We start from the raw sequence: 56,050 nt of genomic DNA on the forward strand, positions 1-56,050 counted from the left end.
GGTGTATAGCTCCCATCTCCTTTGGAGAGGGGCTGGGGGTGAGGTCAAAAAACACAATATTGCAAAAATAATCAAATTTCTTAATAAATTGTATTTCAAATACTTAACCTTACAACTCACGTTAAACCATTATTTTTTAGAACGTGCTACAATTAGTTATCATCTATCAAAAAAACGTGCAGTTCACGCGGACCGTGAGCCCCTAGAACAAGTGTTTTTTCTATATCAGCAGTACGACTGGGACCCGTAATGAAGGAAAGCATTGAAGGAAAAACTTTATATTTTTCTCGCATTTTGGCAAGAGCCGTTTCTACATCATACACTATTTGCGAAGCAAAAGCCACAACAATATGAATAGGAGGATAAATACTCAAACTTCTGCCCAAGTTTTGTCTGCTACTCACCAAAATACTCCCTGTACGAGCTACAAGATATTCACAAGAAGTTATGCCAATTTCTGCATTTTTTAGATTTTGAGTATTTTTTTGAAAAGGAACATCTGTAAATTCTAAAAAATTTTGCAGTTCCTTCTCCCAAACAAAGATTTCATTGGCTTTTTTTTGCTTAATAAGTCCGAGCAAGTTAGCAACAAAGTCCTTTTCATCAGTACAATAGCAAAACTCTCCCTGTACCTTTTTTAGGTTTTGGGCAAAAAGAATTGCCCAGTCCTCATTTTTTTCATCAGGGTTGTAAATAGAAGCACTGAAATCAGGTCGGGCAGGTTTGGCAGAAGGCTGTTGCAAAGCCTTGTGAATAGCTTCTAAAATTTTTTCTCGGTCTTTATTCATCACAGAAACCTCTATTTCAATGTCTTGAAAGTTTAAGGTGCAAAATCAAAATGCACCTTGAACTTCAATTTATTTTTTCAAAATTGTATGAAAAAATGCCCCTTGTATTCAAAATTAACTTTTAGCTTTTTCGGGTTTGGGTAAAAGTGCTTTACGAGATAGTTTGTACTTGCCTGTTTTTTTGTCAATTTCAATCAGTTTGACAAGTATTTCCTCTCCAATTTCCAGCACCCCGTCAATGGTTTCCAAGCGTTCCCATTTGATTTCAGAAATATGCAAAAAGCCATCTTTACCGGGCAAAAATTCCACAAAAGCCCCATAAGGCTGAATAGCTTTCACTTTTCCTGTATAAACTTCACCTACTTCGGGAATAGCTACAATCATTTTTACACGATGCGAGGCTTTGTGCAAAGACTCTTCGTTGCTGGCATAGATATTCACAATGCCAATGCCATCTTTTTCTTCCAATACTACCGTAGCACCAGATTCTTTTTGAATTTCTTGTACCACTTTGCCGCCAGGACCAATCACAGCACCAATTTGGTCTCTTTCAATTTTGATAACCTCAATGCGTGGGGCGTGAGGTTTGAGGCTGGGACGTGGTTCGGCGATGCACTGCTTCATTAGCTCCAAAATATGCAAGCGACCTTTACGAGCCTGCTCTAAGGCTTCTGCAAGCACATCATACGAAAGTCCATCTACTTTAATATCCATTTGGCAAGCAGTGATGCCCTTTTCAGTGCCTACCACTTTGAAATCCATATCGCCCAAGTGGTCTTCATCTCCCAAAATATCGGAAAGCACAATATATTTGCCTGTTTTGCTATCGGAAATCATACCCATTGCAATACCTGCAACAGGAGCTTTGATTTGAATACCTGCATCCATCAAAGCAAGCGTTCCTGCACACACAGTTGCCATTGAAGACGAGCCATTGGATTCTAAAATATCCGAAACAATACGAATCACATAAGGATTTTCATCTTCGGGTGGTAAAACTGCTTTCAAACCTCTTTGGGCAAGGTTTCCGTGTCCTATTTCCCTTCTGCCCGGTCCGCGATTGGGTTTAATTTCTCCTGTGGAAAACGCAGGGAAATTGTAGTGCAAAATAAAACGCTCAAAACCTTGCTGAGTAGTAAGGTCAATCTGTTTTTCATCAAGTTTTGTACCCAAAGTAACGGTGGTAAGCGATTGCGTTTCGCCACGTGTAAAAATAGATGAGCCGTGAGCCATTGGCAGATAATCTACTTCACACCAAATAGGGCGAATTTCGTCAGCTTTTCTGCCGTCAAGGCGTAGTTTTTCATCAAGAGCCAAATTACGAGCCGCCGCTTTTTGAATTTCGTGGAAATATTTATCAGCAAGAAATAAATCTATTGTATGGTCTTCGGGAAGGCTATTGTAAAACTCTTCTTCTACGGCTTTGAAGGCTTTTTTACGAAGATCTTTATTGGCTTGAAGCAAACGAGCCGCCGCATACATTTTAGGATAATATTCTGCGAAGAGTTTTTCACGAAGTTCAAGGTCTTGTTTTACTTCAATAGGTCTTTTTTGAGTTTTGCCTACTTTGGCTTCTAATTCTTTTTGGGCTTTGCAAAGCAATTTGATAGCCTCGTGGGCAAATTTAAGGGCTTCCAGCATTTCCGCTTCCGAAATCTCCTTCATTTCTCCTTCTACCATTACAATATCTTTTTCGGAAGCTCCTACCATTATATCCAAAGTGCTTTGCTCCAGCTCTTCGGGAGTAGGGTTGATGACCAATTTACCATTGATTTTACCCACACGTACTTCAGCCATTGGTCCATTGAAAGGAATATCAGAAACCATAATCGCCGCCGAAGCCGCTAGCCCTGCCAAAGCATCAGGGATAACTTGGGGGTCGTGGGAAATAAGAAAGATATTTACTTGGGTTTCATTGTAGTAATCATCAGGGAAAAGGGGGCGTAAGGCTCTATCTACCAAACGGCTAATCAGGATTTCTTGGTCTGAAAGTTTGCCTTCTCTTTTGGTAAAACCACCGGGTATTCTACCTGCGGCGGCAAATTTCTCCTGATAATCTACGGAAAGGGGGAAAAAAGAGGGGTTTTCATCAGCTTTTTCGGCAGAAACTACTGTGGCAAGCAACATTGTACCACCCATTCGCACTACTACCGAGCCACAGGCTTGTTTGGCTAACTTCCCTGTTTCAATGCTAATTTCTCTGCCATCGGAAAGGGTAATTTTCTGAATAATTGGTTCGGGAATCATTGTCTTAGGTTTTCAATCATTTTTTGAACATCTGAAATTTTTGCAAATATAACAAAATTACAAGCAAAAGGAGAAATTTAGGAAACAATTTTAAGGATAGCACAAAAAAATATTCAGCAAAATTTTTGAGAAAAAACTTTTTTTTGTACCTTTGTGCCTCATTTGCAAAGGAGTTAAATTTTTACAGCAATGGCAGTTACCAGATTACAAAGAAAAAATCGCAAGAATATAGCTCGTGCCAAAGCACGCAACAAAGCTATCAGCCGTTTGATTGCTCTGCCTCCTATGAAAAAAGTAGATGTAGAAGCTATCAAGAAAGAATTTGCCGAAAAGAAAGGACAAAAAAGCTAAATCAAAACATTTTGCCTTGTGGCTCAATTTTGGGTTTGCCAAAAAAACATTTACCTTCATTCTTTGAAGGTATTTTTTTTAGTTTTTTGGCAAACACTTTTTTTGTTTCATTTTTTTTCGTAACTTGCCAAACCTTCGTACTATTGCAGGCAAGTAATCAATTAAATCAAACAAGTATGGAAAATTTTAACGATACTTCCGCTTCATCAAGCAGTAAATTAGAGGAAATCAAGCGAATTATTTTTGGTGAGGAAATTCGCACCTACAACGGCGAAATAGAAAATTTACGCAAAACCGTTGAGAATTACCGCACCCAAATTTCCGTAAAAGTTGATGAAGTAAAAATAGAACTGCTCAAATCTATTGAAGCCGTTGAAACTCGCCTCATTGAAAAAATTATCGCTACGCAAAACGCCTTACGTGCCGAATTAGAACAACACCGCCGCAATGCTATCTACAAAAGCACTTTGGGTAATATCTTTGAGGACATCTCTAAAACTTTAGCTCAATAAAACTATGGAGGATATCAACAAAAGCGATAGCTTCAAAAAACCTGATGTTTTTCCTACCGAAGAGGTAAATAGCTTCAAAGAAGCCGTTATCAATCCCGATAGGCAAGAATTGGAAGTAAAATTCCAAGGAATGAAAGACCTTTTTACGTCTATCATTTCCGAAAACCGAAAAGACTACGAAAAGCAACTCGCAGAAGTAAAGTCGCTCTTTTCTACCGTCATTGAAGAAAACCGCCGACAAATGCAGTTGCAAATGCAAGATATTTACAAAGCCTTGCCTCGTTTGCTCGCCGAAGCCGAAAAATTCCGCAGGCAAGAAGAATACATCACTATCAATGATGAGGATAGTATTTCAGGGGCTACCAAGGCGAAAATGACTAAACTCGGAGCTATCAAAGAATTTATTATTGGTAAAGATGCCAAAGATTTGCGAAACAAAGTAGAAAAACTCTACGAAGAAATTGATGAGGCTATTTCCAACGACCAAAACCACCTCAACGCCGTAGTAGAAGAAGTATATGCTCGGCTCAATAAAATGGAAAAACGCATCAGCGATGAATTGGAAAAAGCCCAAAATGAGTTCAAGGCGGAAATGAATGAAGTTGCTTTCTTACAAGCTAATAAAGCCGAAACGTATCGCATTTTACGTCAGACTTCCGAACAATTGCGTTTAGGAAAGTTGGAAAATAAATGAAAACACTTTGTACCGATTTTCTCAATCTTTTTTTCCCTGATTGCTGTGCCAGTTGTCAGGGAATTTTACTTTCAGGCGAAAAGAAAATTTGTACTGCCTGCCGAGCTAATTTGCCTTTCACACATTTTCATCAACTCAATCCGCAAGAAAATCCTATTTGCCAAAAATTTTACGGAAAAATGCCTATTCGTTTCGGTCTTGCTTTTCTGAAATTTACCAAATCGGGAAAAGTTCAAAAAATGCTTCATCAAATCAAATATCAAAACAACCCCGAACTGGCTCAAATGTTGGGCGAATGGTATAGCTCAGAACTTGCGAACTCCAATCTAAATACTGCCTTTGATGTTATTGTACCTGTACCACTTCACCCCAAAAAACTTAAAATCAGAGGCTACAACCAAAGCGAATATTTCGGTAAAGGACTTGCTACGGGTTTGCAAAGCTATTTTGAGCCTTCCGCTCTTATTCGCAACACCGCCACCCAAACCCAAACGAAAAAAAGTCGCTGGGAACGTTGGGAAAATGTAGCTCGTGTTTTTGAAGTACAAAAACCCGAAACTATCCGAAACAAACATATACTTTTGGTAGATGATGTAATCACCACAGGCTCAACATTAGAAGCCTGCGGTAAAGCTCTTTTAGAAGCCGAAGCTCTTTCGGTGAGTGTGGCGGCAATTGCAATGGCTTAATTATCTAACTTTTAGAAAAACAGAAATAATCCAAAATTTCCTAAAAATTTTGCAAACAAGGCATTTTTGCTTACCTTTGAAACCAAACCAACTATTTGTGGTATATGACTTCCATACTCGGAATTATTCCTGCTCGCTATGCTTCCACACGTTTCCCTGCCAAAGCTCTACACGAAATCAAGGGCAAATCTATGATTCAACGTGTGTATGAGCAAGCGGCACAATCTAATTCGCTTTCTAAACTTGTTGTAGCTACCGACCATAAAAAAATTTACGACCACGTCCTTGATTTTGGTGGTCAGGCAATAATGACCTCCACCAAGCACCCCAGCGGTACAGACCGCTGTTTTGAAGCTCTCCAAAAAATTGAAGGTAGCTTTGATTACGTGATGAATATTCAGGGCGATGAGCCTTTTATTCAGCCCGAGCAAATTGATACCCTCGCCAAAGTGCTTCTGGATAGGAAAGGCGTAGAACTTGCTACCCTCATCAAAAAAATTGATGATGAAGAGACCCTTTTTGACCCCAACGAAGTAAAAGTTGTTTTTGATGCCGAAATGGAAGCGGTTTATTTCAGCAGACACCCTATTCCTTACCTGCATCAAGTACCACAAGAAGAATGGCTACAAAAATTTGATTACTACAAGCATATCGGAATGTATGCCTATCGGAGCGATGTTTTAGAAAAAATTACGCAATTAGAGCCTTCCAATTTGGAACAAGCCGAAGGGTTGGAGCAATTGCGTTGGCTGGAAAATGGCTTTAATATTCGTATTGCCATTACAGATATTGAAAGCTACTGCATTGATGTTCCCGAAGATTTAGAACACCCCGCTATCAAAGAGTTTGTCAAAGGCTTAAAATAGCTTCTATATTTTTAGGCTTGGATTTCGGTTAAGAAAACCGTAGCCGTTTAGGTCTAATTTGTAGATAGAAACAGGAAACAGGATTTATAGAACATTGGATATTTAGACAGAATAAAACTTTTATTTCAAACTCTTGAACAATTAAACTTTTTGAACGTAAATAATTGCAGAAAACCTTGCTAACCTCTTCAATCTGAATGTATAAGGGGGTAAATAATCGGTTTGCTGGGCGAAGCATCGGTTTCTAAACTAATGATTTGCAAATTTAGCAGATAAGTGCCGTCAGGGATATAGTTTTCTACAAAAATCAGCTCTGTAATAGTGGCATTTTGGCGAACCGAATGAGGGTATTGCCAAAATGCTTTGTGCATAGCAAGCCTTCCGCCGTCTATCTCCCTATCTACCGAAGGCAAATCTACCAGCAAATGCTGAATATTTCTTTCTGCAAGTTTTTCGCCTACAAGGCTATGCAAGTAAGGCGGATTGCTTTGGTTGTAATTACGAGTTTTCTTGGTTTCATCATTGGGCAAAGTGCGAATAATAAGAGCCTCAATGGGAATATTTGGGGGTAAAAGAGCCTCAATTTGCTCCCAAAAAATGATTTTATCCTCATTGTGGCTTTGAGGCAAAACGCTTATCAGTTGGGCTAATGAAAAAAAGTTTTTGTGTAAAGCATTGATAGTGGCTTTATCCGCAGAGATATGCCCATAACATTCTGTATGCGTGCCGTTTCCGTGAGGGGTAAGCGAAATTTTTTGATAATTGCAAGAGCCTCCCAGAGCCACACTGCCCACAAAATCACCTGCTCGGATAGTTTCAAAGTAAGGCGGTTCTGCCCAATAGCAATTTGGGTTTTGCTTACCTTCTTGAATCGGAATAGATAAATCGTAAGGTTGAGAAAGGTCAAATGTAAAGAGTTGATTTGCCAGTTGAATGGTAGCTTGCTTTATCATTACAACACTCTTTACAAGAAAAAAAAACCCACCGCCGCTCAACCACCTACCCTTGCTGTGTATTTCAACCCTGGGGGAGTTCAGCAGGAGCTGGTCGTGGGCAGTGCAAAGGTACAAAAAAATGAATATCTGTCAAATTTTTTGGGTACTTTTTTGCAAATTACCCCTCAAAACGAAATTCAAGATTTTCGGGTTTGATTTTTTCATCATCAAGGCTTAAAAATTCTTGCCAAAAAGGCTCATTCGGCAAGAGAGCTACACAAACCATTTTTTCCTTTTTGATAGGGTGTTCGAAATACAAACGGCGAGAATGTAGGTTGATGCTTTGGTCTTTGTTGGGGCTGGGATAGCCATATTTGACATCACCTCGTATCGGTGAGCCAATCTTGGCAAGTTGAGTGCGAATTTGGTGCGGCCTGCCTGTTAGCAGTTCTATTTCCAGCAAAGTATAACCATTCAGATAGCCCAAAGTTCGGTAGCGTAACTCAGCTTTTTGGGCTTTGGGGTGAGGATAGTCGTAAGCCGTTACAAGATTTTTTTGCTCATCTTTCAAAAGCCAATGCGTGAGTTTATCACGTTTTTTAGGAGGTTTTTGGCGTGTAACTGCCCAATAAATCTTCTGTACTTTTCGCTCTCGGAATAGTTCATTCATTCGCTCCAAGCCCTTGGAAGTACGAGCCAGCACCACCAAGCCACTTACGGGGCGGTCTATTCTATGAACTGCCTCTAAAAAAACCGCTCCCGGCTTTTCGTATTTATTTTTGATGTACTCTTTGGCATAATCTAAAAGAGCCTTATCGCCCGTTTCATCGGGTTGTACGAGCATACCTGCGGGCTTATTGACAATAAGCAAATGATTGTCTTCGTAAATTACATCAAAAGGAAGTTTGGGAGTATGTTCTGTTTTCATTTTACAGCCTTGTAAGAATAGGTTTCTTTATCATCTTTTTCACCAAGGCTCAAAATTAACTCTTTTTTAGAGATTTTTTCAATTTTGAATTTTTGTTTGATTTTCCCTCCAAACTCATTTTCGGCTTCAATAAGCAAAAACCAAACATTTTCGTCCTGTACTACGCTCCATTTATTTTCTTTGGGAGGGGCTTGTGCGGGTTGGGAAGTGATTACACATTTTCCATTTTCAAAAAACTCTATATGCACCACCCCACGCCGATGGGGTACAGCCTGCATAATCATTTTATTTTTACCCATAACCACCTCTTGTAGCTCCCACTTACGTACAAGCAACTTTTGGGGTTCTGTTTGTAATAGTATTGTCAGTAAAATTTGAAGTAAAGTCATAACGAAACTATCTATTGCTCAAAATGAGCATACGTGTATATCTGCGTTGTATTTGCGAAGGGTTATTATTGAGATAAAAATCTACAAAAGCCCAAGCAAAATAACTTCCCTGTAAAGGCTGAGGCAAAGTAATGGTCGGAGCAGGTACGTTAACTTTGGGATACTTATGTAAAAACTGATTGATGCCCCCAGGAACGAAGTTAGTTTCTACGATACTTATACCTTTGGTAGAATCTGGTTCGGAAGCAAGCAAAGTTCCATATTGCGTAACCGTAACAGGAAATAAGAATTCCATTCTTTCTTTATTAACAATTCCTTTCAGGTAAATTGTATCTTTGGCATTGATAGAATTGGTGATAGAAATGATTACATCTTCGGGACGAATATCGCGAGTGCGAACCTTTTGAGGTAAGCTATATTTGATATTTCCATCTACTATCAAGAAAGCCCGAAAATAATAATCGGTGCTTGGTAGTAGCCTTTCAATAACCGCACTAAAAAGTTGGTCTTCATTGGCTTTTTCACCAAGCAGAAGGGTATCTACGCCTAACATACCGAGTTCAGGTACAGCACCAATAGCCCAACAAAATCCGTGTTGCGAAGCAGTTTTTTTCTTATCGGTATCAATTACCTCGCTTGAAATGCTCAGCGAAAGCCCATCACCAATAAAATTGATTTCTGTAATACGCAAAGCATTGACTCGCTCAATGGGCGAGCAGGCATTCAGGGCAAATAAGCCCAAAACAAGCAAAAAAGTAAAAAAGTAAAGTTTTTTCATAGTTTTAGAATTTTAGTTGAAAATGCAACTGCGGATAAAAAGTCTGATTAACGCCAATTCCTATTTCAGCATCTTTTTCTTGGTTCTTTTTCAGGATACGCTTTTTTTCAATAGCATTTTTCGTACCCCTCGTGCCAACCAAAACAATATCGGTAGCCCATACTACAGCAGAAGCAAAAGCCATACCATACGAGAGCAATTCTTGTCTTTTTGCTTCGGAAAATAAATTTTGGGCTTCGCTACGCGTCTGAGCCGCCAGATATTTATCATAGGTTTCGTGAGCCTTGATGTTCATCCATATACTTCCGCCAATTAAACCATAAACAGCTACGGAAGTAAGTGTCCAACGATTTTTCCAAGTGCCAGGATACTTCACTTTATTCTGACCCAGTCCGGGCAAAAAAGCCGAATATTTCATTGCTTGGGCGTTCATCAGATTGAATACACTGGGTTTGTAATCGGCTTTTACCTTTACTTTGAGGTTCAAGCCATCAAAATCAGGGTTTTCTTCTTCATAAAACCACCATATTTGCTTTTCTCCTGCTAAAATATCTTTACCATAATGCCCCTTGATTTTTTCCAATTCTTTGTAAGTTTTTCCACTATCTTGTGAAACAAAAACTTTCACATCATACTCGTACTTAAAATCGCTATTATCGCTAATACGATAGGGAATAACAATTTTTTTCTGTTCTCGGAGTAGCTTGATAGGCTCTTGCTTCAAAGAAGGGGCTACTTGGGCAAAAGCCCCCACCTGCCATATACTCCAAAAAATGAATAATAAAAACTTGTAACGCATAATGTGTCCTCCATTTTAGATTTTGACGATTTTCCGCCTGATTACTCCTTTATTCGTATGGATATGCAAGTAATAAATTCCTTTGCTCAAATCATTGATAGGATACCGGGTATCGTGTAATAAAGAAGTAACTTTTTTGCCAAAAGTATCAAAAATTTCAATGCTTTGCACAACAATAGCAGAATTTTTATTGTCTAAAACAAAATAATCCGTAGCAGGATTGGGCGAAATACTAATTTGCTTTTCCCAATCTTCTGGTAAATGATTGATAATGGCGTGGCTACTTACTTTCATTACTACCACAGTATCAGTGGGCAAATACAAATGATTTCCCAAATGAAAAGCCCGAATCAGTGCTTCGTCTTCTTCAAAAGTTGGAATAATGGTAAGAATGTTGGCATTATCTATTTGAGCTACTCGGGTATTTGAGGAAACAAATATCACTTCGGGCAAAGAAACATCAGTTTGAGCAGAAAGTTGTATTCTACCATCAGGAAGAGTATTTGTTACCAAAGTAGGCAAATCAACTGCTTGCGGCAACTTGAAACGATACAAGGCATAAAAATTTGCTCCTGTATTTCCGTTCAAAGTATTAGCGTTATTAGGTTCAAAATCAAAATCTACTACATTTTGAAAGTTTCCTGCCGTCCAAAGAAACCAATCTTCATTATCATTAAAAACAGCTACAGACCTTAACCTATCCTCTCCACTTCCTGAAAGAGTATGATACCAAAGCAAATCGCCTCTTTCCCCTGATAGTTTGAGCAAAGTGCCGTCAAAGTTATTCCCTGTAATATTAGATATTCCGCTTACACTTCCACCAAACTTACGATTGAACGTAGCATTGCCCAAATGCGATACCGAAAGCATTACATCTCCATTATGTAATGCCAAACTACCCAATTCGTCCCAAGTAGAGGTAGAGGTGCTTGCTCCACCCACACGAGCTACCCACAAAAGATTTGCAATAGACGAAGCCCTGTATTTAGCCACAAACACATCACGCCCCCCTGCCGAAGCCAAATCGGTAGTGGTAGGAGAAGGATTAAAATCTGACGCTCCTCCAAAAGTACCCGCAACAACAACCACGTCATTATCGGCTTTTACAGCCAGAGCATCAGAGCCTTCTGAACCCTCTGCAATATTTACAAAGTCCAAAACGCTTCCATTAGAGGCATTTAGTTTGGTTAAAAAAGCATTTCCCGAAGAACTTGCCGTAAGTATAGTCATAAAACCACTAATGGTTGCACCATTCGTGGCATAACCTACTACATAGCAAAAACCTGCATCAACAGAAATATCATAGACATTGTCGTTGGCATTCATTGCTCCAACACGAGCTGACCATTGATGCTCAAAAAGGCTTGCAATAGGATTTAATACATAGCAAGCCAGCCACCCTTCATAACCTGTACCCGAAGAGGGTAAAGTAATAGGGCTCGGTAAGGTTTCTACTACACAAGTTCCCTCATAATACCCTCCTACATATACTCTCCCGCCATTATCTACCTCCAAAGCGTAGAGCGTCTGAAAATTTGCCCCACCAATTACTTTGGCGGCAATAGCAAATGCAGTATCGTTGAAACCTTTGCTCAAATCGTAGGCTACAAAAAATGCATCTGTATCTGTTGGTAAATAAGAACCTATTGTCAAAGAACCTCCTACTGATACCGCTACTCCGTTCCCCGCAAAATGCCCTGCTACGATGAGACGGTTATTCATTTTATCTACTTTGATAGCATTGACTCTATCATCAGAGCCAGCACCAATCCTAAAAGCCCACTCAATATTTCCCGAAGGGTTTATTTTCATTACAAAAATATCTGTTCCGCCAGCAGAAACTAAATCGGTAGTAGTTGGTGAGGTAGGAATAGATACCGTACCACTAAAAAAACCCGTAACATACAAGTTTCCACTGCCATCAGTATCAGTATCTCTGATAATAAGATTAGGTGCTTGTCTGACCGCTTCTAACTTCAATCGGGCAAAGTTGCCTTGGGCATTTACTTGAAAAAACACAAGTAAAAAAATTATGATAGTAGATAGTAGTTTTCTTTGCATTGTTTTCAAAATTTTGGTGAAATAACTACAAAAAAACAAAAAAGCAAAAATTATACCTTTTTTGCATTTATACTTTTTTGCAAGATTTGGTAACCGAAACTATGATTTTTTCTTGATTTGAACAAATTTTTTCTTGAAAATTGAATTTTTTGCAACCCTTTCGCCCTCAAATACGTTTTTTCAAAAAATTGTAAAGTATGAAATCTGCAAGCAGTTTAGATATTCAGGCGATACGTGAGCAATTCCCTATTTTGGGGCAAAGTGTTCACGGCAAAAAATTAGTATATCTGGATAATGCCGCTACCTCTCAGAAACCCATTTCGGTTATCAATGCTCTGAGCGAGTATTACACTTCTTACAATGCCAATATTCATCGGGGGGCTCATTATCTTGCGGCAAAGGCTACCGAAATATACGAACAAGCCCGAGAAAAAGTAGCCAAGTTTCTGAATGCCCGAAGCAGTGAGGAAATTATTTTTACGCGTGGCACTACCGAAGGAATAAACCTTGTAGCCAGCACTTTTGGCAGAAAATTCATAGGCGAAGGAGATGAAATCATCATTTCTACTATGGAGCATCACTCCAACATTGTGCCTTGGCAAATGCTTTGCGAAGAGAAAAAGGCAGTCTTGAAGGTGATTCCTATTAACGAAAATGGTGAAATTCTGCTCAATGAATACGAAAAATTACTTTCGCCACGCACCAAACTTGTTTCGGTAGTGCATATTTCCAACGCTTTGGGTACTATCAATCCTATCCGGGAAATGATTCAGAAGGCTCATAGCGTAGGAGCAAAGTTTTTGGTAGATGGGGCACAAGGGGCTGTCCATTTGTCTATTGATGTGCAGGACTTGGACTGCGATTTTTACGCTTTTTCAGGGCATAAAGTATATGCCCCTACGGGCACAGGAGCTTTGTATGGCAAAAAGGAAATTTTAGAGCAAATTCCTCCTTACCACGGCGGCGGCGAAATGATAAAAGAAGTAACTTTTGAAAAAACCACCTACAACGAGCTACCTTTCAAGTTTGAAGCAGGTACGCCCAATATTGCTGATGTAATCGCTTTGGGCAAAGCTCTTGATTTTGTAAATGAATTGGGCAAAGAAAACATTGCCACACACGAGCAAGAGCTACTCACCTACGCTACCGAAAAAATACAAAAAATAGAAGGCATCAAAATTATTGGTACAGCTTTGCACAAAGCCAGTGTGCTTTCTTTTGTAGTAGCAGGCGTACATCATTCCGATATAGGCACAATTCTGGATACGCAAGGCGTAGCTGTAAGAACAGGACACCACTGCACCCAACCACTGATGAAACGTTTGGGGCTGGAAGGTACTACACGAGCTTCTTTTGCCGTCTATAATACTTTTGACGAAGTAGATACGTTTATTTCTGCTCTTGAAAGGGCTGTCAAGATGTTGAAATAAAGAGGGCTTTTGCCCTTTTTCATTTAGTAAGTTTCTTCTTTCTTGAAACTTTTCAGACGGGTTTCAAGAGCATCTTTGATTTCGCTTGCCTTTTTGGCGATTTTTTGGCGAGTTTCTTTGCCGCTTTTGGGGGCAAGCAACAAACCAGCCACTACCCCTGCGGCGGCTCCTACTATAAACGACACGAACATTTTTTGACCGTTACTCATAAATTATTGGATTTTTCAAAGAAGTACTGATAACTTTAATGCAAAAATCTTGCAAAAGTAACCCAAGCAAAGAAATTTTTTTTCTAAAATTTCAAATGGAATGTTACAAATAGCTCTTTTAGACGGAAAACCTGAAATTTTTTACAGCTTGCAAGGTGAAGGCAAAAGTATAGGCAAGCCGAGTATTTTTATTCGCCTTTCTTTGTGTAATTTGTACTGCTTTTGGTGCGATACCGACTACACCTGGAACTGGGAAAATACCAACTATACTCATCAAAACGATAAAAAACCGAACTATCAAAAGTTCAAAAAAGCAGAAAATATTATCAAACTCTCCGACAAACAGATTATCTCAGAAGTCCAAAAGTATAATTGCAATCGTCTTATTTTTACAGGGGGCGAGCCGCTGGTTCAGCAAAAAAAACTCCTGCCTCTGCTGGCTCGGCTCAAAGAACAAAATCCTCAATATCACATAGAATTTGAAACCAACGGCACTATTATTCCCCTGCCCGAATTAGAAGCCCTTACCGACCAATTCAATGTTTCTTTGAAATTAGCCAATTCAAAAGTTTTACTTCAAGAAAGACTAAAACCCCAAGCCATTGATTTTTTCGCCCAAAATCCTAAAAGTAACTTCAAATTTGTGGTAGATAGCCCCAAAGACCTTGATGAAATTTTGGAAATTATCCAAAAATATGCTATCTTTCACGATAAAGTGTATTTGATGCCCCAAGGAACAAAGCCCGCTACTTTACAAAAAAAACAGCAGTGGCTTGTGGAAATTTGCAAACAATATCAGTTTAATTATACCGATAGACTGCATATCCTAATTTATGGCGATAAAAGGGGAATATAAAAAATTGCTGGTTCTCGCATTGCTATTGCTATGTAATGCAAAAACATTTTCCCAAGACATAGGTATAGGTAGCGAATACATACACCTTGCCCGCAAACGTATAGATAGCTTACAAAAACTTTTAGAAAGCACGCGTTTAGATACCGAAAAAGTAAATTTGCTAAATCTTATCAGCAAGCAATACCGAGTTGTTGATGAGTTTCAGTCTTATATTATAGCTACTGAAGCTTTGGAAAAAGCCGAAAAACTCCGATTCTGGAAAGGAATAGCCGAAAGTTACATCAATTTGGGTTTTATCAATGCCGAACAGGGTTTGCAAGATTTGGCAGTAGAAATGTACGAAAAAGGAGCTGAAGTTGCAGAAAAAAATAACCTTGCCAAACAGCAAATTTATTGCCTCAATGGCATTGCGGTCATTTATTGGGAACGCCAAAAATATCACGAAGCCCTTAGCATATTTTTCAAAAATTTAGCTTTGCAAAAAAAATTAGGATTGGAGCAAGATATAGCCGTTTCTTACAACAACATCGGACTCATTTACAACGATTTCAAAGAGCCTGATTCTGCTCTGAAATATTTGCTCAAAGCAAAAGCCATTCGAGATAAATACCATTTAGAGGAAAGAAGCATAGCCACCCTCAACAATTTGGGAATAGCCTATTTACAGAAAAAAAATTTGGACTCGGCTCTTTTTTATTCGCTACAAAGCCTGCAATTAGCTCGCAAGTATGCCCAAAAGCGTAGAATTAAAGAAGCCTCTATCACCCTTGCCGAAATTTATGAAGCCAAAAAAGACTATCCCAATGCCTACAAATACCTAATGCAACATAAGCAAATCCGTGATACTATTGAAAAAGCGGACAAATCCTCTATCATTGCAGAAGAAAAACGCAAAAGAGATTTGCAAAAACGCGAAGCCGAAATCGCTATGCATCGCCAAAACGATTTGTTGCAAAATATCATTTATTTGCTGGTAATTGTATTTTTTGTAGCCCTCACCATTGCCGCTATTCATAGAGCCAAACGTATCCAACGCTTTTCGCAGACACTCCAACAAAAAAATGATGAAATCAACTCCCAAAAAAATACCATAGAACAACAAAATGCCGAACTTCTGGCTCTCAACGAAAATCTGGAAGTTATCATCAAAGAGCGTACCCAAAAACTATCGCAAGCGAATCAGGAACTGGAAACGTATATGTATCGCTTCGCTCACGACTTGCGAGGTCCGCTTACGACAATGATGGGCTTGTGCCTGCTGGGTAAAATGGATAACCCTAACGATAATACGCATAGCATTTTTGACAAAATCCATTTTACGCTTACCAAAATGGATTCTCTGCTGAGGAAACTTTCTCAACTTTACCAAATCAATCATTACGAGGTTAGTCCGCAAAGAATTGCCATAAAACAATTTACCTCTGAAATTTTGGAAAGGGTTTGTCGGAAGTGGAATATTGAGCGAGAAAAAGTTATTTTTACGTTTCAAGGCATCAGCGATATTAGCACAGACGCATTTCTTTTGGAAATTTCTTTGGAAAACATTTTGGAAAATGCCCTTATTTTCTCAAAAGGCGAGCCAATTTCCATAGACTTTTTTGCAGAAAAACAGAGAAAAAATTATCTCATTCGCATCAGCGACAAAGGGCAAGGGATACCTACTTATTTACATTCCAAAGTTTTTGAGATGTTTTTCAGAGGCAATGAAAATTCGCAAGGCAACGGATTGGGGCTTTATATGGTAAAAAAATCCATAGAAAAACTGCAAGGTTCTATCACACTCACAAGCGAAGAAAATCAATACACTTGCCTTGAATTGTATTTGCCCCTCTGATTTTTTGTTTTCCCAATCAAATTTTATACTTTTGCGATACCCAAAAAAATCATATTTTCTGCTTACACTTATGAAACACCTTTCTTTGCTTCTACTTTTTTTAAGCCTTTTTGCTTGCAAAAATCAAGACAAAAAAAACAATACTCTGACCAAAGATAGTACGCAAGCCTCTAAAATTCAGCCTGATACTACCGAACTGGCTACCCCTGCCCATTTTACTATTGAAGAAGAGGATTTTGTTATCAATTTCCCTGCTATGCCTGTACGCGTAGAAGATTCTACCGATAGAGATGTAGAATATTCGGTACAAATGGGCGATTCGGTAAATTACATTCTATATTTCCGAGATTACAAAGAAGGGGTTATTCAAAAAATGGGGGCAAAAAAGTTCTTACAAAATCAGGAAAAGCAAGTAATTGATAAAATGGGCTTCCCACAAGAAGAAATTTTTGAAAATAAAGAAATTGAAATCAGCGGCTTTCCTGGTATTTCTCTAAAAGCAGGTAGCCAAAAAAATAGCTTTTTGGTGTATCGCATTTATTTGGTGGGTAATCGTTTGTATCAGTTGGGTATTTCTCATACCAAACGCAATCCTACCGAAGAAGAGCAAAAAAATTTTTTGGACTCTTTCCAACTTAAAAATAGCAAAGTTTCAAGGTCTTGAAACCTTTTGAAGGCTTTCTTTGTTTTGTATCAAAAATTTTCAGCTATGCAAACCGAAACTACCAAACCTCAACTGCTTAATAAAACTTTGGTAAATGTATTTTCCGTTGCTATTCCTGTGGCGGTAGCAGTGCTTTTGGGTATTCGTATCAAAGTAAATTTAGGTGAATGGACAAAGTTTCTGCCACATCTGAACGCTATTATTAACTCCTTGACCTCCATTTTGCTTATTTTAGGACTTATTTTTATTAAGCAAAAGAAAATCAAAGCACACCAAAACGTAATGCTTGCCTCCTTTACGCTGGGTAGTTTGTTTTTGGTAACTTATGTATTGTATCATTTTTCTAACGAAAGCACGGTTTATCCCGATAATGGCTGGAAACCTCTGTATTTATTTGTACTCATTAGCCATATTACGCTTTCTATTGGGGTAGTACGCTTTGTGCTTTTGGCTTTGTACTATGCCTTGCAAAAAGATTTTGCCAAACACAAAAAAATGACTAAAATCGCTTATCCTGTTTGGTTGTACGTTTCTATTACGGGTGTAATTGTGTATTTGATGATAAGTCCGTATTATTCTTAAAACTTAATGCACTGAAAATATGAATTTCAATTTGGGCAATTTGGTGGGTAAGGTAAAAGAATTGCAAACCAAACTTCAAGAAGCTCGTGAAGGGCTAAAATATATTTCGGCTACTGCCGAATCAGGGGCGGGACTTGTGAAAGCCACCGTAAATGGCAACAGACAAGTAGTAAGCATAGAAATTGATAACGAACTCATCAAACCCGAAGAAAAAGAAATGTTGCAAGACCTGATTGCGGCGGCTGTCAATAAAGCTATGCAAGAAATTGAAAGTAAAATCGCCGAACACTTTCAGAATGTAGCAGGTGGTATTATGCCTGATATGCCCAATTTAGATTTTGGAAAATTTGGTCTTTGATGCCTACCCTTGAAGTTTGTCTTTCTCCGAACTTGCTTCCTTTGCATACGCTCACGCATAAAACCGTAGTAGTGGTAGATATTTTGCGAGCTACTTCTTGTATGGTTACGGCTATAGCTTGCGGAGTAGAAAGCATTTTGCCTTTGCAAGATATTGAAACTTGCCGAGCAATGAAAAGCCAAGGTTATTACATTGCCGCCGAAAGAGACGGAAAGCAAGTAGAAGGCTTTGATTTAGGAAATTCGCCTTTCAGCTATATGGAAAAGCATCTGATAGGGCAAAAAATAGCTTTTACTACTACCAATGGCACGCAAGTTATCAAACTTTCCGAAAATTCGGAACAAATCATTGTAGGAGCATTTCTGAATTTATCCGCAGTAGCCAGCTATCTTGCCGAGCAGAAAAAAGATGTGCTGGTAGCTTGTGCAGGTTGGAAAGGAAACATAAATGTAGAAGATACACTTTTTGCAGGAGCTTTGGTAGATATTTTAGCCTCTCAAAATTTTACAATTTCCAACGACTCGGCTCTTTTGGCTCAACCTTTATACCAAAAAAACCAAAGCGATTTGCTCGGTTTTGTAAGTCTTTGCTCTCACGTACAACGCCTGAAAAATTTAGGCATACAAAAAGATATTGAATTTTGTTTGCAAAAAGACGTGTATGACGTTGTACCCGTACTACAAAATGGCAACTTAGTAAAACTAACTTCACAAATAGCTTCTTAACACAACACTCATAGCTATTTGAGCCTAATTCTGCTTCAACGTAAATACTTATCAAATTTCAAAAAAATGAACGCACTTGCTCGCGAAACCAGCCCTTATCTACTTCAACACGCTCATAATCCTGTAAATTGGTATCCTTGGGGCAAAGAGGCTTTGCAAAAGGCTTTGCAAGAAGATAAACCTATCATTGTAAGCATTGGTTATTCTACCTGCCACTGGTGCCACGTTATGGAGCGAGAAAGTTTTGAAAGCAAAGAAATCGCTGATATTATGAATCAATACTTTGTGTGTATCAAAGTAGATAGAGAAGAACGCCCTGACGTGGATAATATCTATATGGACGCCATTCACGCTATGGGTTTGCGAGGTGGCTGGCCTCTGAATGTATTTCTAATGCCCGACCAAACCCCTTTTTATGGAGGTACTTACTTCCCGCCTCAAAATTGGAAACATTTGCTCTTGAATATAGCCACCGCTTTTCAGAAAAATCGGGCGGAACTGCTGGAATCGGCTCGCGAGTTTTCTCAATTTCTCAACCAAAGCGAAGTACAAAAATATGGCTTAAAACCCCAAAACTCACCAAATACTTTCGCCGAACTAGAGCAAATGTACCAAAATCTTGCCAAAAACTTTGATGGCTTGCACGGCGGTATTGATAAAGCCCCCAAATTCCCTATGCCAAGCATTTGGCGTTTTTTGTTAATGTACGCTTTTCTGACTAAAAATGCCGAAGCCGAAAAACATTTACATCTGACTTTGCAAAAAATGGCTTTCGGTGGTATTTATGACCACTTGGGCGGCGGCTTTGCCCGCTATTCGGTAGATGCCGAATGGTTTGTGCCTCATTTTGAAAAGATGCTCTACGATAATGCCCAACTGCTCACACTATACGCCGAAGCCTATCATTTTAGTAAAAATCCTATTTACAAAGAAGTAGCTTACGAAATTTTTGAATTTGTGCAAAGGGAGCTGGAAGCAAGCGAAGGGGGATTTTTTTCTGCTCTTGATGCCGATAGCGAAGGGGAGGAGGGAAAGTATTATGTTTGGAAAAAAAGGCATCTTGTAGAAATTTTGGGCGAGGATACAGAACTTTTTTGTGCCTACTACAACGTTTTGCCACAAGGCAATTGGGAATATGCCAATAATATTCTGTACAAAACGCTCAATGACGAAGAATTTGCCCAAAAACATCAAATTCCTTTGCAAGAGTTGCAGGAAAAAGTCAAAAAATGGAAAGCCACTTTGCTCAAAATTAGGCAAAAACGAGTAGCCCCCGGACGCGATGATAAAATTCTTACTTCTTGGAACGCTCTGATGATTAAAGGACTTATAGATGCTTACAAAGCCTTTGAGGACGAAGAATTTTTGGCAACCGCTCTGTACCATACAGAGTTTTTGCTGGCAAAACTATACAACGCACAAGAAGGATTTTTGTATCATACATTTAGCTATAAAGCCAATGAAGCCAAACAAAGAGCTTTTTTAGAAGATTATGCTTGCACCATTGAGGCACTCGTAGCCCTGTATCAGGCAACTTTTGAAAAAAAATATTTGTTTTTGGCTCAAAAACTTTGCGATTATACATTGCAAAATTTTTACGACTACAACGAAGGAATGTTTTTCTATACCGATAGCTCTGCCGAAAGGCTCATTGCTCGTAAAAAAGAGATTTTTGATAATGTAATTCCTGCTTCCAATTCCATAATGGCTCATAATTTGTACTTCTTGGGCATTTTGCTTGAAAAGCAGAACTATCAGGAAATAGCCATAGGCATACTATCGCAAATAAAACAACTTTTGCTCAAAAATGCGGAATTTACAGCCAACTGGGCTTTGCTTTTTACCTATACGCTTACACCCACAGCCGAAGTCGCAATTATTGGCGAAAACTACAAAGAAGCTTGCAGAAATCTGGAAAAATATTTTTTCCCCAACAAGGTACTTGCCGCAAGCCCCGATGCTGATGCAGAAATTCCTCTTCTGGAAAACCGAACGGCAATCCATAAGCAAAGCACTTTTTACGTTTGTTTCAATAAAGCCTGCCAATTGCCTACACATCGCCACGAGGAGGCTTACAAACAACTTTTGCAAAGCCTGAAACTTTGATTTTCAGCTAAAAACTTGTAATTTTGCCCAAATTTGATTTGCGTATGAACGTTTGGCTTGTTTTCTTAAATCCCGCAATCATCACCTCTGTTTTAGTGTTTTCTATTCCTTTGGTAGCTATTATAGGCGGCTATTACGTAAAAATAAAGCGAATGGAATTGGAAAAGGGGGGAGTTTCAGAAAAAGACCGCAAGAATATTGATTTTCTTTTGCAAGAAAATGAGCGTTTGCGTCAGCGAGTTGAAAATTTAGAACAGATTATCACGAGCATAGAACCCGACTTGCTTTCGCTCAGACCGCTTCAAAAAGAAAACGACCTACAAAAACAAGTAGAGGAATTGGCACGTAAGCTACGAAACGAGTAATTTTTTCAGAAAAAGTTGTTTTTCGGATTGAATTTTTGCAACTTTGCGTTCCAAATTGGCAGTGATGGAAAATGTAAGTCAGTTGAAGGAGTTTTTAGCCACACCTAAAAATATCGTTATTACTACACACTACAAACCTGATGCAGATGCTTTGGGTTCATCTTTGGGGTGGGCGGGGTATTTGAAAAAATTAGGACACAATGTAAAAGTTATTTCTCCAAGTGATTACCCCAAGTTTTTGCATTGGATACCCGGCAACGAAGAAGTGCTTATTTACAATCAAAAAAATACAGCCGAAATAGAGCAGATTGTCAAGAAAGCAGATTTAGTTTGCTATTTAGATTTTTCTTGCTATCCTCGTTTAGAAGAAATTGCCCCCGTATTTCAGCGTGTGAATGGTTCAACAAAAACTTTGCTCATAGACCACCACATCAACCCTTCTATTCAGCCTACTTTTAGCTACCACGATATCAAAGCCGCCGCAACTGCCCAACTCATTTACGAACTCATTGGCGAGCTGGGTGATAAAGATAAGATTGATGTACCCATTGGTGAGGCTCTTTATGCGGGCATACTTACCGATACAGGTTCTTTCAAGCACCCTACTACTACCCGTAGAGTTCACGAAATTGCAGGCGAACTGATTGACATTGGCGTTAATACTACCAAAGTCCATAATCGTATTTACGATAGCAATTCGGAATTGAGGTTGCGTTTTTTAGGCTATGTACTCAGCCAAAAACTCAAAGTATTGCCCGAATTGCGTACTGCCTACATTACCATAACGGCTGATGAACTCAATCGCTTTCATTCGCAAACAGGCGATACCGAAGGAGTTGTAAATTATGCTCTTTCTATTGAAGGCATTGTACTCGCCGCCATTATGATTGATAGAGGCGAAAATATAAAACTTTCTTTCCGCTCTGTGGGCGATTTTTCGGTAAATGACCTTGCCGCTGAATACTTCAATGGTGGTGGGCATAAAAACGCCGCAGGAGGTACTTGCTATTTGAGCCTACAAGAAACCGAAAAGAAGTTTTTAGAAATTATTGAAAGCAAAAAAAATGAACTTTTGAGCGTGCAAATGTAAATTAGAAACTTTATCATATACAAACCCTTTCAACCGAAAACTCTATGAACCGCCATCAAAATCTACTTACCTTTTTTGCACTAATTCTTGCTTTTTTCGCTTGTGAGAAACCTCGTAAAAACGATAAAAACGAAGAAAGACTTCCTTCGGGGGTGATATTTCAAATTCTTGAACGCAACCCCAAAGGCGAAAAACTCAAAGAAGGTGAGTATGCAATGATACATCTTATTAGCAAATTGGATACCTTTGAAGTAGATAATAGCTACAAACGTGCTTTGCTGGATTCTTCTTTAAGAAATGGTTTCTCTATACCTGTCAAAGGAGAAAAAGGTTTGCCTACCGAAGTATTACCCTTCTTGCAAATAGGCGATAGTGTAAAAATTAAGGTTTCTTTGGATACTTTGGTAAAAAAATACCCATTCTTTGACCAATTTGCCCAAGAAATGCAAAGACAAGGCAAAAAGAATGTTTATTTTGAATATTGGGTAAAAATTACAGGCAAGAAAACCAAAGAGCAGGTCCAAAAAGATGCCCAACTCGCCGAACAAAGACAACAAGAAAATTTGAAAAAGAAAGAAGCAGAAGAAGAAAGCAAATTAGAAGCCTATATCAAAGAAAACAAACTTGAAATGCAAAAAACGGCTTCGGGGCTTTACTACAAAATTACCAAAACGGCACCTGAAAATCCCCAAGCCAAAGCATACGATACCGTGTATGTACATTACACTGGCAAATTTTTAGATGGCAAGGTTTTTGATAGCTCACTCAACAGAAAAGAGCCATTGCAGTTTGTTCTCGGAATGGGTAGCGTTATCAAGGGCTGGGACGAAGGTATTGCCCTACTACGCAAAGGTGAAAAAGCCCAACTGCTTATTCCTTCAAAATTAGCCTATGGTGCAATGGGCGGCGGAGAAACTATCCCTCCTTTTTCTACCTTGCTTTTTGAAGTAGAATTGATAGATATTAAACCCAATAAAAACTTAAACCAAAAGTAAATCTTGGTATAAATTTTCAGACTTCCAATGAGACACTTGAAAACGAATATTTTTATCGCTATTATAGGCTTGATAGTGCTTTTTGCCTGCAAACGCAAAGACCCTAATGCCGACTTTTTGGCAGAGCAACTTGCTCGCAATGAGCAAGAAATTCAGAGCTACATTGCCCAAAAGGGTTTGCAAATGCAAAAAGATGAAAATGGTATTTATTACCAAGTATCTGGCACACCTCAAAGCAGAACACCCGATACCACTTTCCGCCACGTCATTATCAAATACGAAACACGTCTAATTCCTTCGGAAACACCCATTGATACCAACTACAAACTATCAGGAAACAAAACGCTTACGGTTGCTCTGCTCAATCCCACAGGCAACAGCAGAGCCTTGATTACTCCACGTGGTATTGATATTTTCTTGCAACTGGGTAAAGAAAAAATGTTCAAAGGGCAAAAAGCTATCTTACTGATGAACCACACTTTGGGTTATGGTACAGCTTCTTCGCCGTTTTTGCCACCTTATTCAGCTATTCGTGTAGATTTGGAACTGGTTGATTTGAAAAGCGAAACTGAATTTATCGCAGAAAAAATTGCTGAACTCAATTTGCCTGTTACACAAAATAAAGATGGCGTAATTTTTAGCCTTACAGACGTAGGCACTACCGACTTGATACGCGATTCTTCCACAGTAACCGTGAAATACATTGGACGCCGAGTGATTGATAATACCATTTTTGATGCAAGCCAAAGTTTTACTTTCAAACCTATCGGCAATGTTATTAACGGCTGGCGAGTGGGTGTGCCACTGATGAAACGCGGTGAAAAAGGTTATTTGTTTATTCCCTCTAACCAGGCATACAGAGGAACAGGCTCTACCAATCCAAGAACAGGAGCTTTTGTCATTTTCCCTTTCGACCCCATTTATTTTGAAATGGAAATCCTTAACGTTAGCAACGACTAAGTAAAAAAACAGCTATGGAAATCAATCAAATTATACGCAACAGACGCTCCACCTATCCCGAACAATTTGAGGTGGGTAAAAAAGTAGATGATGCTATCATTTGGCAAATGCTTGAAAATGCTAATTGGGCTCCTACGCACAAAAAAACAGAACCTTGGCGTTTTGTGGTTTTTACAGGCGAAGGACTAAAAAAACTCGCCGATTTTCAGGCAAATTTGTATAAAGAAAAAAATCAGGGGGAGGCTTTTAATGAAAAAACCTACCAAATGCTTGCTACCAAGCCGCTCAAAGCCTCGCATATCATTGCTATTGGAATGAAAAGAAACGAACAAGTACCTGAAATAGAGGAGATTGAAGCCGTAGCTTGTGCCGTTCAGAATATGTATCTTACTGCCGCCGCTTACAATGTAGGAGTGTACTGGGGCAGTGGAGGCATTACGTATTATCCCGAAGCAAAGCCTTTTTTTGGTCTTGGCGAAAATGATAAGTTTTTAGGTTTCTTGTACGTGGGACATATCACCAAACCCTCTCCCGATAGCTCTCGCAAACCAATTCAGGAAAAAGTTACTTGGGTAGAGTAAGTTTCTGGCAATAAATTTCTTTACAAGTTTAGCTTTTTCGCAAAAAAATTGTTATATTTGCAAGCTATTTTTATGAAAAAGTGCTAATTCAACCAAGTTGTTCTAATGGGCTGTTCGCATAAAAAAACTGCCTTACTCGTAGGTGCTACGGGTTTGGTAGGTTCTCTCCTTTTGGAGCAAATGCTTGCAGATGACTACTATCAGGAAGTTATTGTTCTTACCCGCAAGCCTATACCTCTGCAACACATCAAACTCACCCAACACATTATTGATTTTGAAAATTTGGAGGCTTATGCTCATCTTATCAAAGCCAATGATGTGTATTGCTGTTTGGGAACCACTATCAAGAAAGCCAAAACCAAAGAGCAGTTTTATCAAGTAGATTTTGTGTATCCTACTGAAATTGCCAAAATCGCAAAATTCAATGGTGCAAGTCACTTTTCCATAGTTACTGCTATGGGAGCGTGTAAAAGTTCTACTTTTTACTACAATCGGGTAAAAGGCGAAGTAGAGGAAGCCATTGAGCATTTACAATTCAAAAGTACGCATATCATTCGCCCTTCTTTGCTTCTTGGCGAAAGGTCGGAATTTAGATTGGGCGAAGAAATAGGCAAAGTAATAGCCAAAGGACTTGAATTTATGATGGTGGGAGGATTGAAAAAGTATCGCCCCATAGAAGCCAAAGCCGTAGCCGTAGCAATGTACCAACTTTGCAAAGATGCCTGCAAATTGCAAGGAGGCTTTAAGGTTTTTGAATCTTCTTTCTTACAAACCATCTACGACGAAGAACGTTTCGCAACGTATGCCACCTCGCAGGCTTCTTAATCTGATAGCTTTACCCTTTACTATTAAACTTATTCATTGCATTGCTAATGCCTTCCAAGCAAAAAGTGAGTACCGCTTGGGAAGCAGTTTCTAAAATTTGTGGCAACTCTTTTTGCTCATCGACAGAAAAAGGACTAAGTACATATTCAGCTTGCATACCTTTGGGATAATTGTTGCCTACCCCTATACGCATACGAGCATATTCCTGACTTTGAAGTACCTCTTGAATATTTTTCAGCCCATTGTGTCCGCCATCGGAGCCTTTGCTACGCAAGCGAATTTTTCCAAAAGGTAAAGCCACATCATCAGTGATTACCAAAATATTTTCCTGTGGAACTTTCAGTTCTTGTTTCCAATAATTTACCGCCCTACCACTCAAATTCATATAAGTAGAAGGCTTGATGAGAAAAATATGTTTGCCTTTATGCTTAAAATCGGCAACATCGGCGAGGCGGTCGGTTTTGAAAGTAGCTTCTTGCATAAAAGCAAGTTTATCAACTACCATAAAACCAATGTTATGCCGAGTAAGAGCATACTCCAAACCAATATTGCCGAGCCCTACAATAAGAAACTTTTGCATAGCTACCTAACTAAACTCTTTTTCCATTCTTTTTCTTTCGTTTTCATCAAGATAGATTTTACGCATACGAATAGCCGTAGGCGTAATTTCTACGTATTCATCTTTCTGAATGTACTCCATAGCCTCTTCTAATGAAAACTGCACTTTGGGGGTAATCTTTACGTTTTCGTCAGAGCCAGCGGCACGCACGTTGGTAAGTTTTTTGGCTGTCTGTACATTCACAACCAAATCGGAGCCACGTGTATGTTCGCCAATGATTTGCCCACCATACACTTCTTCGCCGGGGTCAATGAAAAATTTACCTCTATCTTGCAGTTTATCAATAGAATAAGCCGTAGCGGGACCTGTGTCTTTGGAAATCAGCGAGCCACTGGTACGCTCAGGAATATCGCCTTTGTAAGGTTCGTAACCAATAAAGCGGTGTGTCATTACGGCTTCGCCTTGGGTAGCAGTAAGCACCAAGTTTCGCAAGCCAATCAGCCCACGAGAAGGAATTTTGAACTCCAAATGTTGCAAATCGCCTTTGGGCTCCATTACCATAAGCTCACCCTTGCGTTGGGTAGCAAGTTCTATTACTTTACCTGCTACATTTTCAGGAACATCAACTACAAGGGTTTCAATGGGTTCGTGTTTTTGTCCATTGATTTCCTTGAATAGTACGCGTGGCTGTCCTACTTGCAGTTCGTAGCCTTCTCTTCGCATTGTTTCAATGAGTATGGAAAGGTGCAGAATACCTCTTCCATAAACAATAAAGGTATCTTCGCGGTCGGTAAATTCTACACGCAAAGCAAGATTTTTTTCAGTTTCTTTGAGCAACCTATCTCGCAAGTGTCTTGAAGTTACAAATTTGCCATCTCTACCAAAGAAAGGCGAGTTATTGATAGTGAAAAGCATACTCATTGTAGGCTCATCGATAGCTATACGCGGCAGAGGTTCAGGGTTTTCTATATCGGCAATGGTATCACCGATTTCAAATTCTTCTAGACCAATTACGGCACAAATATCTCCTGCCTGTACTTTTTCTACACTGGCTCGGTTCAAGCCCTCAAAGGTTTGCAATTCTTTCACACGCATCTTTTTTACAGAGCCATCAGCTTTGCACAAAGCTACTTGCATACCTACGGCGATTTCGCCTCTATACACACGCCCAATGGCAATTCTGCCCAAAAAGTTAGAATAATCCAAAGAAGTAATTTGTAGCTGTAAAGAACCTTCTTGGGTTTTGGGGGCTGGTATAACTTTCAAAATGGTATCCAGCAGAGGGGTAATATCGGTGGTAGGTTGTTTCCAATCATAGCTCATCCAACCTTGTTTGGCAGAGCCATAAAGGGTTACAAAATCCAATTGGTCTTCATTTGCCCCTACGTTAAACATCAAATCAAACACGGCTTCGTGTACTTCATCGGGGCGGCAATTGGGTTTATCTACTTTATTGATAACCAAAACAGGCTTCAAACCCAACTGAATGGCTTTGGTAAGCACGAAACGTGTCTGAGGCATAGGACCTTCAAAGGCATCTACCAAGAGTAATACACCATCAGCCATTTTCAAGACACGCTCTACTTCGCCACCAAAATCGGCGTGTCCGGGGGTATCTATGATGTTGATTTTGGTATCTTTGTAACGAATAGAAACATTTTTGGAAACAATCGTAATACCACGCTCACGTTCCAGCTCGTTGTTGTCTAAAATCAGGTCATCAAATTGTTGATTTTCCCTGAAAAGTTTGGCAGAATGAATCATTTTATCCACGAGGGTAGTCTTGCCGTGATCTACGTGAGCAATAATCGCAATATTTCGGATATTCATAGGGGGTTATATTTTTGAAGGTGCAAAGATACAAAAAAAGACGAAACCTTGCTTTCTTGTTTGCAGTTTTGTGAAAGAAATGATAGATTGTGTGTTAAAAATACGTATTTTTCAGGTTTATTTGCAGTGGAAACAGGAAACAAGAAGCAGGAAACGGGATTTTAGACATCTGAATGAAGTAGAGCTTTAACTTCAACTTTTGAACCTTTGAACTTCTAACCTTTGAACATAAAAATCCTTCAAAATCTTAATGTATGGATAACATACTTTCTATTATTGCCCGACCACCTTGGAGCCTGCACGGCAAAGGTTACATCTTACTTTATCGTTTTGAAAAAGAATTTGTTGAAAAAAACGGCTTTCTACCCGAAGGTTTATTAGGAAAATTCAGGGGAATTGTGGGCAGTGTAATGCTCGTGGATTATAGCGATTCACCTGTGGGAGCATATCAGGAACTTTTGTTTATCCCCGGACTTTTTCAGTTCAAGCAGAGAAAGGCTTTTCATATTTCCAAAATTTATGTTTCTACTTACGATAGTGTGTATAATGGCATAGAAAACTGGGGAATTCCCAAAGAACTGGCGGATTTTCGTTGGGAAAAAGCAGAAAAGGGATTTGAACGTTTCGTAGTAGAAAAGCAAGGTAGAAACTTTTTCAGTGCCGAACTCAAAGCATTTGGCATACCTTTTTATATCAATACAGCTTGGCTACCTTTTCATTTTTATCAGTGGCGAAGAGGAACGCTCCTCCACACCACCCCGCAAGGCAAGGGCTGGGCGAAGCTCTGTAAAGTGCAAAATATTCAGGTTCATTCCGATTTATTCCCCGATATTAGCAAGCAGAAACTTCTTGCCGCTATTTCAGTACCACATTTTACAATGAATTTCCCCGAACCCAAGCAGGAAATGCTTCTCAAAAGATTGCTCTGAATACCTCGTCAAGTTTGCTCATAGCCTTGATTTGAATTTTGAACTGCGAGGTCTGTAAGCCTTTCAGGTTGTAGCGGGAAATAAAAATAGTTTCAAAACCTAACTTTTCAGCTTCGCTGATGCGGTTTTCTATTCGGCTAATAGCTCTAATTTCTCCTCCCAAACCTACCTCGGCGGCAAAGCAGATTTTTGGCGAAATGGGAATATCTTCATACGAAGACGCAACCGAAGAGCAGACGGCTAAATCAATGGCAGGGTCTTCTATTCGCAAACCTCCTGTAATGTTCAAAAAAACATCTTGTGTGCTTAAACGAAAGCCCCCTCTTTTTTCCAAGACAGCTAGTAGCATATTGAGGCGTTTGTTATCAAAACCCGTACTGCTGCGTTGAGGTGTTCCGTAAGTAGCAGGACTTACCAAAGACTGCACTTCTATCAGCAGAGGTCGGTTACCTTCCAAAGTTGCTCCGATGCTCACACCACTCAAAGTTTCTTCTCGTTGCGAAATCAGAATTTCCGAAGGGTTGCTTACTTCGCGTAAGCCTGTGGCGAGCATTTCGTAAATACCCAGTTCGGAAGTAGAACCAAAGCGATTTTTGGTGGTACGCAAAATGCGATACGCTAAATGTCTGTCGCCTTCAAATTGCAGAACCGTATCTACCATATGCTCCAAAACTTTGGGACCTGCCAATGTGCCTTCTTTGGTGATGTGCCCTATCAGAAAAACAGGGGTAGCAGTTTCTTTGGCAAATTTCATTAGTTCAGCCGTACATTCACGCACTTGCGAAATACTACCCGCCGAAGATTCAATAAAAGCCGAATGAAGCGTTTGAATGGAATCAATCACTACTACATCAGGCTCTAAATTTTCAATTTGCTTGAAAATATTTTGTGTAGAGGTTTCACAAAGCAAATAACATTCTGCACCTTTTTGTTCCAAGCGTTCTGCTCTCATTTTTATTTGCTGTTCGCTCTCTTCTCCCGAAACGTACAAAACTCGCTTTCCCTGCAAACCCAAAGCAATTTGAAGCATTAACGTAGATTTTCCGATACCCGGCTCGCCACCAATAAGCACCAAAGAGCCTGCTACGATACCTCCTCCCAAAACTCTGTTGAGTTCTTTATCGCAAGTAAGCAAGCGAGGTTGTGCTTCAAAATCTACTTCAGCAAGCAATTTGGGTTTATTACTGATTTTGGTGGAAGTGCTACTTTTCCATTCTCCTTTCGTAGGCTCGGTTTTTTCTACAATTTCCTCTACAAAGGTATTCCACTGCTGACAAGAAGGGCATCTGCCCAGCCACTTCGGCGACTGATAGCCACAACTCTGACAAAAAAAGGTCGTTTTTGTTTTTGCCACTGAATAATGCTTTTTTGAGCCTTGAAAATACAAATATTTTAGCAATTTGCATAGTGCTATAAATTTTCAGATAAAGTTTTCATCAGGATAAAGAGCCGTTGCAAAAAATACAAATCTTGCGGTAAGTGTTAAAATTGAAAAGGCGTAGTTAAAAATATTCTTTCGCTTTGGAAACTTTTTGCCTTTAAGTTTAGTTTTTAGGGAAAATCATTGCAACGGGGTGCTCTGATGATTTTCAGGGCTGAGAACATACCCGAAAAACCTGATTTGGATAATGCCAACGAAGGGATTGCAAATTGAATTGTATTATTGGGAAACATATTCAATAGCTATCGCCCTTGTTGGTCTGACAAGGGCGATTTTTTTATTTGTAAATCATAGCAACAATGGAAAATAGCAACAACAAACAACTTACGTTAATTCCTGCTCATTGGCAAAGCTGGCAAAACCGCCCCGAATGGTTCTTCAACAGAGAGCATACCGATACCTACGAACTCTGGTACGAAGGGCGATATAAAAGAGCAGAAATTTGGCAAAAAAAAGTAATGGAGCAACTCGTTTCCAAAGATAAACGTATCAAAACACTTTTAGAGTTTGGCTGTGGTACGGGGCGTTTTACGCGTTGGTGGAAAGATATTGGCATAGAAGCCACAGGAGGGGATATTTCGCCTTTAATGCTTTCGCAAGCATTGCAACTTTTTGAGGGCGACCTTGTAATGGCAGACTCTCATTATATGCCTTTCAAAGACCATACCTTTGATGCTCTGGCTTTCATTACCACTTTTGAATACTACAAAAAGCCCGTGCAGGTAATACAAGAAGCCGCCCGAGTTGCTAAATATGGAATAGCTATGGGTATGATGAATCGGAACTCTTTGAAAGTAGTTCGCAGACGCATACAGCAATTTTTTGGCAAAAATCCATTTTATGTTACTGCTACTTTTTACACCCCCCAAAAACTCATCAAAATCATTGATGAGGCTTTGAAAGGAAGAAGTTACAGCATAGAATGGACTTGTACAGGCTTGCCAAAATGGTTTCCTGTTCAGCAGTGGGGAGTTCCTTATGGCGATTTCTTCGGTTTATATGTTCAATTTAATGATGTAGCATAATGGCAAAGCATTTAGGAAAAGTTGAGCTAAATTTTTTGGAAAATGTCATACAATTGCAATGCGGAGCAGAGCAGGCTTTGGTGCAAATAAAACCACAATTTGGAGTAGATGTTGCTCTCATTAAGCTATCTGAAAACCAAGTAATGGCAATTACCAGCGACCCTTTGTCCCTTATTCCTTCCTTGGGTTTGGAAGAATCGGCTTGGCTTTCGGTGCATCTGATAGCCAACGATATGGCAACCACAGGCTTTGCACCAATGTTTGCTCAAATGGTACTCAACTTGCCTGCTTGGCTTTCAAAAGAGGATTTCAAAACTTATTGGGGGTATATTCATCAATTCTGCAAAGAAATAGGAGTAGCTATTACAGGAGGACATACAGGATTTATTGAAGGACAAAACTCTACCATTGCAGGCGGGGGTACTTTTTGGAATTTTTGCCCCGCAAGCCAAGTGCTTACTTCTACACAAGCTCGCGAAGGAGATGTGATTATAGTTACCAAACAGGCGGCTATTTCATCAGTAGCAATTTTAGCAAAGAGTTTTCCGCAAACACTTGAAAAACACTTGGGTAAAGAAACTCAGCAACAAGCCGCCTCACTATTTTATGAAACTTCTTCTTTGAAAGAAGCAATGTTGGCAAGCAAGGGAGAGCCTAAATCAAGAGGCATTTCTGCTATGCACGATGTAACCGAAGGAGGTGTATTGGGGGCTATTTATGAAATGGTTACCGCCGCAGATAAAGGTGTTTTGGTTTATGATGATAAAATTCCTGCAAATGAAGTAATCAGAAATGTTTGCAGTCTGTTTGATTTGGACTATCGGTATTGCGTAGGAGCAGGGGCAATGATAATAGCTTGCCAACCCGAAAAAGCCCCCGAAATTATCCAAAGCCTACAATCTGAACATATTGAGGCAACAGTGATAGGTGAAATTAAGCCTAAAAACTTTGGCAAAAAATTACTACAAAACGAACAACTGATAGATATGCCCTATTTTGATACAGACCCCTACTGGGGAGCTTTTTTCAAAGCGTATCAGAACGGCTGGAAGTAAAATTCTTGAAAATGAAGAAGGATATTTATCTGATAATTGACCCTGCCAAACCCCTATCTGAATTGCTAAAAAAATTGGCTTCTGCTTTGCAAGAAAAACTCTATGCTCTGCAAATCTGGGATAACTTTGTTTCAGAAGAGCAGGCAAAGGAAATTATACCTGCAATAGTTTCTATGTGTTGGCAAAAAGATGTTCCTGTACTTATCAATAATCGCTGGAACTATTTATCGCAATACGATAGTTTAGCAGGCGTACATTTTGATAAAATACCCCCAAATTGGGAGCATATCCGAAAATCTTTACCCCCCAATACACTTTTGGGCATTACTGCCAACAACGATTTGCGTGTAGTGGAGTGGGCAGAAAAAGAGCAGTTTTCTTACATTTCGTTTTGTTCAATGTTTCCTTCCCTCACTGCCAATAGTTGCGAACTGGTGCAGTTTGAAACTATCTTGAAGGCAAAATCCATAAGCAAACTACCTATCTTTTTGGCAGGTGGTATTTCTGTGGATAGATTGCCACAATTAAAAACCATTCAGGAATATTTTGACGGATTGGCACTTGTTTCAGGAATTATGAGTGCCGAAAATCCGCTGAAAGCAATACAAACCTATTGTAAAGAAATTCAAACTTGGTAAAATTATGCGAAAAAATACCATTCAAAAACTCTGCTGTCCTTTTGATAAAGCTGATTTGGAACTTACAACTATCCTGCAAGATACCCAAGAAAATATTTTAGAAGGTTGGCTTTTCTGCAAGCAGTGCCAAAGAAGCTATCCTATTGTAAAGGGAATTCCTATTATGAACCCTGATGAATATAGAGAGTTTTCATTAGAAAAACCATTATTTGAGCGTTGGCAAAAACAACTGCAAGGCAAAACTTTTGAAAATTTCAGACTGGTAGCCAAAGAAGGTTAGTCTTGTTTCTTTCGCCAAAAAAAGAACAATCTACCAAATAACCGATTGACAAAAAGCCAAAAAAAACTAAATTGCCCAAATACGAAGCCGTACATTAGCAAAAGCACATTATACAGAGGCAAAATCAGCACAATCCAAGTGATTATCCTCTGCCAAGTAGGCGTTTGCTCATTGATGTTTAGGACATTGTAGATAGGTTTTTTAAGAAAAAGAATAGTAAAACCCGTGCAAGCAAAAACTATCAGTATCACAAGCACTTGCCAAGCACTTTTTACTTTCCAGCGTTCTTGAAGTTTTTGTATCCAATTCATTTTTTTCAATTTACACTAAAAACAATGCCAAACTTCCTGCAAGGTTTCTTTGAATAAAATATTGAGTTGGTTGGTATCAGGGGGCAAAGATTTTTCCAAAGTTCTCACATAATCGTTGAAAAAAGCAAGTTTTTGTTCAATAAAATGGTTGAGAATAGAAATTTGAGGGGCTAAATCTAGCTCCTCACCTGCCATTTTTCTTTCCAAAAGTCGTAAAATTTCTACTTTGAGGGCTTCATCTTTCACTTGAGTATCCAATAGCTTTGCAAATTGTATGGGTGGCATAGTTTTTTCGTGATAAATCCATTCGCAAGCCAAAAGAGGACGAAGCACATAAAAATATTTCTTTACTCTCACCACCTCTTTCTGCAAATAATCTCTATAATTCCCACCTGCCATATGCAAATAATGATGCAAGCAAGATTTGGGATTGAAATAAATCTGTTGTAAGGCTCGCAATTGGCTAGCAGTGGTGTATTTTTCAGCATACACCATAGGACTTTGCAACCATTCTAAAAGCGGCGGATTAGATTTTCTGAAAAGACGCAAGGCTTTTTTGAGTTCCCAACCTGCAAGGTCTATATTATTGGGTAAAATTTTTTCCAGATTGTCTTTATATTCCTCTATTTGCAAGTACCAATCGAGCGGGTGAATGTACAGAAATCTTACGTCCCAATCACTATTGGTGGAAGCAAAGCCCCAAGCCCTGCTTCCACTTTCAACAGCATAAAGGATTTTTATGTTATGGCTTTGCTCAATGTGGGCAAGTTCTTTCTGTATTTCGTCTTGCATTATTCCATAGACTTTTCTATGAGCTCTGCCAAATCATACACTTTGATTTCGGCTTCTTTTTCTTTGTTTTTCACGCCGTCAGTCATCATTACCATACAAAAAGGACAAGCCACAGCAATAGCGTTGGGGTTGGTTTCCAGAGCATCTTCAATGCGTTCAATATTTACATCTTTATTGCCTTTTTCAGGTTCTTTGAACATTTGAGCTCCACCAGCTCCACAGCAAAGCCCTTTGCTTCGGCTACGTTTCATTTCTACAAGTGCTACGTCCAGAGCCTCTAGCACTGCCCGAGGGGCTTCGTAAATATCGTTGGCTCTACCCAAATAGCAAGAGTCGTGATAGGTGATGCGTTTTCCCTTAAATTCGCCCCCTTCTTTGAGCTTGATACGCCCTTCGTTGATGAGTTGTTGCAAAAACTCGGAATGATGAATTACTTCGTAGTTGCCTCCTAATTCAGGATATTCGTTTTTGAGCGTATTGAAGCAATGTGGGCAAGCCGTAACAATTTTCTTTATACCATAATTGTTGAGGGTTTGAATATTGGAAATAGCTTGCATCTGAAAGAGAAACTCGTTGCCTGCTCTGCGGGCAGGGTCGCCTGTGCAATTTTCTTCTGTGCCCAGTACAGCAAAATTGATATTGAGTTTATTGAGAATTTTAGCAAAAGCAATTGTAACTTGCTTGTAGCGGTAGTCAAAACTACCTGCACAACCCACCCAAAAAAGAACATCGGGGGTTTTGCCTTCTGCGGCAAGCTCTGCCATTGTAGGTACTTTGTAAGTGGTTGCCATATTCGTTTATGCTTGATTGTTGTCTAAAACTTCTTTTTTGCTTTCTTTGTTTTGTTTTTTGAGCCTCAAATATCCCTTGATAAGCGTAAGGGTAGTAATTGCAAGGAAAAATAAAATTACGTATTCTACATAATTGACCATAGCAGGAAAAGCGTGTCCGAGGTAGTAGCCTCCTAAAACCAGCAATCCTGACCACATCAAAGCTCCAATAATATTGTAAATGGCAAAATACGCAAGAGGCATTCTTGCCATTCCTGCCAGTAAGGGAGCAAACGTACGAATAATGGGAAGGAAACGCCCAATAACTAGAGCCTTACCACCATTTTTATCAAAAAATGCTCGGGTTTGCTCAATGTATTTCCGTTTGAAATACCAAGTTTCCTTACGATTTTCAAAGTTCCTGCCCACCAATTTACCAAAACCATATCCCGAAAAATTCCCTAAAACTGCCGAAGCGAAAATTCCACCAAATACAATCCAAATATTTCCACCCAAATACTTATCGCAAAGCATACCCGCCAAAAATAGGAGATAATCGCCGGGCAAGAAAAAACCAAAAAACCAGCCTGTTTCTAGATATACTATCAAAAAAACCAAAGCCAAACCACCCCTGCTGATAACCTCTTCGGAATTGGTGAGTGTTTGTATGTATTGCCAAATAGTTTCCATAGATTTAGATTTGTTGGGTAAAATTGAGTGCCAAAATTGAAGTAATTGATTTACAAAACGTAAATTTTCAAACCTGAACTTCTACAAGTTCTTGGGGTTCGTAGGGTTTTATCCAAAAGCTATTGAAGTCAAGCCCTACGTATATGCTGATGCTTCCTTCTTGCAACATTTCTAAAATAGCCAAAAATGTATAAATGAAATATATTTTGCTCTGATTTTCACTGATGATGTCTTCAAAATCAAGTCTTTTTTCGGTATTTAGGCGTTCGAGCAAATGCTTTTTCTGTCTTTCAATGCTATAAGGATATTGCAAAACGGTATGTTGCCCTGTACGAGCATTGTTTTTGAAGCGTTCTGTTACTTTTTCATAAACTTTGAGCAGTTTGTAGAGGTCTATATCTTGCAATTCGGTTTCTACACTGCTCACGGCGGCAATTTTTTTAAGTTCAGCGATAATATTGCCGCGAGCTTCTTTTTGTAGGCGTTCCTCTTCCAGCTTGGCAAGCTCACCTACAATGCCTTTGTATTTTTTATACTCTAAAAGGTGTTTAATCAGTTCGTCGCGAGGGTCAATTTCATTGCCTTTTTCATCAATTTCGGGGCGAGGCAAAAGCATTTTGGCTTTAATTCTTACGAGTGTGCCTGCTACTAAAATAAATTCGCTGGCGACTTCAATGTTCAATTTTTCTAAATGATGAATATAGTCCAAAAAGTCTTGGGTGATTTTGGAGATAGGAATATCGTAAATATCCAGCTCATCGCGTTCAATAAAAAACAGGAGCAAATCAAAAGGTCCTTCAAAAAGGGGGAGTTTGATTTCAAAAGTTGCCAAGCCACTGAAAATTTTTGAGCGAAATTAAGAAAAATTCCTTTTGTAGGTGCAAAAAGCCCAAAAAATTCTTTTTTCGTTCCTTTTTTGAAATTCTAAAAAAGTAATATCTTTGCCCCATTGTAGTTGCTAAACTTATCTACTTGCTAAAATTATTCAAAAATGTTTTACAAACAGCATACGCTCTCGAAGTCGGTCAGTGTAACAGGTGTGGGGCTTCATACAGGCAAAAATGCAACAATGACCTTTCTACCCGCCCCCGCAGGCACAGGAATTGTGTTCAAGAGAATTGATTTGGAGGGCTCACCCACTGTACAAGCAGATGTAGATAATGTAGTTGATACTTCAAGAGGCACTACCATAGAGCAAAATGGAGCAAGAATTTATACCGTAGAGCATACCCTTGCGGCACTTGTAGGTTTGCAAATTGATAATGTTGTCATTGAAATAGATGGTCCCGAGCCGCCTATTTTGGACGGCAGTTCTATGCAGTTTATTCGTATCCTGAAAGAAGCAGGGCTTACGGAGCAAGACGCTGTACGCAATTTTTACTATGTCCCCGAAAATATCACTTACACCGACTCGGCAAGAGGCGTAGAACTTACCGCCAAGCCCGCTTACAATTACGAACTGCAAGTTACCGTAGATTACAACTCCGAGGTTTTAGGCATACAAAAAGCAGAGCTTTCTAAAATTGAACATTTTGAAACCGAAATAGCTTCTTGCCGTACTTTCTGCTTTCTGCACGAACTTGAAATGCTCTACAAAGGGGGGCTTATCAAAGGAGGTGATTTGAGCAACGCTATCGTGATTGTAGATAAAGAAATGCCCGAAAATGAGCTAAACCAACTTGCTCAACTTTTAGGCAAAACCTCTGTAAAAGTTGATGTGCAGAAAGGTATTCTCAACAACGTAGAGCTACATTTTAGCAATGAACCCGCCCGACACAAATTGCTGGATTTGGTAGGTGATTTGGCTTTGGTTGGCAGACCGCTCATTGGGCATATACACGCCTTACGCCCCGGGCACGCCGCCAATGTAGAACTTGCCAAACGCATCAAAGCCGCTATCAAAAAGAATAAAGATAAGCAAGGAATGGTATATGCGGCTGATTTGCCTGCTATCAAAGAGGCTGTACAAATAGAGGCAATGCTACCGCATCGTATCCCTTTTTTACTCATTGATAAAATCTTGTACCTTGATGATGTGTCGGTAGTCGCTTTGAAAAATGTTTCTATGAACGAGTGGTATTTTCAAGGACATTTTCCAAATAACCCCGTAATGCCCGGCGTTTTGCAAGTAGAAGGACTTGCCCAAACGGGTGGCATATTCGCTTTAAGCACTACCGAAGAACCCTCTAATTATTGGACTTACTTTTTACGCATAGATGAGTGCCGTTTTCATCAGAAAGTAGTTCCCGGCGATACAATCATTTACCATTGTGTTCTTACAACTCCTATTCGCAGAGGTATTGTAAAAATGGACGGCAGAGCCTATGTAAATGGTAAATTGGTTTGTGAAGCCAAATTAACAGCAAGCATTACTCGTAAAGACAAATGATTAGCAATTTAGCCTACATTCACCCCAAAGCCAATATTGGCAAAAATGTAACTATTGAGCCTTTTGCTACTATCTACGAAGATGTAACCATTGGCGATAACACTTGGATTGGCTCAAATGCTACCATAATGAATGGTGCAAGAATAGGGCAAAATTGCCGTATTTTTCCCGGTGCCGTCATTGCCGCCATTCCCCAAGACCTCAAATTTAATGGCGAATACTCTACCGCCGAAATTGGCGATAACACCACTATTCGCGAATGTGCCACTATCAATCGGGGAACAGCTCATAGCGGAAAGACTGTCATTGGAAGTAATACGCTGGTGATGGCTTATGTACACGTAGCCCACGACTGCTTTATTGGCAATAATTGCATTTTGGTAAATGCCGTACAAATGGCAGGACACGTCATTATGGACGATTTCGCTATCGTAGGCGGAACTGCCGCCATTCATCAGTTTACACGTATAGGCACACACACAATGGTAGCGGGTGGCTCGCTGGTACGCAAAGATGTACCTCCTTTTGTAAAAGCAGGTAGAGAGCCTTTGAGCTATGCGGGTGTAAATTCTTTGGGCTTACGCCGTAGAGGTTTTTCCAACGAGCAAATTATGCTTATCCAAGATATTTACCGAACTATTTTTCAAAAGGGTTACAACACTACTGATGCTATTCAAAAAATTAAAGAAGAATTTCTGCCTTCACAAGAACGCGATTTGATTATCAATTTCATTGAAACCTCCGAAAGAGGTATCATCAAAGGCAGTAGCAGTAGCGATAAATATACTTTTGAACTCTAATTATGGACACGAGCCAACGCCGTTACAAAATCTTGTACGTAGATGATGAAGAGAGCAATCTACGTATCTTCAAAATGACCTTTAAGCGGTACTACGACATATTTACGGCTATTTCGGGGCAAGAGGCTATCAAAATCTTGCACCAAGAGGCTATTCAGCTCATTATCACCGACCAAAAAATGCCTGAAATGACAGGCACAGAGTTTTTGGAGAAAACTATTCCTGAATTTCCCAATATTATCCGTATCATTCTTACGGGCTTTTCCGATATTGAAGCAGTAGTAAGAGCTATCAATAAGGCAAATGTTTATAGGTATGTAACCAAACCTTGGGACAGAGAAGAACTAAAAAAAATCATAGACGAAGGGCTGGCTCTGTATCAGTATCGGGAAGATAAAGACATCAGAATAACCCTTTTGGAAAAAGAAAATCAGGTCTTGAGAGAAAAAATTGAACAACTTACCGAAGAATTGAGGCGGTATAGAAACGTGTAGGCTATTTTTTCCCTGCGACAACTTCTATCATTTGGGAGCAGTCAAGATATTTTTGGGCAACTGCCAAAACATCTTCGCTACTTACTGCATACAAGCGTTCTAAAAAATGCTCGTAATAGTCTTCGGGCAATTGGTGTAAATGAATAATAGACTGCAAGTGCATTTGAGCGTTGGCGTTGGTAAGTTCGTTTGCTATTGAACCTGCCATATAATTCTTGACTTTTTCTAGTTCTGCTTCGCTTACTTTTTCCTGCTGTAAAATCTGAATTTCTTTGTAAATTTCTTGCAAAGCTATTTGATAGGCTTCGACTCGGACATCGGCACTGATAGCAAAGTAGGTAGCCATTCGCATACTTCTCAAAACACTATAAATGCCGTAGGTCAAGCCCTTTTCCTCACGAATATTTTGCATTAACCTTGAACCGAAATACCCTCCCAAAATAGTAGAGCAAACACTTAGTTTGGTGTAATCTTCGTGAGTTCTTCCTATTGCCAATTTACCTACACGCAAAGAGTTTTGCATACTATCATTTTTCTCTACAAAAACTTTTTGGGCATAAGTTTCAAGAGGCAGTTTCTTCTTGGGTTGCGGTTTGTAAGAGAGTTTGGAAAAGTGCTTTTCTAAACTTTGTAAAGTATTTTCTGAAAAATTGCCCGCAAGGTAAATAGCAAAAGAGCTTTGCAAAAGTTGATTTTGATAAAATCGGATAATTTCTTCTTTGGGATAACTGGCAAGCAATTCGGGACTAAGCACTTTGCCGTAAGGGTGATTTTGAAAAAGGGCTTCAGAGAAGGCTCTGCCCGCCAAAAAAGTGATTTTTTGCAAATTGATTTGCAAGTTTTTTTGCTCTTTGGAAAGAAAAATCTGCCAAGCCTCATTAGGAAAGTTGGCTTCAAAAAGTATCTCTGCTATAGTAGGAATAGTGTTTTCGGCGTAACGTGCAGGTGTGTAGAGCGTAATGAAACTTTGGTCTGCATCAGATTGCAAATCCAAAAATGCTCCGAACTCATCAATCGCTTCATTGATTTCTTGGGCTGTTTTGTGGATTGTACCTTCGGCGAGCATTTTGGTAGCATACAAAGATTGAGCAGGCAAGGCACTATCATAGCCCCCTACATCAAACACCCAAGAAATCTGAAGAATTTCTTGTTCGGGTGCGTGTATAGCATAAATGGGTAGTTGGTTGGTTAAATATATTTTACGAGGTAAAACAATAGGGATATGGGTAATTCTTTCAGCTTGGGGTGGAGTAGTTCTATCTAATGAGTGCATAGGTGTTTCTTCCTTTTTTTTAGTTGTAACTTATTCGACGTTAAAGGGTTTGAAAGTTTGAAGTTCAAAAGATTTATTTCTTGTGTCTAATTTTTTTTGGTATCTCTCTTTTTGCTTTTGCAACAGACTTATCCCAAGTTTTCTTTTACAGGGGCAGGAGCATCAAAAAACCCTGCTTGGGGCAGGGTTGAAAGGTGTTTTTAGTCCCATTTGAGGTCGCTGTTGTTTTCTTCATCATCAAGGGCATAGTCCTCAAATACTTCTTCTGAAACTTGGTTGAAGTCGTAGTCGGGCATCATTTCCTTGATTTTGGCAATAGCTTCCTCCAAAGACTCAATAAATTTACCAAAATCTTCTTTGTAGAGAAAGATTTTGTGCTTCTCGTAATAAAACCCATTGTCGCGGAAACGCTTTTTGCTTTCCGTGATGGTTAAATAAAAATCGCTACCTCTGGTTGATTTTACATCAAAGAAGTAGGTTCTTTTTCCCGCCTTTACTCGTTTAGAGTAAACATCTGTTGCACGTTCTCTGTTTGCTTTGAACTCTTCCACAGTCCTTGAAATTTAGATGTTAAACTTCTTTTTGAATGAGCAAAATTAAAAATTTTTGAAGCCACACCAAAAATATTCCCAACTTTTTCATTAAGATTTAGTCTAATTAACAGAAAAGCAAGATATTCTGCAAGCCGAATATAACAAAACAAGTTAGCTTCAAAAAAAACAGCGTTTGCAGTTCTGAATTTAAGGACTTTTTCTCTTAATTTTTTGTGTTTTACATAAATCCTGTTTCGGGCTTTTTATTTCCTATTTCCTTACTGCAAATTAGACCTAATCAATGACAATTTTTTGAAGTTCATATTTGAGTTTTGGAAAAAATATCCCCATATTGCACAGGCTTTTCATTCAAAACCTAAATAGCTTATGAAATTTTTTATTGATACAGCCAACTTGAAAGAAATTCAAGAAGCCAACGACTTGGGCGTACTTGATGGCGTAACAACCAACCCTTCGCTTATGGCAAAAGAAGGCATTACAGGCAAGCAAAATATTTTGGAGCATTACGTAAAAATTTGCCAGCTTGTAGAAGGCGATGTAAGTGCCGAAGTAGTAGCTACCGACTACGAGGGCATTATCCGAGAAGGGGAAGAACTTGCCGCTCTGCACGAAAATATTGTCGTAAAAGTACCTATGATAAAAGATGGGGTAAAGGCAATCAAGTATTTTTCTCAGAGGGGTATCAAAACCAACTGCACGCTGGTTTTTTCGGCAGGGCAAGCTCTTTTAGCCGCCAAGGCGGGAGCTACTTATGTTTCGCCTTTCATTGGGCGTTTAGATGATGTGGCTACCGATGGCTTGCAACTCATAGAGCAAATTGTACAAATTTACAACAATTATGGCTTTGATACCCAAGTGCTTGCCGCTTCTATTCGGCACGTAATGCACCTTGTACAATGTGCCGAAATTGGAGCTGATGTAGCCACTTGTCCTTTGAATGTGATAACAGGGTTGCTCAAACACCCACTTACAGACATAGGACTTGAAAAGTTCCTTGCCGATTATCGCAAGGGCAATTCGTAAAAGAAAGGCTTACTTTCGTCAATTTTTTGCATACTTTTGTAAGTTTTAGGCTTGCAAAGTGTGCTTTCTTTTTACCTTTGGGAAAACCTAAAACATTTTTATGAAAAAAATACTATTTGTTCTCGCCCTTTTTGCAGTGTCCATTCTGTTTACTGCTTGTCCGTATTCTGCCGAATTTCCGCTAGATACTCCCAAAGAAAAAATAGATAATATTCTACTTGGTAAATGGGTAGAAAAAAATGCAATAAACAAGGACAATCCTCCTTTTTACATCATTAGCAAAGTAGATGAAAGCTCTTACAAATTTGAAAAAAATGATTATGACCCTAACGAGAAAAAATATAAGCAAACTGCCTATACAGGACATTTTACCAAAATAGGAAACACCAATTTCTTGAACCTAAAAAATCCTGATGATGGAAAGTTTTACTTCCATAAAATAGAACTTTCTGCTGATAAGAAAGATTTTACACTCTTTGAAGTTACTGATAACATAGACGAAAAGTTTGCTAATGCGGCTGAAATGCGTAAGTTTTTTGAAAAGCACAAAGATTTAAGCTTCTTTTACAACAAAGACGAAAAGATATACGCCAAAAAATAGTAGTTTGCTAAAAACATCACTTTCATCAATACATACGTTATTTTCATCAACTTTTTGCAAAAAAGTGTTGTGAAAATTTGATTTCTATCCAAAAAATAGCTAATATTTCGCAAGTAAAAAACTTTTTATCACCTTAAAAAAATCGTAATTTATGGGAATTTTCAGCAGAATTGGCGACATTGTAAGAGCCAACATCAATGATTTGCTTGACAAGGCAGAAGACCCTGTCAAAATGATTAAGCAAATGGTTATAGATATGCAAGAAGCTGTAACCAAAGCGACTTCGGGTTTGGCACAAGCTATGGCTCAAGAAAAAAAGTTGCAAAGAGATTATGAAAAGTTTGCGGCGATGTCAAAAGAATGGGAAAACAAAGCTATGGCGGCATTGCAAGCAGGTAATGAAGATTTGGCTCGCAAGGCATTAGCCAAAAAAGCAGAAGCAGACCAGCAAGCCGCAACCTACAAACAAATGTACGAGCAAGCCGCTCAGACCGCCGCAACCCTAAAAACGCAAGTAGAGCAACTCAAAGCCAAACTTGATGAGGCAAGAATGAAAGAATCTACGCTCATTGCTCGTAGCCAAGCGGCAAAAGCTCAGAAAGAAATTGCTAAAAATATCGGCACCTTTGATAGCTCTTCTATCTCTTCCAAATTCTCCAAATTTGAGGAAAAAATCCTTAAAGAAGAAGCCGAAGCACAAGCCTTTACACAACTTGCAGAGGGTACTACCAGCCTTGATGACGAATTCAAATCCTTAGAGAAAAATATGGCGGTAGATGACGAACTCGCCAAACTAAAAGCTAAACTTGGTAAATAACAACTAACCCCTAAATTATGCCGATTATGCCCAAATTCAAAGTAATTAAAGAAGGTATCAACGAAGAATTGATTGCCTCTACACAAGCCAAAGTAGAAAAATACATTCAAGAGCTATTTCACGACTACGAAGTAGCGAAAATTGAAAATACATACAGCTTTTCTTTCGGTACCGTAAGCGTAAATATACGTATCATCGGTTGGCATAGCGAAGATGTACTCGTAGAAGTGTATTCTTATCTTGCCGAAGATGTAAATCTTACGCCTGATATGGCAGAAGAACTGCTTCGCCTCAATGCCAGTATGCATTTTGGTAGTTTTGGTCTGACCTTCGATAGAGCCGTAGTATATAGCTATGCTTTGGCAGGTGCCAATTTAGACCTCAACGAATTTGTTGCCGCTGTACAAACCGTAGCTACTGTAGCCGATAGCTACGATGAAATGTTTAAGCAAAAACCACAAACTGCTTAAAAATTTTTTATTCCTACCCCAAACCTTCAAGCATTGTGCTTGAAGGTTTTTTTGAAATCATCTCTCACTTCTAAAATTTGATTGTAATGGGATTCATTATTGCGGGAATCGTCTGTATAGCTATTGCTGTCGGACTTTGGTTTTATCGTAAATCGCAATTGGATAAGTCGTTGAATATTCGCTACCAGCAGACTACTACTGCCAAAAATATTTGGGAAAACTACGAGGATATTGTAGGCACCGTAGGGCAAGGGCATTACACAGAAATTGTAGAAGTCAAAGGTATTGCCAAGTGCAATAACCCACTCCTTGCCGACCACAGCGAAAAGCCCGTAGTCTATTACAAAGCCTACGTAGTTCACGAATACGAGGTACAAGAGCAACAACGTGATAGCAATGGAAATACTCGTTGGGTTACTCGCCGTAAATCAGAGACTATTTCATCTAACGAACAGAGTGTTCCTTTTTACATTGATGACGGCAGTGGCAAAACGATAGCGGTTAATCCTGCTTTAGCAGAAAAACACACGACTACTACCGTAGATAGATTTGAAAGGGAACTATCACAGGGCTATCTCAATCAGCATCGCAATACGAGTTGGGGTATGCAACTGGTGAATTTCCTGAGTAATGTCAATACTTATGGTTCAAGAACGCTTGGTTATCGGCTTGTAGAGGAATGTATTCCTATCAATACACGCCTGTACGTATATGGAGAAGCTACTGACCGAGATGGCGAACTAACTATCTCCAAGCCTCGTGATACGAATCAGCATTTTATTGTTTCGGTAAAATCGGAAGAAGAACTTGTGCAAGATGCAGAAAGTTCGGCAAGGTGGTCTTTGATAGGAGCAATTGCCTTGGTAATAATTGGAGCAGTTTTGATGATTGTAGGCTTTACAGAAAAATGATATTATCAAAATGAAAGAGATTTTACAGCAACTTCGTATTTTACACATTGCTTTCACGGCTATGGTGATACTTATTGGGGTAATATTCCATTTTATACTTTTGCCTACAATGGAGGCAGAAAATAATGCAATAGAAGATAATTTTATTTTTCAGATTGTAGTAGTGCTGATGGCAATAGGCTCAACGGCATTTATTAAAGTGGTTACGCCTAAACTTCTGCTAAATGCTCAAAATCAAACGGATTTGCAGGGTAAATTAGAAGCCTACAAGGGTACTTTCATTATCAAAATGGCTGTTTTGGAAGGTGTAGCTATGGCATCCTTGGTCTTTTATCTGCTTACTTCCAAATCGTTTTATGCTTCCATGGCGACTGTTTGGCTTATATTGCTAATCTTACAACGCCCTACTCCACAAAATATCGCCCAAGAGCTCAAACTTTCAGATAAAGAGAGGAAAGATTTGATGCAAAACTAAAAAGCTAACCCCAATGGTTAGCTTTTCGCTGGGCTACTCTTCCATCTCCAATAAACTTTTTACAAGCCGCAAAAACAAAAGCAATGAAAACTTTTTTCATCTGACAAAATTTCTGTAATTTTGATGAAAAACTATTCGGATGTGAAGTATTTTTTAGGGCTTTGTTTTGGGATTTTTTTCGGGGTGGCACAGGCTCAGCAAGATCCACTCTACACGCAGTACGTTTTCAATACTGCCGCTATCAATCCTGCCTATGTAGGAAGCCATAACTTGCTCAATGCAGGACTGCTGTATCGCAAGCAATGGGCAGGTATCGCCGCTTCGCCTACTACCGCTACTTTGGGCATAGATGCTCCTTTATGGCAAAATCGTTTGGGGGCAGGGTTGCTTTTAGGACTTGATAAAATTGGAAAAACCCAAAGTTTTGAGCTTTCCAGCCAATATGCCTATCGTATCCCTACGGCAAATAATGGCAATCTTTCTTTGGGCTTGCAGGCAGGTTTCACACAATATAGCTTCAGAGGAGCAGAACTCATTTACAACTCCTCGCAACTCAACGGCAATAATCTCAATAGCGACCCTGTTTTGGAAGAAAATCTTACTCGTACTCTTTTTAATGTCGGAACAGGTGTCTGGTTCAATAATGAACGTTTTTTTGCGGGTTTTTCTGTACCTCGCATTATCACGCATCGTTTTTCGCAAAATACACAAGGGCTTCTGCAAAGTGAAGCAAGGCAGTACAGGCATTATTTTCTGATGGCAGGGTATGTGTTTGAATTGAACGAAAATTTCCAACTCAAACCATCAGCTCTCTTGCGAGCCGTAGAGGCGGCACCCTTAAATTTTGATATTACTCTGCAATCTTGGTACAAACAAAAGTTTGGGGCAGGTTTAGCGTATCGCCACCAAGCTAATCTAAGCGTTTTGTTTGAGTTCAATACGCTTCAAGGCTTACGTATCAGTTATGCGTATGATTTCCCAACCACTGCCCTAAGCCGCCATACTTCGGGTAGCCACGAAATTATGCTCCGCTATCAGAAACCCTTAAAAAATACTCCCACAGAACGTAAAAAGAAAAAACAAGATACCCCCGAAGAAGATGAGGAAGAGGAAATTATTATTTCGCCTCGTTTGTTTTAGTTATCTTTCATTATGCTTTGCCTCATTTGCCCAAAAGCCTGTTTTTAAGCATTATACTCGTGCCAGCGGCTTGAAAAGTGAGTATATCAATTTTATGTATCAAGACAAAAGGGGGTTTTTGTGGATTGCTTCGGATAAAGGGGTAAGTCGTTTTGATGGCAAAGAATTTGTGCATTTCAATACCGATAATGGCTTGCCCGGTAATATGGTGCAAGCTATCTCAGAAGATAGCTCACAAAATATTATTTTGCAAGTCTATGAAAAAGGTTTGTACCAAATAACCCCACAACTCAAAATTTTACCCTATGCTACCCAAAAGGTTTCCATTTCTAACCCAAAAAAATACTTTCAATATTTTTCCTCGCCCAATACTTCACTTATTCAACATATTCTTTCTGATGCAGAAAACGCAGGTATTGTAGAGGTTTTTGAACTTCAAGACTACGAAAAAAACTTGTGGTTTGGTGTTTTTGGGAAAGGTTTGTTTCGTTATATCCCTTACCTTGAAAATTATGAAATTGATGACGAAATCGTGAATTTTTATACCAATGGCTTGCAAGTATTTTTCTTAGGCAAAAAAGGAATTCACATTTTTAATAATTACACTGCTGAAAGAAAATTTTTACCTTTATCCGATAGCCGTGCTTTACAATTTTGGAATGATAAAGTTTTCATAGGTTCGCTATACGATTGGTATGTGCAAAAAGATTTACAAACCCTTTCCGATGGTACGCATTGCACAGGCATTGCCGATATAGCCACCAAAGACCAAAAAATGTGGGTTGCAACTTTTGGCGAAGGCTTGATTATTATGAAAAATAATTTTCAGACTGATACCCTAAACGTTCAGAGAGGTTTGGTAAGCAATAATTTAGAAAAAATCCACCTTTCTCCTTCGTATGTATGGGTAAGTACCTATGGCGATGGCATCAGCCGTATCAATCCGAAAAATCTGCAAATCAAAAACTTTACTCAAAAAAATGGATTGCTCTCAGGTACGGTTTATGATATATTCAAAGAAAAACCCAATACCTTCTGGATAGCAACTGAAAAAGGCATTAGCGTATTTGAAAACGATACACTTGCATTTCAAATAGAATCCCAAGAAAGAATTTTAAGCATATTTCGCTATCAGAATCTTATTTGGGCTGTTTCTGATAAATACTTGTACCAAGTAGATGCTCAAAATAGCTTACGTAAGTGGGCAGGGATTTATGTAACCCCTCCCGACCAAAATATAGCTATCAATCGGATTATTTCGCAAGGAAATCATTTCTTTGTTTTGAGCAATCAAGGAGCTTTTCGGCTCAATATGGATAAAATTTTAGCATTGCTTCCTTCAAAACCTCGTTTAGAGTTACTTTCCATACGCAATTTGCAAGAAACTATTTCTTGGCAAAAAGATAAACCTCTTGCGTTATCTTGGAAAAATAAAGATTTGACCTTACATTTTGCCCTCCTGAGCTATTTGAATGAAAACGAAAATGCCCTTTGTTACAGGTTTAAAGAAAAAGATAGCACTTGGATAAACCTTCCCAGCAATCACCAACTCAATCTGCGTAATTTAGATTATGGAAATTTTACGCTACAAATACGAATGAAAAATGCTTTGGGCATACATTCCGATATTTTGAGCATTCCATTGGTGGTAGAAAAGCCGTTTTGGCGAAAATGGTGGTTTATTGCAATGGTGATGAGTGTTGCTTTTACGCTATTTGCTTTTTTGATACGCTTCATTGCCCAAAAAAGATTGAAAAAGCGTTTGAAAGAGCTGGAACTAACACAAAAACTACAAACAGAAAAAGAACGCATAGCCCGTGAATTACACGATAATATAGGCTCACAACTCACCTATATCATTACAAGTTTGGAACAAATTGATAAAACAACCGACCTAACAAAACAAAACAAACGTATTCAAGAACTTTCTCTATTTACCAAAGAAACCATTGGCGAACTTCGTGAAACCATTTGGGCTATCAATCAGCAGGCTATCAGTACCGAAAATTTACTTTCTCGTATTCAGGAAACCATTTGGCGACTAAATGAAAACTTACAAGGCATAAAAATTGTCTTGCACAATGCTTTACAAAAAGATTTCCAACTTCACTCTTTGGAGGCTCTTAATATTTTTCGTATTTTTCAGGAAAGCCTCAACAACGCCCTCAAACACAGCCAAGCTACTGAAATTCACGTTTTTTTAGAAAGTAGCTCAGAAACTCTTACGCTGATAGTTCAGGATAATGGTATAGGCATCAACTTGAATGAAAAAAATTTAGAACGGCACTATGGACTAAAAAATATGCAAAAAAGAGCCACAGAAATCAAAGCCAAACTTACCATAGAAACCCTGCCGCAAGGAACAAGTATATTTTTGCAATGTTTTTTGGGGTAAAAGTAGTAATCGCTCAAATTACAAAGAATAAATTTGCATACTAAAATTAGCCTTCTTATCTTTGTATCAAGAATAAAAAATACTCATATGCGGCAAGAAAAAATAATAGAAGTGCTAGGAGAACCTTATTTTTTTAATGATAGAGTAATTCTCTATAATCTTGACTGCCAAGAAGGGCTGAAACAACTTTTCAAATACAACATTAAAATAAACACGACTATCACAAGTCCTCCTTACAACATAGGGAAAGAATATGAGAGGATTCTCTCTTTGAATGACTATGTTCAGTGGTTATGTGAAATAAGTAATTTGGTGTATGAAATAACAGAAGATAATGGGGCTTACTTACTCAATTTGGGTTATCTAAGTGTAGAAGATAAAGCCAGAGCTTTACCTATACCTTATCTGATATGGGATAAAATTAAGTTTTATCTTAATCAAGAAATTATATGGAATTATGGAGCAGGTGTGGCTTGCAAAAATTATCTTTCACCAAGAAACGAAAAAATTTTGTGGTATGTGAAAAATAAAGAAAGATATACTTTTAATCTTGACGCCATAAGAGACCCTGATGTAAAGTATCCTAACTCCAAAAGAAAAGGAAAGCTAAGGGCGAATACATTAGGTAAAAACCCTTCTGATGTTTGGCAAATTGCCAAAGTAACTTCGGGGGCAAATCGAGCTTCAAAAGAACGAACCGAACATCCTGCACAATTTCCTGAAGATTTAGTTTATAGAATGGTAGTAGGATTCACCAATGAAAACGATTGGATTCTAGATCCTTTCATAGGAAGTGGTACAACAGCAACTGTCGCCTTAAAGAATAAACGAAAGTGTATTGGTTTTGAAATTAATCCTGATTATTGTGAAATCGCTAAAAGGCGAATTTTAGCAACAGAATTGACTTTAAAGGCAAGTGAATTTACCCTGTTTTAGATTTTTCATAAAGCAGTTTGAGTTTGTATTTGTAGCTTTCTGCATTTAAGCGTGCTTGTTGCCCTCTTTGCGAGGTTTGCCCAATCCAATCGGTATGCTCTAAAAATCCAAAACGTATAATTTTGATTTCTGGTTGTTCATTTTCAGTAAATTTCTCAAAGTTAATTGTCAGGTAATAACCTGATTTTACCTTTTGGGACGCTGCACTTTCTTCTTGGGCATAACTTCTATTACCGAATACTTGTTTTTTATCAGAAGAAGCTTTTATCTCTATTGAAAAATTATTGTCTTTTATACAAACTAAGTCTTTTTCTGATTTTGTAACACCTCTTTTCCAAGTTCTTGGGTGTCGTTTCTCTAAATTCAAAGCTACTAACTCATGCAAAAGAAAACTCATAATTTGAGGCGTAGGAAAAATGTCTTTTCCAATAAAAAAATTGCCAATTTGAGATTTAAATATCCATTTCCAACTTTCTAAAACAACCTCTACGATTTCACTAGTTTTAAGTGGGTGAATTTTTATCAAATTATCAGTAATAGCAAGCCAATCACTTTTAGGCTTATTCAAGTAAGGTGATTTCATATTTAGAGTTCCTTTAAAAGTTCCGCAATAGAGACATTTAAGGCGTTCGCTATCTTCTCTATATTCAGTAAGGTTATATTCTTTTCTGCTCTTTCCAACATACCAATATAGGTACGATGTACCCCAACGAGCTCTGCAAAATCTTCTTGCGAAAGATTTCTTTCTAATCTTTTTTTTCTTAGAATCTGGCCAAATTTGATAAGCGTTTGAGAGTTTGCCATTGAATAGGGCATTTCTTACAAAGTAAGTAATATTACAACTAAAAATCTACATACTATAGTTAGCAATAAATAAATATGATTTGCAAAAGAAATTAGATATGCTATTTTGTATTTACATTTGTACTTGTTTTATTTCTATATTGCTCAAACAAAACATAAATACTTTCAAATCAAGCAAACGTTTTCACTAAAAAAATGTTTAATTGCTATAAGGTGGTTCAAAATTTGCAGTAAAATTGATATTCTGAATTTTCAGGGTTTAACTTTTTTGTTTTCAAAGATTTCAGGAAGGCTAATTCTAAAAACATTTTGTTTGAACGTAAACGAAGCTCCAATGAAAAAATTTGTTCTGATAGGCTTTTTTTGGGTTTGTATTTGGGTGGCAAAAGCCAATTATATCTTAATTCCTATGGATAAAGCCCAAAAAAATCATTTGAAGGCTTATGGTATTGCCTACTGGGTATTGCAAAAAGTCGGTCAGGAGGTGGATTGGCTCTTGAATTATAGAGGCGGAAGTTTTGGAACAAAGTTTGACCCTCGCATACAAAACGAACTAACCATTCGGGGGGTGAGCTTTCAGGTAGTTTCTTCAGCTCAATACAACCAAATACTTGCCGAAATTGCCAGCCCTTCGGCAAATATGGACGTGGTGAAGTTGGAAAAAGCCCCCAAAATAGCTGTTTATTCGCCTAAAACCAAACAGCCTTGGGACGATGCCGTTACGTTGGTACTAACTTATGCTGAAATTCCTTACGACCTCATTTATGATGATGAAATTATGCAAGGCAAACTCATAGATTATGATTGGTTACACTTACATCACGAAGATTTCACAGGGCAACAAGGAAAATTCTATGCAATGGCTCGCAATCAGGCTTGGTATGTACAAGAAAAAAAGGAATTAGAAGCTCTTGCCAAAAAATGGGGCTTTCCCAAAGTTTCTCAGCTCAAATTAGCCGTAGTAAAACGCATACGTGAGTATGTGATTGGAGGCGGATTTATGTTTGCAATGTGTTCGGCTACCGATACCTTTGATATTGCCCTTGCCGCCGAAGGCGTAGATATTTGCGAAAGTATGTACGATGGTGATGGTGCTGACCCGCAAGCTCAAGAAAAACTCAATTTCCAAAATACCTTCGCCTTCAAAAATTTTCGCTTGGAAAAAAATCCTTATGTGTATGAATATTCCGATATTGATAACCAACAGCACGAAAGAGGTGTAAATGAAAAAACCGATTTCTTTCAGCTATTTACTTTTTCAGCCAAATGGGACCCTGTACCCACAATGCTTACCCAAAACCACGAAACGCTCATCAAAGGCTTTATGGGACAAACAACGGCTTTCAAAAATCGGCTCATCAAGTCGGAAGTTGTAATAATGGCAGAAAATAAAGTTTGCAACGAGGCTCGTTATATTCACGGCATACAAGGCAAAGGAACTTGGACATTCTACGGCGGACACGACCCCGAAGACTATCAGCACTTTGTAGGCGAAGAACCCACCGACCTTAATCTACACCCCAATTCGCCGGGCTATCGGCTCATCTTGAACAACGTGCTTTTCCCTGCCGCCAAGAAAAAGAAACAAAAAACCTGATTGTATTAGATAACAGACTGGATAATCAAAAATTATTCTCACGTAGCAAGCAATGATGTAGCTATCAGCCTCTTTTCAAATTAAAAATAGCAAAGCCCTCTTTTGCTTAAAGAGGGCTTTACATTTCAGGTAGAGATATTAATTTTTCAACTTTCTAATTTCCTGCCACAGACATTACTTGTTTGAAGTCTGCAATTTTCGCATTGCCTTTATACACTCGCAAAACCCATCTCATTTCATTATCCAACTGACAGCGAATTTTGCCTCCCAACATCTTTGAATCAAAAGTTAGCTCGTGAGTATTCGGATTTACTTGGGCAGAAATAGGCTCTTCTTTTCCGTCAGCGGCTTTGTACATCAGAAGCAGTTGCCCTTCGGCTGTACCTTCTTGCGAATCTTCGGCAATAAGTGTTGCTTTGTTGGCTTCATTTTCAAATTTGTTGTTCCAATAAATTTCTCTTACGAGTGCCGCTACGCCAAATTTTGCTTCATCAGTGGTAGTTTTTACATTCGCCGCTCCAAAATCTTTGGATTCGCCTTCTTTCCCTACTTCATTTACGCCTATTCCTATCCCCGCAGGACTTGCCCCCACTACTGCACGCATAGTTTTACCATTTGCCTTGAAAGTAAATTCATAATCCATTGTACCCATACTACCTTTGCTTTCAACTATTTCAGCCTCTAAAAACTTCTGAGAACCTTTGGGAGCATACATCATTTTAGAGATTTTTCCTCTTTTCCAGTCAATTATCATCATTTCTTTGCTTTGTGGGCTATAGTAAGACCCCTGCAAGCTAATATCGGGGAGTTGATCATTCGCTTTCGGCGAAGCATTTTCAGTTTCTGCCTTTTTTTCTGTAGCAGTGTTAGTGCTTTCAACTTTTTTGGCAGTATCTTTTTTCTGCTCATCTGTGTTTTGAGCGGATTGCTTACAAGCTACCAGCGAAGTAAGCAATGCAATGGTAAGCATTAGTTTTTGCATAGATTTTTTTTTTGTACAAATTAGAACTTTTTTTCGTGCAGAACCAAGTTGTTTTTTACAAAATAAATGTTTGGCTTTACGAAACTACGTTTTAAGTATAATTCTGAATTTAGTGCCTTTATCTACTTCGGAGTATTTTACAAAGATTTTACCTTTGTGATATTCCTCAATAATTCTTTTGGCAAGTGTAAGTCCAAGTCCCCAACCTCGTTTTTTGGTGGTATAGCCGGGGTCAAATACTCGCTTAATTTTACGAGGAGGTATGCCTTTGCCATTGTCGCTAATATCAATATAAAGTAATTTATCTTTGCTCGAAAGACGCGTTTCTACCACTATTTTTCCTTCCGCCTGAATAGCATCTACCGAGTTTTTGATAAGATTTTCCAGCACCCATTCAAACAAATACCTATTGAGCCTTACAGAAAAATTTTGTGGTAAAAAATTATGGTATTCAAGCTGAATTTTCGTTGAAATGCGTGGGCGTAGATACACAAGCATTTCCTCAATAATTTTGGTAATATCTTCTTGCAAAAGAGCCGTTTGCGAACCAATATTAGAAAAACGAGCCGCTACTATTTCCAAACGCTTTACATCTTTGTTGATTTCTTCCAAGATTTCCTCTGTCATAGCATTAGTTTTCAGATATTCTACCCAAGCCAGTAACGAAGAAATAGGCGTACCAAGCTGATGAGCCGTTTCTTTGGCAAGCCCTACCCATACTCGGTTTTGTTCGGCTCGGCGAGAGTAGCTAAATGCCAAATAGGTAAGCAAGCCAAAAATAGCTATTACGGTAAGTTGTATGTAAGGGTAATATTTGAGTTGATAAATCAAATCGGAGCTACGATAATAAATAAGGTGATAGCGGTCTTTACCAATATTGATTTTGATAGGCGGGAACTCCTCTTTCATTCGGGCAAGCTCTTTTTCTAAATAAAGTTGTTTTGCCTCTTCACTCATTCCTTTGGTATCCAGATTACGCTCCGTGATGATATTTTCGTTTTCGTCAGTGGCAATGGTAGGTACAGAAGTGTTGGCTTTGATGATTTCTTCCAAAATAAACTTCATAGACTCCTCATTTTCCCTATCCCACAAATATCGCAAAGCCTTGCTGAAAAGCGTTATTTGAGCCTTTTCTCGTTGTATAAGTTGGCTCACCAAAGTATTGGTATAATACAACGAAACAAAGCCTATCAGAAATGCAACTATGATGATAGCTACCTTGAAACGAAACCTATTTTGATATAAATTCATTTATCCGCAGGACTTGACCACAATAATAGCAGTTTTTCGCAATCTTAACAAATCTTACGAAAATCGGTAAAAGCATTTTACACCTCAACATAACTTTGTATATTTGCCCAAAATTTTCACCAAACCCCTTGAAATTATGCTAAATTACGACAAAATTGTAGAAATTCTTGGCTCTAATGCCGAAAAGTTGCTCAATCACGAGTGTAAGACTATTGATAAAAAACTTCTCCAAAAACCTTCCAAAAATTTTGTAGATGAGGTATATGCCAAGTCTAATCGCAACCCTCAGGTTTTGCGTAGCTTGCAAACAATGTTCAATCACGGAAGGCTCAAAGGTACGGGGTATCTTTCCATTTTACCCGTAGACCAAGGCATAGAACACTCCGCAGGAGCTTCGTTTGCACCCAATCTTATTTATTTTGACCCTGAAAATATCATTAAACTTGCCATTGAAGGCGGTTGCAGTGCCGTAGCAACTACTTTTGGGAATTTAGCCCTGATGTCCCGCAAATATGCTCACAAAATTCCTTTTTTGGTTAAAATTAACCACAACGAACTGATGACTTACCCCAACAAATACGACCAAATTATGTTTGGTTCGGTGCGTGAGGCTTGGAACTTGGGAGCAGTAGCCGTAGGGGCAACTATTTACTTTGGCTCGGAAGAGTCTTCTCGTCAGATTGTAGAAGTAGCCGAAGCCTTTGAAATGGCTCACGAATTGGGTATGGCTACGGTGCTTTGGTGCTATGCTCGTAATAGTGCATTTAAGAAAGATGGCGTAGATTACCACGTAGCGGCTGATATTACAGGGCAAGCCAATCATTTAGGCGTAACTATTCAAGCAGATATTATTAAGCAAAAACTTCCTGAAAATAATGGTGGCTTTACCGCTCTCAATTTCGGTAAATCGCATAAAAAAATGTACGAAGAGCTAACCACTTCGCACCCCATAGATTTGTGCCGCTATCAAGTTGCCAACTGCTATATGGGTAAAATCGGGCTTATCAACTCAGGGGGCGAATCCAAAGGGGCATCGGATATGGCAGAAGCCGTAACTACTGCGGTTATCAACAAACGTGCAGGAGGTATGGGCTTGATTATGGGACGCAAAGCCTTCCAAAGACCTATGAAAGAGGGCGTGGAGTTGCTTAATGCCGTACAAGATGTATATCTGACCCGAAAAATTGATTTAGCGTAAAAA

General features: G+C 38.9%; 61 protein-coding genes and 1 riboswitch. Of the genes, 38 read left to right on the top strand and 23 right to left on the bottom strand.

Going from position 1 to position 56,050, the window contains the following annotated elements:
* Positions 1 to 152 precede the first annotated feature (152 nt).
* Positions 153 to 788 carry a LutC/YkgG family protein gene (locus ACWITO_RS03415; RefSeq protein WP_448528693.1) on the bottom strand — a complete coding sequence of 212 codons (636 nt, stop codon included), beginning with the start codon at positions 786 to 788 and terminating at the stop codon, positions 153 to 155.
* Positions 789 to 902: 114 nt separating this feature from the next.
* Positions 903 to 3,035 (bottom strand): polyribonucleotide nucleotidyltransferase, encoded by a 2,133-nt coding sequence (pnp, locus tag ACWITO_RS03420; RefSeq protein WP_448528605.1) that lies wholly within the window; start codon positions 3,033 to 3,035, stop codon positions 903 to 905.
* Between the two features lie 189 nt (positions 3,036 to 3,224).
* Between pnp and ACWITO_RS03425 the strand changes: the two genes are divergently transcribed.
* The 5 genes from ACWITO_RS03425 to kdsB all read left to right on the top strand — a co-directional run bounded on the left by ACWITO_RS03425 (position 3,225) and on the right by kdsB (position 6,147).
* Positions 3,225 to 3,386, top strand: a complete 162-nt coding sequence (locus ACWITO_RS03425; RefSeq protein WP_448528606.1) for a hypothetical protein — start codon at positions 3,225 to 3,227, stop codon at positions 3,384 to 3,386.
* Between the two features lie 176 nt (positions 3,387 to 3,562).
* On the top strand, positions 3,563 to 3,898 hold the full coding sequence (locus ACWITO_RS03430; RefSeq protein ID WP_448528607.1) for a hypothetical protein: 336 nt from the start codon (positions 3,563 to 3,565) through the stop codon (positions 3,896 to 3,898).
* Positions 3,899 to 3,902: 4 nt separating this feature from the next.
* Positions 3,903 to 4,592, top strand: coding sequence for a hypothetical protein (locus tag ACWITO_RS03435; RefSeq protein WP_448528608.1), 690 nt, complete (start codon positions 3,903 to 3,905; stop codon positions 4,590 to 4,592).
* The gene (locus tag ACWITO_RS03440) at positions 4,589 to 5,281 is read left to right on the top strand and encodes a ComF family protein (protein WP_448528609.1); all 693 of its coding nucleotides are present in this window, start codon (positions 4,589 to 4,591) and stop codon (positions 5,279 to 5,281) included. Before ACWITO_RS03435 ends, ACWITO_RS03440 begins: the two co-directional genes overlap by 4 nt.
* 104 nt (positions 5,282 to 5,385) lie before the next feature.
* A complete protein-coding gene (gene kdsB / locus ACWITO_RS03445) occupies positions 5,386 to 6,147 on the top strand; it encodes a 3-deoxy-manno-octulosonate cytidylyltransferase (RefSeq protein WP_448528610.1) in 762 nt (253 codons plus the stop codon).
* A 188-nt stretch (positions 6,148 to 6,335) separates the two neighbouring features.
* Here kdsB and ACWITO_RS03450 read toward each other — a convergent pair whose 3' ends face one another.
* The 6 genes from ACWITO_RS03450 to ACWITO_RS03475 all read right to left on the bottom strand — a co-directional run bounded on the left by ACWITO_RS03450 (position 6,336) and on the right by ACWITO_RS03475 (position 12,037).
* Positions 6,336 to 7,100, bottom strand: a complete 765-nt coding sequence (locus ACWITO_RS03450; protein ID WP_448528611.1) for a cyclase family protein — start codon at positions 7,098 to 7,100, stop codon at positions 6,336 to 6,338.
* 160 nt (positions 7,101 to 7,260) lie between these two features.
* Entirely contained in the window at positions 7,261 to 8,010 is a 750-nt protein-coding gene (locus ACWITO_RS03455; protein WP_448528612.1) for an RluA family pseudouridine synthase, read from the bottom strand.
* The gene (locus ACWITO_RS03460; protein WP_448528613.1) at positions 8,007 to 8,399 is read right to left on the bottom strand and encodes a hypothetical protein; all 393 of its coding nucleotides are present in this window, start codon (positions 8,397 to 8,399) and stop codon (positions 8,007 to 8,009) included. The genes ACWITO_RS03455 and ACWITO_RS03460 overlap by 4 nt, the downstream gene beginning before the upstream one ends.
* A gap of 7 nt (positions 8,400 to 8,406) precedes the next feature.
* Positions 8,407 to 9,177: a hypothetical protein gene (locus ACWITO_RS03465; RefSeq protein ID WP_448528614.1), complete on the bottom strand. Its 771-nt coding sequence runs from the start codon at positions 9,175 to 9,177 to the stop codon at positions 8,407 to 8,409.
* 4 nt (positions 9,178 to 9,181) lie between these two features.
* Positions 9,182 to 9,976, bottom strand: a complete 795-nt coding sequence (locus ACWITO_RS03470; RefSeq protein ID WP_448528615.1) for a hypothetical protein — start codon at positions 9,974 to 9,976, stop codon at positions 9,182 to 9,184.
* A 15-nt stretch (positions 9,977 to 9,991) separates the two neighbouring features.
* Positions 9,992 to 12,037 (bottom strand): T9SS type A sorting domain-containing protein, encoded by a 2,046-nt coding sequence (locus ACWITO_RS03475; RefSeq protein ID WP_448528616.1) that lies wholly within the window; start codon positions 12,035 to 12,037, stop codon positions 9,992 to 9,994.
* A 197-nt stretch (positions 12,038 to 12,234) separates the two neighbouring features.
* Between ACWITO_RS03475 and ACWITO_RS03480 the strand changes: the two genes are divergently transcribed.
* A complete protein-coding gene (locus ACWITO_RS03480; RefSeq protein ID WP_448528617.1) occupies positions 12,235 to 13,467 on the top strand; it encodes a SufS family cysteine desulfurase in 1,233 nt (410 codons plus the stop codon).
* 23 nt (positions 13,468 to 13,490) lie between these two features.
* Here the strand turns inward: ACWITO_RS03480 and ACWITO_RS03485 are convergent, their stop codons facing one another.
* Complete coding sequence (locus ACWITO_RS03485) at positions 13,491 to 13,676, bottom strand: YtxH domain-containing protein (RefSeq protein ID WP_448528618.1); 186 nt, start codon at positions 13,674 to 13,676, stop codon at positions 13,491 to 13,493.
* Between the two features lie 100 nt (positions 13,677 to 13,776).
* On the opposite strand from ACWITO_RS03485, the gene ACWITO_RS03490 reads away from it, so the two are divergent.
* The 13 genes from ACWITO_RS03490 (at position 13,777) to ACWITO_RS03550 (ending at position 25,617) form a co-directional block, all read left to right on the top strand.
* Complete coding sequence (locus tag ACWITO_RS03490) at positions 13,777 to 14,532, top strand: 7-carboxy-7-deazaguanine synthase QueE (protein ID WP_448528619.1); 756 nt, start codon at positions 13,777 to 13,779, stop codon at positions 14,530 to 14,532.
* A gap of 4 nt (positions 14,533 to 14,536) precedes the next feature.
* Positions 14,537 to 16,366 carry an ATP-binding protein gene (locus tag ACWITO_RS03495; RefSeq protein ID WP_448528620.1) on the top strand — a complete coding sequence of 610 codons (1,830 nt, stop codon included), beginning with the start codon at positions 14,537 to 14,539 and terminating at the stop codon, positions 16,364 to 16,366.
* A gap of 70 nt (positions 16,367 to 16,436) precedes the next feature.
* The gene (locus ACWITO_RS03500) at positions 16,437 to 17,030 is read left to right on the top strand and encodes a PsbP-related protein (RefSeq protein ID WP_448528621.1); all 594 of its coding nucleotides are present in this window, start codon (positions 16,437 to 16,439) and stop codon (positions 17,028 to 17,030) included.
* 45 nt (positions 17,031 to 17,075) lie between these two features.
* The gene (locus tag ACWITO_RS03505) at positions 17,076 to 17,612 is read left to right on the top strand and encodes a DUF420 domain-containing protein (RefSeq protein ID WP_448528622.1); all 537 of its coding nucleotides are present in this window, start codon (positions 17,076 to 17,078) and stop codon (positions 17,610 to 17,612) included.
* Between the two features lie 19 nt (positions 17,613 to 17,631).
* Complete coding sequence (locus tag ACWITO_RS03510) at positions 17,632 to 17,970, top strand: YbaB/EbfC family nucleoid-associated protein (RefSeq protein ID WP_448528623.1); 339 nt, start codon at positions 17,632 to 17,634, stop codon at positions 17,968 to 17,970.
* On the top strand, positions 17,970 to 18,695 hold the full coding sequence (locus ACWITO_RS03515) for a 2-phosphosulfolactate phosphatase (protein ID WP_448528624.1): 726 nt from the start codon (positions 17,970 to 17,972) through the stop codon (positions 18,693 to 18,695). The genes ACWITO_RS03510 and ACWITO_RS03515 overlap by 1 nt, the downstream gene beginning before the upstream one ends.
* Before the next feature lie 66 nt (positions 18,696 to 18,761).
* Positions 18,762 to 20,801, top strand: coding sequence for a thioredoxin domain-containing protein (locus ACWITO_RS03520; protein WP_448528625.1), 2,040 nt, complete (start codon positions 18,762 to 18,764; stop codon positions 20,799 to 20,801).
* Positions 20,802 to 20,845: 44 nt separating this feature from the next.
* A complete protein-coding gene (locus ACWITO_RS03525; protein ID WP_448528626.1) occupies positions 20,846 to 21,166 on the top strand; it encodes a hypothetical protein in 321 nt (106 codons plus the stop codon).
* A 64-nt stretch (positions 21,167 to 21,230) separates the two neighbouring features.
* Positions 21,231 to 22,256, top strand: a complete 1,026-nt coding sequence (locus tag ACWITO_RS03530; RefSeq protein ID WP_448528627.1) for a DHH family phosphoesterase — start codon at positions 21,231 to 21,233, stop codon at positions 22,254 to 22,256.
* A 44-nt stretch (positions 22,257 to 22,300) separates the two neighbouring features.
* A complete protein-coding gene (locus ACWITO_RS03535; protein WP_448528628.1) occupies positions 22,301 to 23,251 on the top strand; it encodes an FKBP-type peptidyl-prolyl cis-trans isomerase in 951 nt (316 codons plus the stop codon).
* Between the two features lie 27 nt (positions 23,252 to 23,278).
* The gene (locus ACWITO_RS03540) at positions 23,279 to 24,211 is read left to right on the top strand and encodes an FKBP-type peptidyl-prolyl cis-trans isomerase (RefSeq protein WP_448528629.1); all 933 of its coding nucleotides are present in this window, start codon (positions 23,279 to 23,281) and stop codon (positions 24,209 to 24,211) included.
* 14 nt (positions 24,212 to 24,225) lie between these two features.
* A complete protein-coding gene (locus tag ACWITO_RS03545; protein WP_448528630.1) occupies positions 24,226 to 24,792 on the top strand; it encodes a nitroreductase family protein in 567 nt (188 codons plus the stop codon).
* Between the two features lie 105 nt (positions 24,793 to 24,897).
* Entirely contained in the window at positions 24,898 to 25,617 is a 720-nt protein-coding gene (locus ACWITO_RS03550) for an NAD(P)H-binding protein (RefSeq protein ID WP_448528631.1), read from the top strand.
* A 10-nt stretch (positions 25,618 to 25,627) separates the two neighbouring features.
* Here the strand turns inward: ACWITO_RS03550 and pth are convergent, their stop codons facing one another.
* The gene (pth, locus tag ACWITO_RS03555) at positions 25,628 to 26,197 is read right to left on the bottom strand and encodes an aminoacyl-tRNA hydrolase (RefSeq protein WP_448528632.1); all 570 of its coding nucleotides are present in this window, start codon (positions 26,195 to 26,197) and stop codon (positions 25,628 to 25,630) included.
* 6 nt (positions 26,198 to 26,203) lie between these two features.
* On the bottom strand, positions 26,204 to 28,006 hold the full coding sequence (typA, locus tag ACWITO_RS03560) for a translational GTPase TypA (RefSeq protein WP_448528633.1): 1,803 nt from the start codon (positions 28,004 to 28,006) through the stop codon (positions 26,204 to 26,206).
* A 254-nt stretch (positions 28,007 to 28,260) separates the two neighbouring features.
* On the opposite strand from typA, the gene ACWITO_RS03565 reads away from it, so the two are divergent.
* Positions 28,261 to 28,935, top strand: a complete 675-nt coding sequence (locus ACWITO_RS03565; RefSeq protein WP_448528634.1) for an acetoacetate decarboxylase family protein — start codon at positions 28,261 to 28,263, stop codon at positions 28,933 to 28,935.
* Here the strand turns inward: ACWITO_RS03565 and radA are convergent.
* Complete coding sequence (gene radA, locus ACWITO_RS03570) at positions 28,919 to 30,289, bottom strand: DNA repair protein RadA (RefSeq protein WP_448528635.1); 1,371 nt, start codon at positions 30,287 to 30,289, stop codon at positions 28,919 to 28,921. The two genes, ACWITO_RS03565 and radA, sit on opposite strands and share 17 nt — an antisense overlap.
* 206 nt (positions 30,290 to 30,495) lie before the next feature.
* Positions 30,496 to 30,595, top strand: a riboswitch (TPP riboswitch).
* 80 nt (positions 30,596 to 30,675) lie between these two features.
* On the opposite strand from radA, the gene ACWITO_RS03575 reads away from it, so the two are divergent.
* Genes ACWITO_RS03575 through ACWITO_RS03590 form a run of 4 tightly spaced genes read left to right on the top strand, consistent with a single transcriptional unit; the run spans position 30,676 to position 33,374 of the window.
* Positions 30,676 to 31,401 (top strand): class I SAM-dependent methyltransferase, encoded by a 726-nt coding sequence (locus ACWITO_RS03575; protein ID WP_448528636.1) that lies wholly within the window; start codon positions 30,676 to 30,678, stop codon positions 31,399 to 31,401.
* Positions 31,401 to 32,456 carry an AIR synthase family protein gene (locus ACWITO_RS03580; protein ID WP_448528637.1) on the top strand — a complete coding sequence of 352 codons (1,056 nt, stop codon included), beginning with the start codon at positions 31,401 to 31,403 and terminating at the stop codon, positions 32,454 to 32,456. The genes ACWITO_RS03575 and ACWITO_RS03580 overlap by 1 nt, the downstream gene beginning before the upstream one ends.
* Before the next feature lie 11 nt (positions 32,457 to 32,467).
* Positions 32,468 to 33,094, top strand: a complete 627-nt coding sequence (locus ACWITO_RS03585) for a thiamine phosphate synthase (RefSeq protein ID WP_448528638.1) — start codon at positions 32,468 to 32,470, stop codon at positions 33,092 to 33,094.
* Between the two features lie 4 nt (positions 33,095 to 33,098).
* Positions 33,099 to 33,374 carry a Trm112 family protein gene (locus ACWITO_RS03590; RefSeq protein ID WP_448528639.1) on the top strand — a complete coding sequence of 92 codons (276 nt, stop codon included), beginning with the start codon at positions 33,099 to 33,101 and terminating at the stop codon, positions 33,372 to 33,374.
* On the opposite strand, the gene ACWITO_RS03595 is transcribed toward ACWITO_RS03590, so the two are convergent.
* The 5 genes from ACWITO_RS03595 to ACWITO_RS03615 all read right to left on the bottom strand — a co-directional run bounded on the left by ACWITO_RS03595 (position 33,371) and on the right by ACWITO_RS03615 (position 36,769).
* Positions 33,371 to 33,685: a DUF6787 family protein gene (locus tag ACWITO_RS03595; RefSeq protein ID WP_448528640.1), complete on the bottom strand. Its 315-nt coding sequence runs from the start codon at positions 33,683 to 33,685 to the stop codon at positions 33,371 to 33,373. The genes ACWITO_RS03590 and ACWITO_RS03595 overlap by 4 nt on opposite strands.
* A gap of 15 nt (positions 33,686 to 33,700) precedes the next feature.
* The gene (locus ACWITO_RS03600) at positions 33,701 to 34,477 is read right to left on the bottom strand and encodes a nucleotidyltransferase domain-containing protein (protein WP_448528641.1); all 777 of its coding nucleotides are present in this window, start codon (positions 34,475 to 34,477) and stop codon (positions 33,701 to 33,703) included.
* Positions 34,477 to 35,268: a (Fe-S)-binding protein gene (locus ACWITO_RS03605; RefSeq protein WP_448528642.1), complete on the bottom strand. Its 792-nt coding sequence runs from the start codon at positions 35,266 to 35,268 to the stop codon at positions 34,477 to 34,479. The genes ACWITO_RS03600 and ACWITO_RS03605 overlap by 1 nt, the downstream gene beginning before the upstream one ends.
* Before the next feature lie 6 nt (positions 35,269 to 35,274).
* Positions 35,275 to 35,937, bottom strand: coding sequence for a DedA family protein (locus tag ACWITO_RS03610; protein ID WP_448528643.1), 663 nt, complete (start codon positions 35,935 to 35,937; stop codon positions 35,275 to 35,277).
* Between the two features lie 67 nt (positions 35,938 to 36,004).
* Positions 36,005 to 36,769, bottom strand: coding sequence for a segregation and condensation protein A (locus ACWITO_RS03615; RefSeq protein WP_448528644.1), 765 nt, complete (start codon positions 36,767 to 36,769; stop codon positions 36,005 to 36,007).
* Positions 36,770 to 36,928: 159 nt separating this feature from the next.
* Between ACWITO_RS03615 and ACWITO_RS03620 the strand changes: the two genes are divergently transcribed.
* Genes ACWITO_RS03620 through ACWITO_RS03630 form a run of 3 tightly spaced genes read left to right on the top strand, consistent with a single transcriptional unit; the run spans position 36,929 to position 39,620 of the window.
* The gene (locus tag ACWITO_RS03620) at positions 36,929 to 38,326 is read left to right on the top strand and encodes a bifunctional UDP-3-O-[3-hydroxymyristoyl] N-acetylglucosamine deacetylase/3-hydroxyacyl-ACP dehydratase (RefSeq protein ID WP_448528645.1); all 1,398 of its coding nucleotides are present in this window, start codon (positions 36,929 to 36,931) and stop codon (positions 38,324 to 38,326) included.
* Complete coding sequence (gene lpxA, locus ACWITO_RS03625) at positions 38,323 to 39,126, top strand: acyl-ACP--UDP-N-acetylglucosamine O-acyltransferase (RefSeq protein ID WP_448528646.1); 804 nt, start codon at positions 38,323 to 38,325, stop codon at positions 39,124 to 39,126. Before ACWITO_RS03620 ends, lpxA begins: the two co-directional genes overlap by 4 nt.
* A gap of 2 nt (positions 39,127 to 39,128) precedes the next feature.
* Complete coding sequence (locus ACWITO_RS03630) at positions 39,129 to 39,620, top strand: response regulator (protein ID WP_448528647.1); 492 nt, start codon at positions 39,129 to 39,131, stop codon at positions 39,618 to 39,620.
* Position 39,621: 1 nt separating this feature from the next.
* On the opposite strand, the gene ACWITO_RS03635 is transcribed toward ACWITO_RS03630, so the two are convergent.
* Positions 39,622 to 40,893 (bottom strand): M16 family metallopeptidase, encoded by a 1,272-nt coding sequence (locus ACWITO_RS03635; RefSeq protein ID WP_448528648.1) that lies wholly within the window; start codon positions 40,891 to 40,893, stop codon positions 39,622 to 39,624.
* A 200-nt stretch (positions 40,894 to 41,093) separates the two neighbouring features.
* Positions 41,094 to 41,444: a DUF3276 family protein gene (locus ACWITO_RS03640; RefSeq protein ID WP_448528649.1), complete on the bottom strand. Its 351-nt coding sequence runs from the start codon at positions 41,442 to 41,444 to the stop codon at positions 41,094 to 41,096.
* A gap of 369 nt (positions 41,445 to 41,813) precedes the next feature.
* On the opposite strand from ACWITO_RS03640, the gene fsa reads away from it, so the two are divergent.
* The 9 genes from fsa to ACWITO_RS03685 all read left to right on the top strand — a co-directional run bounded on the left by fsa (position 41,814) and on the right by ACWITO_RS03685 (position 50,215).
* Complete coding sequence (gene fsa, locus ACWITO_RS03645; RefSeq protein ID WP_448528650.1) at positions 41,814 to 42,470, top strand: fructose-6-phosphate aldolase; 657 nt, start codon at positions 41,814 to 41,816, stop codon at positions 42,468 to 42,470.
* A 100-nt stretch (positions 42,471 to 42,570) separates the two neighbouring features.
* Positions 42,571 to 43,071, top strand: coding sequence for a hypothetical protein (locus tag ACWITO_RS03650; RefSeq protein ID WP_448528651.1), 501 nt, complete (start codon positions 42,571 to 42,573; stop codon positions 43,069 to 43,071).
* A 151-nt stretch (positions 43,072 to 43,222) separates the two neighbouring features.
* Positions 43,223 to 43,888, top strand: a complete 666-nt coding sequence (locus tag ACWITO_RS03655) for a PspA/IM30 family protein (protein ID WP_448528652.1) — start codon at positions 43,223 to 43,225, stop codon at positions 43,886 to 43,888.
* A gap of 26 nt (positions 43,889 to 43,914) precedes the next feature.
* A complete protein-coding gene (locus ACWITO_RS03660; RefSeq protein ID WP_448528653.1) occupies positions 43,915 to 44,358 on the top strand; it encodes a T3SS (YopN, CesT) and YbjN peptide-binding chaperone 1 in 444 nt (147 codons plus the stop codon).
* 86 nt (positions 44,359 to 44,444) lie between these two features.
* Entirely contained in the window at positions 44,445 to 45,269 is an 825-nt protein-coding gene (locus ACWITO_RS03665; protein WP_448528654.1) for an E3 ubiquitin ligase family protein, read from the top strand.
* 10 nt (positions 45,270 to 45,279) lie between these two features.
* Positions 45,280 to 45,744 carry a hypothetical protein gene (locus ACWITO_RS03670; protein WP_448528655.1) on the top strand — a complete coding sequence of 155 codons (465 nt, stop codon included), beginning with the start codon at positions 45,280 to 45,282 and terminating at the stop codon, positions 45,742 to 45,744.
* Between the two features lie 123 nt (positions 45,745 to 45,867).
* Complete coding sequence (locus ACWITO_RS03675; RefSeq protein ID WP_448528656.1) at positions 45,868 to 46,884, top strand: PorP/SprF family type IX secretion system membrane protein; 1,017 nt, start codon at positions 45,868 to 45,870, stop codon at positions 46,882 to 46,884.
* Positions 46,844 to 49,279: an ATP-binding protein gene (locus ACWITO_RS03680; protein WP_448528657.1), complete on the top strand. Its 2,436-nt coding sequence runs from the start codon at positions 46,844 to 46,846 to the stop codon at positions 49,277 to 49,279. The genes ACWITO_RS03675 and ACWITO_RS03680 overlap by 41 nt, the downstream gene beginning before the upstream one ends.
* An 87-nt stretch (positions 49,280 to 49,366) precedes the next feature.
* Positions 49,367 to 50,215, top strand: a complete 849-nt coding sequence (locus tag ACWITO_RS03685; RefSeq protein ID WP_448528658.1) for a DNA-methyltransferase — start codon at positions 49,367 to 49,369, stop codon at positions 50,213 to 50,215.
* On the opposite strand, the gene ACWITO_RS03690 is transcribed toward ACWITO_RS03685, so the two are convergent.
* Together ACWITO_RS03690 and ACWITO_RS03695 are read right to left on the bottom strand one after the other, a co-directional pair.
* Positions 50,202 to 50,798, bottom strand: a complete 597-nt coding sequence (locus ACWITO_RS03690) for a ScaI family restriction endonuclease (protein ID WP_448528659.1) — start codon at positions 50,796 to 50,798, stop codon at positions 50,202 to 50,204. The genes ACWITO_RS03685 and ACWITO_RS03690 overlap by 14 nt on opposite strands.
* Before the next feature lie 2 nt (positions 50,799 to 50,800).
* Complete coding sequence (locus tag ACWITO_RS03695) at positions 50,801 to 51,019, bottom strand: helix-turn-helix domain-containing protein (RefSeq protein WP_448528660.1); 219 nt, start codon at positions 51,017 to 51,019, stop codon at positions 50,801 to 50,803.
* Between the two features lie 334 nt (positions 51,020 to 51,353).
* Between ACWITO_RS03695 and ACWITO_RS03700 the strand changes: the two genes are divergently transcribed.
* On the top strand, positions 51,354 to 52,616 hold the full coding sequence (locus ACWITO_RS03700; RefSeq protein ID WP_448528661.1) for an asparagine synthetase B: 1,263 nt from the start codon (positions 51,354 to 51,356) through the stop codon (positions 52,614 to 52,616).
* A 154-nt stretch (positions 52,617 to 52,770) separates the two neighbouring features.
* On the opposite strand, the gene ACWITO_RS03705 is transcribed toward ACWITO_RS03700, so the two are convergent.
* Both ACWITO_RS03705 and ACWITO_RS03710 read right to left on the bottom strand, forming a co-directional pair.
* The gene (locus ACWITO_RS03705) at positions 52,771 to 53,598 is read right to left on the bottom strand and encodes a hypothetical protein (RefSeq protein ID WP_448528662.1); all 828 of its coding nucleotides are present in this window, start codon (positions 53,596 to 53,598) and stop codon (positions 52,771 to 52,773) included.
* Between the two features lie 84 nt (positions 53,599 to 53,682).
* On the bottom strand, positions 53,683 to 54,849 hold the full coding sequence (locus tag ACWITO_RS03710) for a sensor histidine kinase (RefSeq protein WP_448528663.1): 1,167 nt from the start codon (positions 54,847 to 54,849) through the stop codon (positions 53,683 to 53,685).
* A 136-nt stretch (positions 54,850 to 54,985) separates the two neighbouring features.
* Here ACWITO_RS03710 and ACWITO_RS03715 point away from each other — a divergent pair, with 136 nt between their 5' ends.
* Positions 54,986 to 56,047 carry a class I fructose-bisphosphate aldolase gene (locus ACWITO_RS03715; RefSeq protein WP_448528664.1) on the top strand — a complete coding sequence of 354 codons (1,062 nt, stop codon included), beginning with the start codon at positions 54,986 to 54,988 and terminating at the stop codon, positions 56,045 to 56,047.
* The last annotated feature ends 3 nt before the right edge of the window (positions 56,048 to 56,050 follow it).

It is taken from the genome of Raineya sp., assembly GCF_053497555.1.

Bases quoted from the DNA above. Each gene is read 5' to 3' on its own strand.
- ACWITO_RS03715 (WP_448528664.1), top strand. From the start codon at position 54,986: ATGCTAAATTACGACAAAATTGTAGAAATTCTTGGCTCTAATGCCGAA.
- lpxA (WP_448528646.1), top strand. From the start codon at position 38,323: ATGATTAGCAATTTAGCCTACATTCACCCCAAAGCCAATATTGGCAAA.
- ACWITO_RS03670 (WP_448528655.1), top strand. From the start codon at position 45,280: ATGAAAGAGATTTTACAGCAACTTCGTATTTTACACATTGCTTTCACG.
- ACWITO_RS03655 (WP_448528652.1), top strand. From the start codon at position 43,223: ATGGGAATTTTCAGCAGAATTGGCGACATTGTAAGAGCCAACATCAAT.
- ACWITO_RS03515 (WP_448528624.1), top strand. From the start codon at position 17,970: ATGCCTACCCTTGAAGTTTGTCTTTCTCCGAACTTGCTTCCTTTGCAT.
- ACWITO_RS03425 (WP_448528606.1), top strand. From the start codon at position 3,225: ATGGCAGTTACCAGATTACAAAGAAAAAATCGCAAGAATATAGCTCGT.
- ACWITO_RS03620 (WP_448528645.1), top strand. From the start codon at position 36,929: ATGTTTTACAAACAGCATACGCTCTCGAAGTCGGTCAGTGTAACAGGT.
- ACWITO_RS03580 (WP_448528637.1), top strand. From the start codon at position 31,401: ATGGCAAAGCATTTAGGAAAAGTTGAGCTAAATTTTTTGGAAAATGTC.
- ACWITO_RS03505 (WP_448528622.1), top strand. From the start codon at position 17,076: ATGCAAACCGAAACTACCAAACCTCAACTGCTTAATAAAACTTTGGTA.
- ACWITO_RS03680 (WP_448528657.1), top strand. From the start codon at position 46,844: ATGAGGAAGAGGAAATTATTATTTCGCCTCGTTTGTTTTAGTTATCTT.
- typA (WP_448528633.1), bottom strand. From the start codon at position 28,006: ATGAATATCCGAAATATTGCGATTATTGCTCACGTAGATCACGGCAAG.
- ACWITO_RS03510 (WP_448528623.1), top strand. From the start codon at position 17,632: ATGAATTTCAATTTGGGCAATTTGGTGGGTAAGGTAAAAGAATTGCAA.
- kdsB (WP_448528610.1), top strand. From the start codon at position 5,386: ATGACTTCCATACTCGGAATTATTCCTGCTCGCTATGCTTCCACACGT.
- ACWITO_RS03585 (WP_448528638.1), top strand. From the start codon at position 32,468: ATGAAGAAGGATATTTATCTGATAATTGACCCTGCCAAACCCCTATCT.
- ACWITO_RS03610 (WP_448528643.1), bottom strand. From the start codon at position 35,937: ATGGAAACTATTTGGCAATACATACAAACACTCACCAATTCCGAAGAG.
- ACWITO_RS03500 (WP_448528621.1), top strand. From the start codon at position 16,437: ATGAAACACCTTTCTTTGCTTCTACTTTTTTTAAGCCTTTTTGCTTGC.
- ACWITO_RS03675 (WP_448528656.1), top strand. From the start codon at position 45,868: ATGAAAAACTATTCGGATGTGAAGTATTTTTTAGGGCTTTGTTTTGGG.
- ACWITO_RS03545 (WP_448528630.1), top strand. From the start codon at position 24,226: ATGGAAATCAATCAAATTATACGCAACAGACGCTCCACCTATCCCGAA.
- ACWITO_RS03475 (WP_448528616.1), bottom strand. From the start codon at position 12,037: ATGCAAAGAAAACTACTATCTACTATCATAATTTTTTTACTTGTGTTT.
- ACWITO_RS03480 (WP_448528617.1), top strand. From the start codon at position 12,235: ATGAAATCTGCAAGCAGTTTAGATATTCAGGCGATACGTGAGCAATTC.
- ACWITO_RS03530 (WP_448528627.1), top strand. From the start codon at position 21,231: ATGGAAAATGTAAGTCAGTTGAAGGAGTTTTTAGCCACACCTAAAAAT.
- ACWITO_RS03700 (WP_448528661.1), top strand. From the start codon at position 51,354: ATGAAAAAATTTGTTCTGATAGGCTTTTTTTGGGTTTGTATTTGGGTG.
- ACWITO_RS03710 (WP_448528663.1), bottom strand. From the start codon at position 54,849: ATGAATTTATATCAAAATAGGTTTCGTTTCAAGGTAGCTATCATCATA.
- ACWITO_RS03485 (WP_448528618.1), bottom strand. From the start codon at position 13,676: ATGAGTAACGGTCAAAAAATGTTCGTGTCGTTTATAGTAGGAGCCGCC.
- ACWITO_RS03575 (WP_448528636.1), top strand. From the start codon at position 30,676: ATGGAAAATAGCAACAACAAACAACTTACGTTAATTCCTGCTCATTGG.
- ACWITO_RS03520 (WP_448528625.1), top strand. From the start codon at position 18,762: ATGAACGCACTTGCTCGCGAAACCAGCCCTTATCTACTTCAACACGCT.
- ACWITO_RS03415 (WP_448528693.1), bottom strand. From the start codon at position 788: ATGAATAAAGACCGAGAAAAAATTTTAGAAGCTATTCACAAGGCTTTG.
- ACWITO_RS03660 (WP_448528653.1), top strand. From the start codon at position 43,915: ATGCCCAAATTCAAAGTAATTAAAGAAGGTATCAACGAAGAATTGATT.
- ACWITO_RS03435 (WP_448528608.1), top strand. From the start codon at position 3,903: ATGGAGGATATCAACAAAAGCGATAGCTTCAAAAAACCTGATGTTTTT.
- ACWITO_RS03600 (WP_448528641.1), bottom strand. From the start codon at position 34,477: ATGCAAGACGAAATACAGAAAGAACTTGCCCACATTGAGCAAAGCCAT.
- ACWITO_RS03470 (WP_448528615.1), bottom strand. From the start codon at position 9,976: ATGCGTTACAAGTTTTTATTATTCATTTTTTGGAGTATATGGCAGGTG.
- ACWITO_RS03550 (WP_448528631.1), top strand. From the start codon at position 24,898: ATGGGCTGTTCGCATAAAAAAACTGCCTTACTCGTAGGTGCTACGGGT.
- ACWITO_RS03525 (WP_448528626.1), top strand. From the start codon at position 20,846: ATGAACGTTTGGCTTGTTTTCTTAAATCCCGCAATCATCACCTCTGTT.
- ACWITO_RS03465 (WP_448528614.1), bottom strand. From the start codon at position 9,177: ATGAAAAAACTTTACTTTTTTACTTTTTTGCTTGTTTTGGGCTTATTT.
- ACWITO_RS03650 (WP_448528651.1), top strand. From the start codon at position 42,571: ATGAAAAAAATACTATTTGTTCTCGCCCTTTTTGCAGTGTCCATTCTG.
- ACWITO_RS03665 (WP_448528654.1), top strand. From the start codon at position 44,445: ATGGGATTCATTATTGCGGGAATCGTCTGTATAGCTATTGCTGTCGGA.
- ACWITO_RS03690 (WP_448528659.1), bottom strand. From the start codon at position 50,798: ATGAAATCACCTTACTTGAATAAGCCTAAAAGTGATTGGCTTGCTATT.
- ACWITO_RS03430 (WP_448528607.1), top strand. From the start codon at position 3,563: ATGGAAAATTTTAACGATACTTCCGCTTCATCAAGCAGTAAATTAGAG.
- ACWITO_RS03685 (WP_448528658.1), top strand. From the start codon at position 49,367: ATGCGGCAAGAAAAAATAATAGAAGTGCTAGGAGAACCTTATTTTTTT.
- ACWITO_RS03540 (WP_448528629.1), top strand. From the start codon at position 23,279: ATGAGACACTTGAAAACGAATATTTTTATCGCTATTATAGGCTTGATA.
- fsa (WP_448528650.1), top strand. From the start codon at position 41,814: ATGAAATTTTTTATTGATACAGCCAACTTGAAAGAAATTCAAGAAGCC.
- ACWITO_RS03590 (WP_448528639.1), top strand. From the start codon at position 33,099: ATGCGAAAAAATACCATTCAAAAACTCTGCTGTCCTTTTGATAAAGCT.
- ACWITO_RS03535 (WP_448528628.1), top strand. From the start codon at position 22,301: ATGAACCGCCATCAAAATCTACTTACCTTTTTTGCACTAATTCTTGCT.
- pth (WP_448528632.1), bottom strand. From the start codon at position 26,197: ATGCAAAAGTTTCTTATTGTAGGGCTCGGCAATATTGGTTTGGAGTAT.
- ACWITO_RS03635 (WP_448528648.1), bottom strand. From the start codon at position 40,893: ATGCACTCATTAGATAGAACTACTCCACCCCAAGCTGAAAGAATTACC.
- ACWITO_RS03630 (WP_448528647.1), top strand. From the start codon at position 39,129: ATGGACACGAGCCAACGCCGTTACAAAATCTTGTACGTAGATGATGAA.
- ACWITO_RS03595 (WP_448528640.1), bottom strand. From the start codon at position 33,685: ATGAATTGGATACAAAAACTTCAAGAACGCTGGAAAGTAAAAAGTGCT.
- ACWITO_RS03565 (WP_448528634.1), top strand. From the start codon at position 28,261: ATGGATAACATACTTTCTATTATTGCCCGACCACCTTGGAGCCTGCAC.
- ACWITO_RS03605 (WP_448528642.1), bottom strand. From the start codon at position 35,268: ATGGCAACCACTTACAAAGTACCTACAATGGCAGAGCTTGCCGCAGAA.
- ACWITO_RS03490 (WP_448528619.1), top strand. From the start codon at position 13,777: ATGTTACAAATAGCTCTTTTAGACGGAAAACCTGAAATTTTTTACAGC.
- ACWITO_RS03455 (WP_448528612.1), bottom strand. From the start codon at position 8,010: ATGAAAACAGAACATACTCCCAAACTTCCTTTTGATGTAATTTACGAA.
- pnp (WP_448528605.1), bottom strand. From the start codon at position 3,035: ATGATTCCCGAACCAATTATTCAGAAAATTACCCTTTCCGATGGCAGA.
- ACWITO_RS03695 (WP_448528660.1), bottom strand. From the start codon at position 51,019: ATGGCAAACTCTCAAACGCTTATCAAATTTGGCCAGATTCTAAGAAAA.
- ACWITO_RS03460 (WP_448528613.1), bottom strand. From the start codon at position 8,399: ATGACTTTACTTCAAATTTTACTGACAATACTATTACAAACAGAACCC.
- ACWITO_RS03440 (WP_448528609.1), top strand. From the start codon at position 4,589: ATGAAAACACTTTGTACCGATTTTCTCAATCTTTTTTTCCCTGATTGC.
- ACWITO_RS03705 (WP_448528662.1), bottom strand. From the start codon at position 53,598: ATGCAAAAACTAATGCTTACCATTGCATTGCTTACTTCGCTGGTAGCT.
- ACWITO_RS03450 (WP_448528611.1), bottom strand. From the start codon at position 7,100: ATGATAAAGCAAGCTACCATTCAACTGGCAAATCAACTCTTTACATTT.